The organism is Bradyrhizobium sp. BR14999 (genome assembly GCF_056106085.1).
Window position 1 is genome coordinate 7,680,404 of sequence record NZ_CM148536.1, and the last position, 56,853, is coordinate 7,737,256.

The 56,853-nt window shown below is 65.5% G+C and carries 49 protein-coding genes and 1 pseudogene (2 of these 50 only partly in view); 21 read left to right on the top strand and 29 right to left on the bottom strand.

Annotated elements, in window-relative coordinates; translation table 11 throughout:
* From ACR9YP_RS35950 to ACR9YP_RS35965, 4 genes are all read left to right on the top strand, one after another.
* Positions 1–67, top strand: partial view of a hypothetical protein gene (locus tag ACR9YP_RS35950; RefSeq protein WP_128935520.1) — the 3' portion only. Its footprint begins 434 nt before the window's first position; only the last 67 of its 501 coding nucleotides appear in the window; its start codon lies off the left edge, out of view; its stop codon occupies positions 65–67.
* Between the two features lie 3 nt (positions 68–70).
* A complete protein-coding gene (locus tag ACR9YP_RS35955; RefSeq protein ID WP_370984885.1) occupies positions 71–505 on the top strand; it encodes an NUDIX hydrolase in 435 nt (144 codons plus the stop codon).
* A 47-nt stretch (positions 506–552) separates the two neighbouring features.
* The gene (locus ACR9YP_RS35960; protein ID WP_091892564.1) at positions 553–930 is read left to right on the top strand and encodes a TIGR02301 family protein; all 378 of its coding nucleotides are present in this window, start codon (positions 553–555) and stop codon (positions 928–930) included.
* Positions 931–1,207: 277 nt separating this feature from the next.
* The gene (locus ACR9YP_RS35965) at positions 1,208–1,474 is read left to right on the top strand and encodes a hypothetical protein (protein WP_091892566.1); all 267 of its coding nucleotides are present in this window, start codon (positions 1,208–1,210) and stop codon (positions 1,472–1,474) included.
* 175 nt (positions 1,475–1,649) lie between these two features.
* Here ACR9YP_RS35965 and ACR9YP_RS35970 read toward each other — a convergent pair whose 3' ends face one another.
* The 5 genes from ACR9YP_RS35970 to ACR9YP_RS35990 all read right to left on the bottom strand — a co-directional run bounded on the left by ACR9YP_RS35970 (position 1,650) and on the right by ACR9YP_RS35990 (position 5,933).
* Positions 1,650–1,970, bottom strand: a complete 321-nt coding sequence (locus tag ACR9YP_RS35970; RefSeq protein WP_370984884.1) for a cupredoxin domain-containing protein — start codon at positions 1,968–1,970, stop codon at positions 1,650–1,652.
* A gap of 9 nt (positions 1,971–1,979) precedes the next feature.
* Positions 1,980–2,513: a DUF4142 domain-containing protein gene (locus ACR9YP_RS35975; protein ID WP_474218245.1), complete on the bottom strand. Its 534-nt coding sequence runs from the start codon at positions 2,511–2,513 to the stop codon at positions 1,980–1,982.
* A 92-nt stretch (positions 2,514–2,605) separates the two neighbouring features.
* A complete protein-coding gene (locus ACR9YP_RS35980) occupies positions 2,606–3,295 on the bottom strand; it encodes an RNA polymerase sigma factor (protein WP_474218246.1) in 690 nt (229 codons plus the stop codon).
* Between the two features lie 255 nt (positions 3,296–3,550).
* Complete coding sequence (locus ACR9YP_RS35985; protein WP_474218247.1) at positions 3,551–4,414, bottom strand: sulfurtransferase; 864 nt, start codon at positions 4,412–4,414, stop codon at positions 3,551–3,553.
* Positions 4,415–4,598: 184 nt separating this feature from the next.
* Positions 4,599–5,933: a dihydroorotase gene (locus ACR9YP_RS35990; protein WP_474218248.1), complete on the bottom strand. Its 1,335-nt coding sequence runs from the start codon at positions 5,931–5,933 to the stop codon at positions 4,599–4,601.
* A 96-nt stretch (positions 5,934–6,029) separates the two neighbouring features.
* Between ACR9YP_RS35990 and ygfZ the strand changes: the two genes are divergently transcribed.
* From ygfZ to ACR9YP_RS36005, 3 genes are read left to right on the top strand one after another with little or no spacing between them, the layout of a single operon-like run.
* Positions 6,030–6,911 (top strand): CAF17-like 4Fe-4S cluster assembly/insertion protein YgfZ, encoded by an 882-nt coding sequence (gene ygfZ / locus ACR9YP_RS35995; protein WP_474218250.1) that lies wholly within the window; start codon positions 6,030–6,032, stop codon positions 6,909–6,911.
* Positions 6,908–7,534 (top strand): DNA-3-methyladenine glycosylase I, encoded by a 627-nt coding sequence (locus ACR9YP_RS36000; RefSeq protein ID WP_474218251.1) that lies wholly within the window; start codon positions 6,908–6,910, stop codon positions 7,532–7,534. Before ygfZ ends, ACR9YP_RS36000 begins: the two co-directional genes overlap by 4 nt.
* On the top strand, positions 7,531–8,148 hold the full coding sequence (locus ACR9YP_RS36005) for a YfbR-like 5'-deoxynucleotidase (RefSeq protein ID WP_474218252.1): 618 nt from the start codon (positions 7,531–7,533) through the stop codon (positions 8,146–8,148). The genes ACR9YP_RS36000 and ACR9YP_RS36005 overlap by 4 nt, the downstream gene beginning before the upstream one ends.
* Before the next feature lie 135 nt (positions 8,149–8,283).
* On the opposite strand, the gene ACR9YP_RS36010 is transcribed toward ACR9YP_RS36005, so the two are convergent.
* Positions 8,284–9,573, bottom strand: coding sequence for an IS4 family transposase (locus tag ACR9YP_RS36010; protein WP_438103448.1), 1,290 nt, complete (start codon positions 9,571–9,573; stop codon positions 8,284–8,286).
* Positions 9,574–9,851: 278 nt separating this feature from the next.
* On the opposite strand from ACR9YP_RS36010, the gene ACR9YP_RS36015 reads away from it, so the two are divergent.
* From ACR9YP_RS36015 to ACR9YP_RS36025, 3 genes are all read left to right on the top strand, one after another.
* Complete coding sequence (locus tag ACR9YP_RS36015; RefSeq protein WP_091892584.1) at positions 9,852–10,358, top strand: tyrosine phosphatase family protein; 507 nt, start codon at positions 9,852–9,854, stop codon at positions 10,356–10,358.
* Positions 10,359–10,641: 283 nt separating this feature from the next.
* Entirely contained in the window at positions 10,642–11,610 is a 969-nt protein-coding gene (locus ACR9YP_RS36020; RefSeq protein ID WP_474221172.1) for an NUDIX hydrolase, read from the top strand.
* A 107-nt stretch (positions 11,611–11,717) separates the two neighbouring features.
* A complete protein-coding gene (locus tag ACR9YP_RS36025; protein WP_474218253.1) occupies positions 11,718–14,417 on the top strand; it encodes a DUF2339 domain-containing protein in 2,700 nt (899 codons plus the stop codon).
* A 3-nt stretch (positions 14,418–14,420) separates the two neighbouring features.
* Here ACR9YP_RS36025 and ACR9YP_RS36030 read toward each other — a convergent pair whose 3' ends face one another.
* The 7 genes from ACR9YP_RS36030 to ACR9YP_RS36060 form a co-directional block, all read right to left on the bottom strand.
* Positions 14,421–16,109 (bottom strand): methyl-accepting chemotaxis protein, encoded by a 1,689-nt coding sequence (locus tag ACR9YP_RS36030; RefSeq protein ID WP_474218254.1) that lies wholly within the window; start codon positions 16,107–16,109, stop codon positions 14,421–14,423.
* A gap of 271 nt (positions 16,110–16,380) precedes the next feature.
* Positions 16,381–18,351 (bottom strand): methyl-accepting chemotaxis protein, encoded by a 1,971-nt coding sequence (locus tag ACR9YP_RS36035; RefSeq protein WP_474218256.1) that lies wholly within the window; start codon positions 18,349–18,351, stop codon positions 16,381–16,383.
* Positions 18,352–18,548: 197 nt separating this feature from the next.
* Positions 18,549–20,291: a methyl-accepting chemotaxis protein gene (locus ACR9YP_RS36040; protein WP_474218257.1), complete on the bottom strand. Its 1,743-nt coding sequence runs from the start codon at positions 20,289–20,291 to the stop codon at positions 18,549–18,551.
* 201 nt (positions 20,292–20,492) lie between these two features.
* On the bottom strand, positions 20,493–20,738 hold the full coding sequence (locus tag ACR9YP_RS36045; protein WP_091892596.1) for a DUF6894 family protein: 246 nt from the start codon (positions 20,736–20,738) through the stop codon (positions 20,493–20,495).
* Positions 20,739–20,902: 164 nt separating this feature from the next.
* Positions 20,903–21,490, bottom strand: a complete 588-nt coding sequence (locus tag ACR9YP_RS36050) for a hypothetical protein (protein WP_128935537.1) — start codon at positions 21,488–21,490, stop codon at positions 20,903–20,905.
* Between the two features lie 114 nt (positions 21,491–21,604).
* Positions 21,605–22,591, bottom strand: coding sequence for an acrylyl-CoA reductase (NADPH) (acuI, locus tag ACR9YP_RS36055; protein ID WP_091892600.1), 987 nt, complete (start codon positions 22,589–22,591; stop codon positions 21,605–21,607).
* Positions 22,592–22,632: 41 nt separating this feature from the next.
* Complete coding sequence (locus ACR9YP_RS36060; protein ID WP_128942637.1) at positions 22,633–23,886, bottom strand: MFS transporter; 1,254 nt, start codon at positions 23,884–23,886, stop codon at positions 22,633–22,635.
* A 339-nt stretch (positions 23,887–24,225) separates the two neighbouring features.
* Here ACR9YP_RS36060 and nadA point away from each other — a divergent pair, with 339 nt between their 5' ends.
* From nadA to nadC, 3 genes are all read left to right on the top strand, one after another.
* Entirely contained in the window at positions 24,226–25,356 is a 1,131-nt protein-coding gene (nadA, locus tag ACR9YP_RS36065; protein ID WP_474218258.1) for a quinolinate synthase NadA, read from the top strand.
* A gap of 158 nt (positions 25,357–25,514) precedes the next feature.
* Positions 25,515–27,122 (top strand): L-aspartate oxidase, encoded by a 1,608-nt coding sequence (locus ACR9YP_RS36070; RefSeq protein WP_474218260.1) that lies wholly within the window; start codon positions 25,515–25,517, stop codon positions 27,120–27,122.
* A 10-nt stretch (positions 27,123–27,132) separates the two neighbouring features.
* Positions 27,133–28,011: a carboxylating nicotinate-nucleotide diphosphorylase gene (nadC, locus tag ACR9YP_RS36075; RefSeq protein ID WP_438111586.1), complete on the top strand. Its 879-nt coding sequence runs from the start codon at positions 27,133–27,135 to the stop codon at positions 28,009–28,011.
* A 41-nt stretch (positions 28,012–28,052) separates the two neighbouring features.
* On the opposite strand, the gene ACR9YP_RS36080 is transcribed toward nadC, so the two are convergent.
* The 3 genes from ACR9YP_RS36080 to ACR9YP_RS36090 all read right to left on the bottom strand — a co-directional run bounded on the left by ACR9YP_RS36080 (position 28,053) and on the right by ACR9YP_RS36090 (position 33,332).
* Positions 28,053–29,501 (bottom strand): cell wall hydrolase, encoded by a 1,449-nt coding sequence (locus ACR9YP_RS36080; RefSeq protein ID WP_438111584.1) that lies wholly within the window; start codon positions 29,499–29,501, stop codon positions 28,053–28,055.
* A 639-nt stretch (positions 29,502–30,140) separates the two neighbouring features.
* Positions 30,141–33,080, bottom strand: a complete 2,940-nt coding sequence (gene ppdK / locus ACR9YP_RS36085; protein WP_474218261.1) for a pyruvate, phosphate dikinase — start codon at positions 33,078–33,080, stop codon at positions 30,141–30,143.
* Positions 33,081–33,176: 96 nt separating this feature from the next.
* Positions 33,177–33,332, bottom strand: coding sequence for a DUF3096 domain-containing protein (locus ACR9YP_RS36090; protein ID WP_018648785.1), 156 nt, complete (start codon positions 33,330–33,332; stop codon positions 33,177–33,179).
* A 223-nt stretch (positions 33,333–33,555) separates the two neighbouring features.
* Here ACR9YP_RS36090 and ACR9YP_RS36095 point away from each other — a divergent pair, with 223 nt between their 5' ends.
* Positions 33,556–33,909, top strand: a complete 354-nt coding sequence (locus ACR9YP_RS36095; protein WP_091892615.1) for a DUF1236 domain-containing protein — start codon at positions 33,556–33,558, stop codon at positions 33,907–33,909.
* A 299-nt stretch (positions 33,910–34,208) separates the two neighbouring features.
* Here the strand turns inward: ACR9YP_RS36095 and glyS are convergent, their stop codons facing one another.
* The 6 genes from glyS to ACR9YP_RS36125 form a co-directional block, all read right to left on the bottom strand.
* Entirely contained in the window at positions 34,209–36,320 is a 2,112-nt protein-coding gene (gene glyS / locus ACR9YP_RS36100; protein WP_474218262.1) for a glycine--tRNA ligase subunit beta, read from the bottom strand.
* Positions 36,320–37,258, bottom strand: a complete 939-nt coding sequence (locus ACR9YP_RS36105) for a glycine--tRNA ligase subunit alpha (protein ID WP_474218264.1) — start codon at positions 37,256–37,258, stop codon at positions 36,320–36,322. Before ACR9YP_RS36105 ends, glyS begins: the two co-directional genes overlap by 1 nt.
* A 228-nt stretch (positions 37,259–37,486) precedes the next feature.
* The gene (locus ACR9YP_RS36110; protein ID WP_091892621.1) at positions 37,487–37,678 is read right to left on the bottom strand and encodes a hypothetical protein; all 192 of its coding nucleotides are present in this window, start codon (positions 37,676–37,678) and stop codon (positions 37,487–37,489) included.
* A 105-nt stretch (positions 37,679–37,783) separates the two neighbouring features.
* Positions 37,784–38,692: a S49 family peptidase gene (locus ACR9YP_RS36115; protein WP_474218265.1), complete on the bottom strand. Its 909-nt coding sequence runs from the start codon at positions 38,690–38,692 to the stop codon at positions 37,784–37,786.
* 215 nt (positions 38,693–38,907) lie between these two features.
* A complete protein-coding gene (locus ACR9YP_RS36120) occupies positions 38,908–39,675 on the bottom strand; it encodes a tRNA1(Val) (adenine(37)-N6)-methyltransferase (RefSeq protein WP_474218266.1) in 768 nt (255 codons plus the stop codon).
* Positions 39,668–39,895, bottom strand: coding sequence for a putative signal transducing protein (locus ACR9YP_RS36125; RefSeq protein ID WP_080135683.1), 228 nt, complete (start codon positions 39,893–39,895; stop codon positions 39,668–39,670). Before ACR9YP_RS36125 ends, ACR9YP_RS36120 begins: the two co-directional genes overlap by 8 nt.
* Positions 39,896–40,028: 133 nt before the next feature.
* Here ACR9YP_RS36125 and ACR9YP_RS36130 point away from each other — a divergent pair, with 133 nt between their 5' ends.
* The 5 genes from ACR9YP_RS36130 to ACR9YP_RS36150 all read left to right on the top strand — a co-directional run bounded on the left by ACR9YP_RS36130 (position 40,029) and on the right by ACR9YP_RS36150 (position 44,654).
* Positions 40,029–41,036 carry a polyprenyl synthetase family protein gene (locus ACR9YP_RS36130; protein ID WP_091892643.1) on the top strand — a complete coding sequence of 336 codons (1,008 nt, stop codon included), beginning with the start codon at positions 40,029–40,031 and terminating at the stop codon, positions 41,034–41,036.
* Between the two features lie 275 nt (positions 41,037–41,311).
* The gene (locus tag ACR9YP_RS36135; RefSeq protein WP_474218267.1) at positions 41,312–41,827 is read left to right on the top strand and encodes a winged helix-turn-helix transcriptional regulator; all 516 of its coding nucleotides are present in this window, start codon (positions 41,312–41,314) and stop codon (positions 41,825–41,827) included.
* A gap of 1 nt (position 41,828) precedes the next feature.
* A complete protein-coding gene (fabF, locus tag ACR9YP_RS36140) occupies positions 41,829–43,139 on the top strand; it encodes a beta-ketoacyl-ACP synthase II (RefSeq protein ID WP_474218268.1) in 1,311 nt (436 codons plus the stop codon).
* Positions 43,136–43,768 (top strand): LysE family translocator, encoded by a 633-nt coding sequence (locus ACR9YP_RS36145; protein WP_474218269.1) that lies wholly within the window; start codon positions 43,136–43,138, stop codon positions 43,766–43,768. Before fabF ends, ACR9YP_RS36145 begins: the two co-directional genes overlap by 4 nt.
* Positions 43,761–44,654, top strand: a complete 894-nt coding sequence (locus ACR9YP_RS36150) for an alpha/beta fold hydrolase (protein WP_474218270.1) — start codon at positions 43,761–43,763, stop codon at positions 44,652–44,654. The genes ACR9YP_RS36145 and ACR9YP_RS36150 overlap by 8 nt, the downstream gene beginning before the upstream one ends.
* 100 nt (positions 44,655–44,754) lie before the next feature.
* Here ACR9YP_RS36150 and ACR9YP_RS36155 read toward each other — a convergent pair whose 3' ends face one another.
* The 3 genes from ACR9YP_RS36155 to ACR9YP_RS36165 form a co-directional block, all read right to left on the bottom strand.
* Positions 44,755–45,639 carry a 4-(cytidine 5'-diphospho)-2-C-methyl-D-erythritol kinase gene (locus ACR9YP_RS36155; protein ID WP_474218271.1) on the bottom strand — a complete coding sequence of 295 codons (885 nt, stop codon included), beginning with the start codon at positions 45,637–45,639 and terminating at the stop codon, positions 44,755–44,757.
* Between the two features lie 23 nt (positions 45,640–45,662).
* Positions 45,663–47,459, bottom strand: coding sequence for a tetratricopeptide repeat protein (locus ACR9YP_RS36160; RefSeq protein ID WP_474218273.1), 1,797 nt, complete (start codon positions 47,457–47,459; stop codon positions 45,663–45,665).
* 326 nt (positions 47,460–47,785) lie between these two features.
* Positions 47,786–49,447 (bottom strand): electron transfer flavoprotein-ubiquinone oxidoreductase, encoded by a 1,662-nt coding sequence (locus ACR9YP_RS36165; RefSeq protein ID WP_474218274.1) that lies wholly within the window; start codon positions 49,445–49,447, stop codon positions 47,786–47,788.
* Between the two features lie 135 nt (positions 49,448–49,582).
* Between ACR9YP_RS36165 and ACR9YP_RS36170 the strand changes: the two genes are divergently transcribed.
* On the top strand, positions 49,583–50,389 hold the full coding sequence (locus ACR9YP_RS36170) for a uracil-DNA glycosylase (RefSeq protein WP_474218275.1): 807 nt from the start codon (positions 49,583–49,585) through the stop codon (positions 50,387–50,389).
* Between the two features lie 133 nt (positions 50,390–50,522).
* Here ACR9YP_RS36170 and ACR9YP_RS36175 read toward each other — a convergent pair whose 3' ends face one another.
* The 4 genes and pseudogenes from ACR9YP_RS36175 to ACR9YP_RS36190 form a co-directional block, all read right to left on the bottom strand.
* Entirely contained in the window at positions 50,523–52,031 is a 1,509-nt protein-coding gene (locus ACR9YP_RS36175) for a glycosyltransferase family 39 protein (RefSeq protein WP_474218276.1), read from the bottom strand.
* A gap of 260 nt (positions 52,032–52,291) precedes the next feature.
* Positions 52,292–53,203, bottom strand: a complete 912-nt coding sequence (locus ACR9YP_RS36180) for a ribonuclease HII (protein ID WP_474218277.1) — start codon at positions 53,201–53,203, stop codon at positions 52,292–52,294.
* A gap of 77 nt (positions 53,204–53,280) precedes the next feature.
* The gene (locus ACR9YP_RS36185; protein ID WP_474218278.1) at positions 53,281–53,736 is read right to left on the bottom strand and encodes a VOC family protein; all 456 of its coding nucleotides are present in this window, start codon (positions 53,734–53,736) and stop codon (positions 53,281–53,283) included.
* A 23-nt stretch (positions 53,737–53,759) separates the two neighbouring features.
* Positions 53,760–54,926 (bottom strand): annotated as a pseudogene (locus ACR9YP_RS36190) (PA0069 family radical SAM protein); the annotation flags it as partial.
* Positions 54,927–55,140: 214 nt separating this feature from the next.
* Between ACR9YP_RS36190 and ACR9YP_RS36195 the strand changes: the two are divergent.
* Positions 55,141–56,853, top strand: partial view of a phosphoketolase family protein gene (locus ACR9YP_RS36195; protein WP_474218279.1) — the 5' portion only. The gene runs 702 nt beyond the window's last position; the window shows 1,713 of its 2,415 coding nt (coding positions 1–1,713); the start codon lies at positions 55,141–55,143; its stop codon lies off the right edge, out of view.

Genomic DNA, 56,853 nt, shown 5'->3' on the forward strand with positions numbered 1-56,853 from the left:
CGCGGCCTGCGGCGGCATCATCAATGGCGGCGCCGAAGCCGACATCGACACCATCATGGCGAACTGACCCGTGGTTTCGGCGGTCCAGCCTGCTCACCCCCAGATCGCGGTCAGTGCCGCGATTTTTCGCGACGGCAAGGTGCTTCTGACCCGCCGCGCCCGTTCGCCCGCAAAAGGGTTCTATTCGCTGCCCGGCGGCCGGGTCGAGTTCGGCGAATCGCTGCACCAGGCCCTGCTGCGCGAGGTCGACGAGGAGACCGGGCTCGCCATCGAGATCATTGGCCTCGCCGGCTGGCGCGAGGTGCTGCCGGCCGCAGCCGGAGCCGGCCACTACCTGATCATGTCCTTTGCCGCCCGCTGGGTGGCCAACGAACCCGTTCTGAACGACGAGCTCGACGATTACCGCTGGATCGCCCCGGACGCCGTCGCTGGCCTCGGCGACCTCAAGCTGACCGGGGGACTGGAGGACGTCATCCAGTCCGCCGCCCGGCTGATTGGGTCCTGACCGCCCCGCCTTGCTTCCACCGCCTCGACGGGGCATACACCGGGCCGATGTCCACGCGATTTCTGGCCATTTTCGCCCTGATTCTCGCCTGCGCCTCCGCGCCCACGAGGGCCCAGGAGGGGGCAGCGCCATTTGACGGCGATTTGCAGCGGCTGGCGGAGATTCTCGGCGGGCTGCACTATCTGCGCGGCATTTGCGGGTCCAACGAGGGCAACAAATGGCGCAACGAGATGCAGGCGCTGATCGATGCCGAAACCCCCTCCGGCGAGCGCCGCACCCGCATGATCGCCGGCTTCAACCGCGGCTATAACGGCTTCCAACAGACCTATCGGAGCTGCACGCCGGCGGCGACGGTGGCGATCCGCCGCTATATCGAGGAAGGCTCGAAGATCTCGCGCGATCTCACGGCGCGCTACGCGAACTGAGCTCTCTCCACTGGTCATTCCGGGGCGCGCAGCGCGAACTACGATGCGCAATTGCGCATCTGAGAATCCACCCTGCGACATTCTGTACGGCCCGATGGATTCCGGGTTCGCGACTTCGTCGCGCCCCGGAACGACGGCGCCGCTGGAACCCTGTCATCGATTTTGTTCACAGCCGTTAACCGTTCTTAAAGATGTAGCCTAGCGGTCGTTAACGCCCGTGCTACACCTCTCGCACAGCGCATCGCCGTGGATCGCGCCCCAGCCCTGATCGAGTTTCATGAGCCAGCCGATTTCCTACGCCCCCGCCCGCGCGCCACTGCCCGATCACGAGCAGAAGCAGGCCGCACTGAGCTATCTCAATGAGGCATGGGCCGAGGCGCGCCATGAAGGTGTCGACGGCGACTGCCTGGCGCAGGCGAGCCTGTTCGCGGCCTTTGCCGAACTCGTCGGCACCTACGGCGAGGACGCGGTGGCGAAGTTCGTCGAGGGCTTTCCTGGCCGCATCCGCAACGGCGAGTTCTCGGTCAGCCTCTCCAGGCAATAACCCTTTGCGAAAAATGACCCCGCCACGGGACGGGGCCAGTTGACGGATGTGACTTTGCCAAGTGCTCGCGAAGTCTGCCGCGATTTATCGCATGGAAGCGATTGAACGCGGACAAGAATTAGTCTGGCGATGACCGGGAGACGTTCCGATGCGATCGGGAATGCACGCCCAGGCATCAGGGCTCGACTTTCAGAGTCGCCTTCATATTGGGATGATAGCGACAGTAGTAATCGACCGTTCCCGCTTTCTTCAAAACGAACGTCGCCGACTTCTTCGGCAGCAGAGGGACGTCAAAATCGCCGTTGGTCGCGGTGGCGGTGTGGGCGAAGATGTCCTTGTTGATCCACTCAACGGTGTCGCCGACCTTGGCCGAGATTTCGGCCGGCGAGATCACGAGATTGTCCATCGTGATTTGAATGGTCGCCGCACGCGCCGGGACGACCATTGACAGGACCATGACCGCAAACGCGATCGACGCGAGGCGTCCCGGCTTCATCTCATCCTCCTATTTTAGCTCGGCCGCGACGTGCTCGGCGTGCTGCTGATGGCCCTGGAAGATCTTCAGGCCGGTCTGCAACAGGCTCTTCAGCTCGTTATTGCTCGCGGACGGAATGAGCTGGGTCTCCAACGCGCTATTGACCGCCTTGTGGTAGGCGACCTCGTTCTGGACATAGGCCTTGTCGAAGGCGGCGCCGCTCAGCTTGTCGAGCTCAGCCATCTTGTCGCTCGCCTGCTTCGACAGCGCCCGGCTGGTGTCGTTATCTTCAGGCGTGACGTTCAGCTTCTTGACCAGCGCGAGCGCCTGCTTGTTGACGGCCTCGTGGTCGCGCAGCATGTCCTCGGCGAACGCCTTGACGTCCTTGTTCTTGGCTTTCTTCTGCGCCTGCTTGGCCGCGTTGATGTCGATCACGCCCGCGGTGTAGGCAATATGGGCGATCTGCGGATCGCTGGGCTTGTCGGCTGCGCGAGCGCCCTGCAGCAGCGCAGGACTCGACAGCAGGACGGCTGCGGCGATCGCCGCGCTCGATCGGAAGAACATGGCTTGATACTCCTGTGGTGCCGGACGTTTGGGCCGGCGCGTTGCTTCACAGGAGTTGGATGGGCATTTCGCGCAAACGTTCCCGAAAAATTTCAGCCGCCGATGCCGAGCCGCTTCAGCACTGCTTCAGTCAAGCGCTCACATCGCCACCCGGCGAACGGGAACGCATCCATCACCACCGGGCCGATCTCCTTCTCGACGTTCTCGCGCAGCATGGTGCGGGCGCGGTGCAGCCGCGTCTTCACGGTCTCGGGCTTGACGGCGAGCAGATCGGCGGTCTCCTCGATACTCATGCCTTCCATGACCCGGGCGACGAACACCATGCGGAAGACATCCGGCAACTCGTCGATGGCGCGTTCGACGACGCGCTGGATTTCACGTTGGGCCATGGTCCTTTCCGGATCGCCTGCGGGAGAAACGGGAAACTTGATGATCTGCGCGTCGAGCGCGGCATCTGGTATCGCGCCAAGTTCGACATCGGGCTTTCGGCTGCGCACCCGGCCGAGCGCCTCGTTTATGGCGATACGCGACAGCCAGGTCGACAACCCGGCCTCGCCCCGGAAGCCATCGAGATGGGTGAAGGCGCGGACGTAGGTTTCCTGCACCACGTCCTCGGCTTCGCTGTCGCTGCGCAGGATTCCCCGCGCAAGGCGATAGAGCCTGCGGTTGTTGGCCTGCATGATCTCTCGCAAGGCGGCTTCGTCACGGCCCCGCGCGCGATCGATCAGTTCGGCTTCCAATGTCTTGGCGCCGGCGGACAGGCCGGCTGCGGTCCGTTGCATGGCTGTCACCTGCTTGTTTCGCTTCGTTCCGGACATTGGATGCAGGCCTAAACGAAAGGTTCCCAACATTCTTACTCGGCGCTCTCTTACCCTCCCCTGGAGGGGGAGGGTCGCTTCGTATGGAGCAAAGCGCAATGCGAAGCGGGGTGGGGTGATCTCTCCAAACGGGCACCGCCAATGGCGAAAGACTGTTACCCCACCCCGCTCGCGCTGCGCGCGACCGACCCTCCCCCTCCAGGGGAGGGTAAATAACCCCTAATCCGTCTCGATCGGCAGCGCCGGATTCCGCGCCCATTCGCCCATGGAGGCGTCATAGAGCGTGAGCTTATCGTAGCCGAGCTGGGTCAGCATGAGCAGGTCGATCGTCGCCGAGATGCCGCCGCCACAATACAGGATCACATTCTTGTCGCGCGTAATGCCTTGGGCCGCGAATTTGGCCTCGGCATCGGCCAGTGTCGTCAGCGTTTTGTCGGCATTGGTGAGCGACGCCGCTGGGACGTTGACGCTGCCCGGCACACGGCCGGGCCGGCCGTAGCGGCTCGGCTCGAGACCCTGATGAAATTGCGGACCGAGCGCGTTGACGATAACGGTCGCCGGATCGCCGATCCGGGCCTTCACGACGTCTTTGTCGACGAAATAGCCTGGGCGCGGCGCGGCCTTGAACGTCGCGGCCGGATAGCCCTTCGGCGCACCTCTCTCGACCGGCCGCCCCTCGTCCTTCCATTTGTCGAAACCGCCGTCGAGCACACGCGCATCGACGCCGAGCGAGCGCAGCATCCACCAGAACCGCGTCGACCACATCGTCGTGCCGATGCTGTAGAGCACGATGGTCTTGGATGCATCGAGGCCATGCCGGCCGAAGGCAGCCTCCAGCTGGGCCACATCGGGCATCATGAAAAACTGTTGGGCGGAGGTATCGGAAAACTCGCCCTGCAGGTCGAGGAAATCGGCACCGGGGATGTGGCCGGCCGCAAACGTCTTGTCGCCGGGCACCGCACGATACGGCACGTCGCTGCCCGGCGGCACCGGCTCGTTGTAGGTCGTGCAGTCGTAGAGGCGAAGGTCGGGATCGCCGAGGAGGCCTGCGAGTTGCTCGGTGGTGATGAGGGGTTGAGTCATTGAATGCTCTCCCATGCTTCCTCAATGTCGTCCCGGCGAAGGCCGGGACCCATACCGCGTGATCTATCGGTGGACGTAGGTATTCGTACCGAGAGAAGGCCCAGCAACGACTAGTCTCCGCCAAACGTCTCCCTGTGGTTATGGGTCCCGGCCTTCGCCGGGACGACACCGAGTGTGGAGCGGCCTACGCCTTCAGCGTCTCCAGAAACCGCACCGGCTCACCTTGCGAGGCCGTCACCAGCTCGCCCTGCCACATCACGCGGCGGCCGCGGATGAAGGTGCCGACGGGCCAGCCGGTGACGCGGACGCCGTCATAGGGGGTCCAGCCGGCCTTGGATGCCACCCATTTGTTGGTGATGGTCTCGCTGCGCTTCAAGTCGACGATGGTGAAGTCGGCATCGTAACCGGCGGCGATGCGGCCCTTGCAGGCCATGTTGTAGAGCCGCGCGGGCCCGGCGCTGGTGAGATCGACGAGACGGGCGAGCGAGAGCCGGCCGGCATTGACGTGATCGAGCATGATCGGCACCAGCGTCTGCACGCCGGTCATGCCGGAGGGCGAGGCCGGATAGGTCTTCTGCTTCTCGTCCAGCGCATGCGGGGCGTGGTCGGAGCCGAGCACATCGATGATGCCCTGCTCGATGCCGCGCCAGATCCCGGCGCGGTGATCGGCGCCGCGCACCGGTGGATTCATCTGCGCCAGCGTGCCGAGCCGCTCGTAGCATTCCGGCGCGACCAGCGTGAGGTGATGCGGCGTCGCTTCGCAGGAGGCGACGTCCTTATGGTCGCGCAGGAACTCGATCTCTTCCTTGGTCGAGATGTGCAGCACATGGATGCGCTTGCCCGTCTCATGCGCGAGCTTGACCAGGCGCTGCGTCGCCATCAACGCCGCGGTCTCGTCGCGCCAGACCGGATGCGAGCGCGCATCGCCCTCGATGCGCAGCGATTTGCGGTCGTTGAGGCGGTACTCGTCCTCCGCATGGAAGGCGGCGCGGCGGCGGATGACCTGGAAGATGCGGCGGAGGCTCTCGTCGTCCTCCACCAGCAGCGCGCCGGTCGAGGAGCCAATGAACACCTTGACGCCGGCGCAGCCCGGCGCGCGCTCCAGCACCGGCAGATCCTGCACGTTCTCGCGGGTGCCGCCGATGAAGAAGGCGAAATCGCAATGCATGCGGTGACGAGCGCGTTTCACCTTGTCGGTGAATTCGGCTTCCGTCACTGTGAGGGGCGAGGTGTTCGGCATCTCGAACACGGCGGTGACGCCGCCCATCACGGCGCTGCGCGAGCCGGTCTCGAGGTCTTCCTTGTGCGTCAGCCCGGGCTCGCGGAAATGCACCTGCGTGTCCATCACGCCGGGCAGGATGTGCAGGCCCTTGCAGTCGATCACCTCCGCGGCACTGGCTTGCGACAGCGTGCCGATCTCGGCGATGCGGCCACCCGTGATGCCGATATCGCGCAGGCCCTCGCCGTCCTGGTTGACCACGGTGCCGCCTTTGAGGATCACGTCGAAACGCTGGGTCATGGGACCTCTCTCATCCCCAAGCGCAGGGCTCGAGGTCTTGTCGTTTTTGCCTTGCGGGCTTACGTTCCGGAGCAACATGTCGCAAGAGATTTTCGCATGAAATCAGCGTTTCTTCCCGACCGGGGCGTGGTCAAGGTCGCGGGCGAGGATGCGCGCAACTTCCTCAACGGCCTCGTCACCACCGATGTCGACAGGCTCAAGCCGGGCCTGGGGCGATTCGGCGCGCTGCTGACGCCGCAGGGCAAGATCATCGTCGATTTCCTGATCACGGAGGTGCCCGCCGGCCATGGCGGTGGGTTCCTGATCGATTGCCCGAAGGCGCTGGCCGAGGGCCTCGCCACCAAGCTGAAATTCTACAAGCTGCGCGCCAAAGTCACGGTGGAAAACCTCTCCGATGCTCTGGGCGTGCTTGCAGCCTGGGACGGCCAGCCTGCCGCTCAGCCCGACCTCGGCTTCGCCGATCCGCGCCACAATGAGCTCGGCTATCGCATCCTGATCCCCGAGGATCTCAAGCAGAAGCTGTCCGATCTCATCGGCGCCGAGCTGGTCGATGCCGCCGAATACGAGGCCCACCGCATCGCGCTCGGCGTGCCGCGCGGCGGGCTCGATTTCATGTACAGCGACGCGTTCCCGCACGAGACCAACATGGACCGGCTTGCCGGCGTCGATTTCGACAAGGGCTGCTATGTCGGCCAGGAGGTCGTCTCGCGCATGCAGCATCGCGGCACCGCGCGCACCCGCAGCGTCAAGGTGCTGCTCGAGGGACCCTCGCCCGAGATTGGTGCCACCATTCTCGCCGGCGACAAGCCGGTCGGCACCATCGGCTCGACCGCCGGCGGCAAAGGCATCGCGCTGGTGCGCGTCGACCGCGTCGCCGACGCGCTCGATGCGGGCCAGCCGCTCACCGCGGGCGGCCTCGCGCTGACACTGGCCGAACCCGACACCGTCCGCATTCCATCGAAGCAACCCATCGCATGAGCCGCGCCCCTCGCCTGCATCCCGACGGAAAGACCCGCTGCCCGTGGCCCGGCGAAGATCCGCTCTATGTCGCCTATCACGACACCGAATGGGGCGTGCCTGAATATGACGACCGCGCACTCTACGAAAAGCTGATCCTCGACGGCTTCCAGGCCGGCCTCTCCTGGATCACGATCCTGCGCAAGCGCGACAATTTCCGCAAAGCCTTCGACGATTTCCAGCCGGAGAAGATCGCGCGCTACAGCGACAAGAAGGTGCACGCGCTGATGAACGATGCCGGCATCGTGCGCAACAAGGCCAAGATCGACGGCACGATCCTGAGCGCAAAATCGTATCTGGAGATCATGGAGAAGGGACCGGGCTTCTCGAAGCTGTTGTGGGACTTCATGGACGGCCGCCCCAAGGTCAACAATTTCAAGACCACCGCGAGCGTACCCGCCTCGACGCCGTTGTCGGTGCAGATCTCCAAGGAGCTGTCCTCGCGCGGCTTCAAGTTCGTCGGCCCGACCATCGTCTATGCCTTCATGCAGGCGACCGGCATGGTCAACGACCATCTGGTCGACTGCCATTGTCACGCGACCTGCGGCAAGACGCAGCGCAAGCCGCGCCTCAAGGCCAAATGACTGTCGAGAAGAAGACCGCGCGCGATGCGCAGTCCCGCGCCTGGCAGCGCATGCTGTCGGGCCGACGGCTCGATCTGCTCGATCCCTCCCCGCTCGACGTCGAGATCGCCGACATCGCGCATGGCCTCGCACGGGTCGCCCGCTGGAACGGCCAGACCATCGGCACCCACATCTTCTCGGTCGCGCAGCATACGTTGCTGGTGGAGACCGTGATGCGGCATGAGATGCCGCGCGTCGACCAGCGCGTGCGACTCGCAGCCCTGCTGCATGACGCACCCGAATACGTCATCGGCGACATGATCTCGCCGTTCAAGGCCGTGCTCGAGGGCCATTACAAGGCGGTCGAGAAACGCCTGCTCGGCGCCATCCACATTCGCTTCGGGCTACCGCCGGTGCTGCCGGAGGAGATCACGCAGGCGATCAAGGCTGCCGATCGCGGCGCGGCTTATCTGGAGGCGACCGAGCTTGCCGGTTTCAGCGAGAGCGAGGCACGGCGCCTGTTCGGCAAGGATCCCGGCCTACCCGACAGCGTCCGGCGCGACTATCTCACGCCCTGGACCGCGGCGCGGGCCGAGAAGCAGTTCCTGGAGCGGTTTGGCGCGGTGATTGCGTAGGGCAGCGGTGCCTTGATCTCTGCTGTCGTCCCGGCGCAGGCCGGGACCCATACTCCGGGAAGGGGTTTTGCGAAGACTGGGAGTTGCCACCGCCTCAGTCACGCCAGCCGGTGGTTATGGGTCCCGGCCTGCGCTCTAGGGCATGCACATATCTCTGAGGCTCCATCCTGCTGCGACGGCGTGGAAGTATTCGAGGCCGTTCTTGAAGGTGATCGGGCCCGGCGGCTTGGACGATGGGTAGCCGTCCCAGCCGCCGAGGCGACCAATGATCCAGGCGGCCCAAGCGAGGCTATCGGGCGGATGTGGGTTCTTTAATCGCTTGCTCCCGGCTTCGAGTTGACGGTTGAGGGCGGTGAGCACGTTAATTTGGCCGTTGTCGAAGGCAGCGAGAATGGGTTGGCGACTGCCATTGCGGGCCTGCAGAAGTTGGATTGTGATGACGGCCGCCTTAGCGGCAATCGCGACCAGCTTGAGAAGGCGATCGGCGGTTCCGATCTGGCTGTCTTCGAGCTTGAAGCCTTGTGTCTTCAGGATGCGGAAGAACTGCTCGATGATCCAGCGTTGCTTGTACCATTGGACGATGCGCCAGGCGTCCTCGATGCCGGTAACCTCGTGAGAGGTGAGAAGCCGCCAGTGCAGCGGCTCTACCCCGGTTTCGGCATTGATCTCGCGCACATCGACCACCGCCAATGGCAAGCTTTCCGGCAGATGGCGCAGGAACTTACTCTGTGGGCGGGCGAGCTCGATTGCGCCAAAGCGAAGTTCGAGGTGAGCCAGGCGGGCGGGCCGCGCGGCGCGCGCAGGCAATTGGATCGCACGCCGATCCACCGCGGCCATGGCATCGCTGACCTCATACAAGCCGCTGCGGTCGGCAAGCTTGCGATCATGCATGCTGCGCGCGATGACGTGGAAGTGTTGCTCGGCCGAGCTGGCATAAAGGGCAAAAATATCGCTCTCGCGGTCACCCAGCACCGTCACCGCTGTGGCCTTGGTGAGGAGCGGCTTGGCCGCCATGGCAGTGGATATCCAGCGCTGCGATTCCTTGTCCGATAACTCCCGATCGTCGTGCGAGGTCGTGCGGCGACCTGTGCGCGTCCATATCTGCCCGCTCAAAAGTCCAAGACAGTTGCCGTCATCGGCATCCACAGCCAGCAGCGGATGCAGCAGCACGCCGTGGTTATTGCCTTTGCCGATTTCTCCGAGCCCGCGCCGGCGTTGCGGTGTGGTGTTGAAGTGGATCTCGCTGGTGTCCTGGATGGCCAGCACGTGGCGGCCCTCTACCGCAGCGACCGTGCTTTCGCTCCAGCTTTCGATGATCCGCTCCACCGTCACCTTGTCATGGCCAAGAAAGCGGTTGAACCGCACTTCCAGCGCGCGGTTCCCCCTGGAGAGCTGCCGAAGGCAGACAGTTTTGCCCACAACCATGCGTTCGACGAACGCCGCCCCCCTTTATCGAGACGACGATCCCCGAACCGGCCCAGCGTCCAGTCAATCCGTGACAACATCGCGGCACCCCGTCCAAATCATGGAGTGCCGCAATACGAATCACACAGAACTCTGATTCTGGAATCCTCCCAGGCCGATCCGAGTCAATCCGCCGCACCAGATATGTGCATGCCCTAGGGCCTGCGCTGGGACGACAATGTGGGATGCTTTGCCCACCCTAACGGCGCTCGCTATAATCGGCGCCAAAAAGGTCCGCCATGATCCACGTCTGTTCCCTCGCCGCGCTTCCCGAAACCGTCCGCCTCACCGGCGCCAGCCACGTGCTGACGGTGATGGCCAATGTCGAGCAGGTGGCGCGGCCCGTGTCCGTGCTGCCGGCCAACCATCTCAAGGTGTCGATGGACGACATCACCGAGGAGATGGACGGCTTCGTCGCACCGTCAGAGACGCATATCGAGCAGGTGCTGAACTTCGTGCGGGGCTGGGACCGCAGCGCGCCGCTGGTGGTGCATTGCTACGCCGGCATCAGCCGCTCCACCGCGAGCGCATTTGCAGCGGTATGCGCGCTCAATCCGAACCGCGACGAGATCGAGATCGCCAGGAAGATCCGCGCGGCCTCGCCGATCGCCTCGCCGAACCGGCGCATCGTCGGCCTTGCCGATCGTGCATTGGGACGCAATGGCCGCATGCTGCGCGCGCTCGACGAAATGGGCCCGGGCGCGATGATGGTCGAGGGCCGCCCCTTCGTGATCGAGCTCGAATGAGGCAAGAGGCGGATATCAGGGGCGACGGGACTGCGCCCCCTCTCCCGCTTGCGGGAGAGGCACAGGCGGCCTTCGGCCGCCGTCCTTTAAGAAGACGCCGATGCGAAGCATCGGCTATGGGTGAGGGTGCTTCCGCACCGAGGCACTCCCAGCGTGGAGAGAGCCCTCACCCGGTGCTGCGCGCCGACCTCTCCCGCAAGCGGGAGAGGTTACAGCGAGCATGCGGAGAGACCGGCTCAATCAGCCGGCATATCTTGTTCACAACACCAGCGACCTCAGCCGCATGAGCGAGATGCTGCTGACGCCGATCGAGATTGGCCTGACCGCCGCGATCGTCGCGATCGACGACCGCGAGCCGCAGATCCTCACCGCACGCGGCGGTGACGGGCTTGCCGGCCTGCCGTTCGGGCCGTTCGATGCGCTCGCCCATCGCACCTTCGAGATCGGCCTACGCGCCTGGGTCGAGCAACAGGCGGGCCTGCGGCTCGGCTATGTCGAGCAACTCTACACGTTCGGCGACCGCGGCCGTCATGCCGAAGCCGGCCACACCGGCGCGCACATGGTGTCGATCGGCTATCTCGCGCTGACGCGCGCCGTCGATGGCGAGCTCGCCGCGACCGGCGCGAGCTTCGAGCCATGGTATCGCTTCTTCCCCTGGGAAGACTGGCGCGAGCAGCCGCCGGAGATCATCGCCCGCGACATCATCCCGGCGCTGATGAAATGGGCCGAGGAGGAGACGCCGGAGACCACGCGCGCGCTGCCGCGGAGGGATCGCGTGCGGTTCTATTTCGGTCTCGACGGTGCGCCGTGGGACGAGGAGCGCGTGCTCGACCGCTATGAGCTCCTGTACGAGGCCGGGCTGATCGAGGAGGCGCGGCGCGACGGCAGGCCTGCGGCATTAGCGCGCAAGACGCTTCCCGCGCTTGGGACCTCGATGCGGTTCGATCACCGGCGCATCCTCGCCACAGCCATCGCGCGGCTGCGTGCAAAACTGAAGTATCGTCCTGTGGTCTTTGAACTTTTGCCCGCCGAGTTCACACTCACGGAATTGCAGCATACGGTGGAGGCCATCTCCGGCCGCCACCTGCACAAGCAGAATTTCCGCCGCCTCGTCGAAACGGAAGCTCTGGTCGAACCGACCGGGGCGATGTCGACACAGACCGGCGGACGCCCGGCGGCGCTCTATCGCTTCCGCCGCGACGTGCTCCAGGAGCGGCCCGCGCCGGGCTTGCGCGTACGCTCCCGGCGCTGAGCATGATCCGGAAAAGTGCGTAAGCGGTTTTCCGAGCAAGATCATGCTCGAAACCAAGACTCTAAGATTTCGCCATCGGCCCTGCCCGCCGGTTGCCTGGAGGCTTCATGTTCGACGGCCCGTTTGACGTCTTTGCGTTGATCATTGCGATCGCCGCCTTCCTCGTCGCGATCAAGGCCTCCAGTCAGGCAGCCGAACTGCGCCGCCGACTAAGCTCGCTCGAAGAGACGTTTAATGCGCAGCGACGGGTTCAGCCGCCGCCGCTCACACCTGTGTGGGAGCAGGCGCCCGCACCCGCGACGGCTGCGGCGGAGCCGCCGCCGCTTGCGCCGGAAGCTGAGCCGGCGCCGCCACCCGCCACCGAAGCTGTTTCGCCGCCGCCGCTCGAGACGAGCACCGAGGCCGCTGCACCGCCTCCGCTGCCTGCATCCGCACCCGGCTTCGAGGAGCGACTCGGCACGCGCTGGGTGGTGTGGATCGGCGGGCTTGCGCTCGCGCTCGGCGGCTTCTTCATGGTGCGCTATTCGATCGAGGCCGGCCTTGTCGGCCCCGGCGTGCGCGTCTTCCTCGGCGGCCTGTTCGCGCTGGCGCTGTTAGGTGCGGGCGAATGGACACGGCGCAAGGAAAGCATCTCGGCCATCCAGGCGCTGCCGATCGCCAACATCCCGGCGATCCTCACCGCGGCCGGCACGGCGGTGGCGTTCGCGACCATCTATGCAGCCTATGCGCTCTACGGTTTCCTCGTGCCCGCCACCGCCTTCGTGCTGCTCGGCCTCGTCGCGCTCGGCACGCTGGCCGCCGCGCTGCTGCATGGGCCCGCGCTCGCGGGCCTCGGCGTCGTCGGCGCATTCGTGACACCGGTCCTCGTCTCCAGCGGCAAGCCGGATTATTGGGCGCTCTACATCTATCTCGCGATCGTGACCGCCGCGAGCTTCGGCCTCGCCCGCATCCGGCTATGGCGTTGGCTCGCGGTGACCACGATCGTCTTCGCGGTGCTCTGGACTTTCATGGGGCTCGAGCCCGAATTGCAGGTGGCGCCGCACGCCTTCCACGTCATTGCGGGCTTCACGCTCGCTTCCCTCCTCGTCGTCTGCGGCTTCATGTTCGGCCCGACCATCGAGGACGGCGAGATCGAGCCGGTGTCGTCGAGCTCGCTCGGCGCCTATCTGTTCGCAGCCTTGATCATCGTGCTGTCGAGCGCGCATGCCGATCTGGCGCTGATCGCCTTCACGCTTCTCGTCGGCGCGACCCTACTCGTCGCCTGGCGTGCGCCGGCAGCAACCGGTGCGCTGGGCGCGGCTGCGGCAACCGTCTTCATCGTGTTCGCCGAATGGGCGGTACGGGCCAATCCCGATATGCTGGTGCTGCCGGGCGGTCCCCTGCCGGGTGTCGGGCCAGCAGCGATCGACAGCTCCGTGACGCTGCATCTGGTGATGGCTGCGGTCTTCGCCGCCGGCTTCGGCATCACCGGCTTCCTCGCGCAGGGCCGGTCGAATTCGGCTGTCATCCCGGTGGTGTGGTCGGCCGCGGCGGTCGCGACGCCGATCGCGATCCTGGTTGCGCTCTATGCGCGCATCGCCCATCTCGACCGCTCGATCCCGTTTGCGATCCTCGCCGTGCTGCTCGCCGCCGCCTTTGGTGCTGCGACCGAATCGCTCACGCGCCGCGACACCAGGCCGGGCATCATGATCTCCACGGCGCTGTTCGCGACCGGCACGCTCGGCGCGCTGGCACTGGCGCTGACCTTCGCGCTGGAGAAGGGCTGGCTCACCATCGCGCTCGCGCTGATGTCGCTCGGCACCGCCTGGATCTCGATGCAGCGGCCGATTCCGTTCCTGCGCTGGCTCGCCGCCATCTTTGCCGGCATCGTCACCGCTCGGATAGCCTACGATCCGCGCATCGTCGGCGATGCCGTCGGCACCGCGCCGATCTTCAATTGGCTGTTTTGGGGCTACGGCCTGCCGGCGGCATCGTTCTGGGGCGCGAGCATCTTCCTGCGCCGCGGCGCCGACGATCCGCCGCTGCGCATGGTCGAGACCGCCGCGATCCTGTTCGCCGCGCTGCTCGCCTTCATGGAGATCCGGCACTTTGCGACCGGTGGCGACATGATCTCGCCGCCGTCGCTGCTCGAGTTCGCGCTGCAGGTCTGCGTCGCGCTCGCGATGGCGATCGGGCTGGAACGCCTGCGGCTGCGCAGCCACAGCGTCGTGCACAATGTCGGCGCGATCGCGCTGACCGCGATCGCCGCGCTCATCAGCGTGTTGGGGCTCCTGATACTGGAGAATCCGCTGCTGTTCTCCAGCGTCAATGTCGGCGGTCTCGTGTTCAACCTGCTGCTGCTCGGCTACGCGCTCCCCGCAATGCTGATGCTGCTGCTGTCCTACGCGGTGGCAGGACATCGCCCGGTCGCCTATGCCAATACGATCGCGGGCGGGGCACTGGTGTTCGCGCTCACCTACGTGACGTTGGAGATCCGCCGCTTCTATCACGGCCCAGTCCTGCTCTACGGCGGCACCACGGGCGCGGAGCAATACACCTATTCGATCGGCTGGCTCGCCTTCGGCGTGGTGCTGCTCGGCGTCGGCATCCTGGTCAATTCGGAGCGCGCGCGGCTGGCCTCTGCCGCCGTCATCGCGCTGACGATCCTCAAGGCCTTCGTCATCGACATGTCGACGCTGACAGGCGTCTACCGCGCGCTGTCGTTCATGTGCCTCGGCATCGTGCTGGTCGCGATCGGCTGGCTCTACCAGCGCATCCTGTTCCGGCGACAGGTCGCACCGCCGCCGGCTCCACAGACGGGCAGTTGAGGATCAGGCGGCGCGGACCGACTCCAGGAACTGCGCGACTTCGACCTTCAGACGGGTGCTGTCGGTCGCCAGCGATTTCGCCGCCGACAGCACTTCGGTCGAGGCCGAGCCGGTCTCGGTCGCACCGCGCTGTACGTCGGTGATGTTCATCGAGACCTCCTGGGTGCCGACCGAAGCCTGCTGCACGTTGCGCGAAATTTCCTGCGTCGCCGCGCCCTGTTCTTCGACGGCGGCGGCGATCGCCGCGGAGACCTCGGACAGCCGCTCGATGGTGCCGCCGATCTCCTGGATGGCGCTGACCGATTCCTGCGTGGCGGCCTGAATCCCGGCGACCTGCGCCCCGATCTCCCCAGTCGCTTTCGCGGTCTGCTCGGCGAGCGCCTTCACTTCCGAGGCAACGACGGCGAAGCCGCGGCCGGCCTCGCCGGCGCGTGCCGCTTCGATGGTCGCGTTCAGCGCCAACAGATTGGTCTGGCCTGCGATGGTATTGATGAGCTCGACGACGTCGCCGATGCGGGACGCCGCCTGCGACAGCGCGTTGACGCGTTCGTTGGTCCGCGCCGCCTGTTCGACCGCTTCCGCGGCCATCCGCGCCGAATCCTGCACGCGGCGGCTGATCTCGGTGATGGAGGAAGACAGCTCTTCCGAGGCGGACGCCACGGCCTGGACGTTGGTGGAGGCTTCCTCGGAGGCGGCCGCGACGACGGTCGCGAGCTCCTGCCCGCGCTGCGCCGTATTGGTCAGCGTCGTCGCCGAGGCCTCCAGCTCGGTCGAGGCCGACGACACGGTCCCGACCACTTCACCGATCATGGCTTCGAACTTGCGGGTGATGGCGTCGACGCGGCGACCGCGCTCGATCTTGGCCTCGGCGTCGCGCGCCGCTGCCTCGTCGGCGGCTTTCTTGGCGATCAGCGCCTCCTTGAAGATCTGCAGCGCATCGGCCATCGAGCCGATCTCGGTCTTCTCGCCGCGATGCGGCACCTCGGCCGAGAGGTCGCCTTCGCCGAGCGACTGCATCGGACGGATGATCGAAGCAATGCCCTGAGAAACGTCGCGCACGAGATAATAGGCGGCGCCGATCGCGATCACGACCGAGAGCACGATGATGCCGACCAGCACGCGGAAGATCGTGGCGTAGCTGTCGGCCGCCTGCTTCGTCTCCAGCTCGGCGCCTTGATTGTTCAACTCGATGCCCTTCTGGAGCAGGGGATCGGCGGCCTGGGCCATCTTCGCGACCTTGGTCTGCAACAGCTCGTTGGCATCGGCCGGGAAGCGACCGACGCTCTTGCGCGACAGCGCCATCACGTCCTGAACGCCATTCAGATATTCAGCCCACGCCTTGGTCCATTGTTCGTAGAGCGAGCGCTCCTCGGCGGCGGTGATCAGCGGCTCGTAGACCTTGCGGGTCTTCTCGATGCGCTCGCGGAGCGAGGCGAGGCGCTTCTCTGCGGCTTCCTTGCCTTCAGCTGTGTCCTGCATCAGGTGCAGACGCAGCGCGACGCGCAGCTCGTTGATGTCGGCGCGCATCGAGCCGAGCGCACGCACGCTCGGCAGCCAGCTCTGCGCAATCTCGACGGTGTGGGCGTTGATGTTCTGCATCGTGCCGATCGCCGTCACGCCGACACCGGCGAGCGAGAGCACGAGGACCGACAACACGGTCAGCAGCTTGAAGACGATCGACAACTTCGACATCGCACGAATCCCGATGATAGCTGGCAGCGCGCACGTCACCTGCGCCACAGGCGTCACGACGGACGACCGGGCGGAGGTCAATTCAACAATGCTGGCTGGTTCTTATTCCGTAGAATTGCGCCCTATATTCGCAAGCAGGCGTTAACATGGTCCTACGTAAAACTATTGGACGTCCCGACAATCGCTATTTTCCCCGACCATGCGCTGCAGCTGCACAGATCTCGCGCGGCGCCGTGCTTCATGCATGGCAACATCGACAGGGCCGACGTCGTCACGCCGCCCGTACCGACTCCAGGAAACGCGCCACTTCGCTCTTCAGCCGGTTGCTCTCCTGCGAGAGCGACTGGGCGGCCGAATGCACCTGCGCAGAAGCAGCCCCGGTCTCGCCGGCGCCGCGCTGGACATGGCCTATGTTCGCCGAGACCTCCGAGGTGCCCTGCGCGGCGTTTTGGATGTTGCGGGAAATCTCCTGCGTCGCAGCGCCCTGCTCCTCGACCGCGGCGGCGATGGTCGACGAGATCTCCGACATGCGCGCTATGGTGTCACCGATCTCCTTGATCGCGCCGACGGAGTCCTCCGTCGCGGCCTGGATCGCGCCGATGTGCTGGCCGATCTCGCCCGTCGCCTTGGCGGTCTGCTCCGCAAGCGCCTTCACTTCCGTCGCCACCACGGCGAAGCCCTTGCCGGCCTCGCCCGCCCGCGCCGCCTCGATCGTCGCATTCAGCGCCAGCAGATTGGTCTGGGCGGCGATGGTGTTGATCAGATCGACCACGTCGCCGATGCGGCCGGCCGCCTTCGTCAGCTCGGCGACGCGTGCATTGGTACGCTGCGCCTGTTCCACCGCAACGTCGGCGACCCGCGCCGATTCCTGCACCTGACGGCTGATCTCGGTGATCGAAGAGGTCATCTCTTCGCTTGCAGCCGACACCGACTGCACGTTGGCGGAGGCCTCCTCCGAGGCCGCAGCCACAGCCGTGGCGAGCCCGTTGCCGCGCTCGGCGGCCTCAGTCAGCGTGTTGGAGGACGCTTCGAGCTCGGTTGCCGCCGACGACACGGTCTCGACGATCTCGCCGACCGCGCCTTCGAAGGCGTCGGCAAGCCGCTGCATGTCCGCCTTGCGCTGTTCACGCCCACGCGCGTCGGCCGCCACCTGCTCGACGCGCAGCCGCCCGGCCTCCGCCATGCCGGTCCTGAACACCTCGACTGCACCGGCCATCTCGCCGATCTCGTCCCTGCGTCCGACACCGGGAACGGCTATCGAAAGCTCGCCGCGCGCCAGCCGCGTCATCGCGCCCACCATGGCGCCGAGCGCGTTCGAGATCGAGCGTCCGAGCAGGAAGCCGACCGCCGCGAGCACGACGACGGTGACGCCGAAGGCGACCATCATCCACAGACGTACGGCATCGCGGGTCGCGGCCTCGGCAGCATCGGCCTGCTTGTACATGGCATCGACGGCGCTCTGCACTTCCGCCATGACGGGCTCGAGCTCGCGAAACGTCTTCATCATGCTGGCGTCGAGGGCCGCAGTCTGCTGCGCGGTCTCCGCCCAGGCCGCGAACTCGGACTGGTATTTCTGCAACTTGGCGGTGATGTCGTTCATCACCGCCGTAGGGACCGCGACGACTTCTATCGCCTTGGAGAATTCGGCCGCGGCCTTCTCCATCTCGGCAATGTATTTTGGATCGCGCCGCAGCATGAAATCCTTCTCGTGCCGGCGCATCATCAGCATCCAGCTCGTCGTCCGCGGATCGTCGATCTGCTTGAGCTTGGTCTCGATGTCGTGCACCGCGGCGCGGAGCGAGCCGGAGAGGCCGAGCGTCTCGTTCAGGCCGAGCCTGGTCTCGGCCGCCACCAGGGCGCCGAAATCCGAGGCATAGCGCTTGAAGCCGGTCTGGGCCTGCTTCATCCTGTCGGACAGCGCACTCATGCCGCCAGTCGTCAACAACCGCTCCACCTCGTCGAAATCGCGGTTGATCGGTCCGATCAGCTCGGCATGCGCCTTGGCGAAGCTTTCGTTCCGCCGCTGCTGGAAATTCTTCTCGTTGCGGCGCGCTTCCAGCATTTCGATCGAAAGCTGCTTGTCGAGATCAGCGATCGCGCGGGCGCGGCTGGCAACATCGCGCGACGCATCCTGGGAGAGGCTGCCGATCTCGTAGATCACACCGAAGGCGGCGAGACCGATAAGGCCGAAGAGTCCGATCGCCATGACCTTATGGGTGAGGCGAATGGAAATGCCGCTCATTGAATGTGCTCCAACGACTGGACGCAATACATGAAGGGCGACTCAGCGCCCGGAATATTGCGGAGATCATGCCTGCATCGCTTTTCCGGAAGGTTAACCCTGCGCGCATCGGTCGCGGCGTCGAAATACGAACGCGCGCAACCATCGCAGTTTCGCGCGCGGCGGTTGCAGATCGGGGTCTGCTCAAGACGCCACCGTCAGCCGGCGCGCACAGAGCCGAGAAACTTGCCGACCTCGAGCTTGAGGCGGCTGCTGTCACCGGACAGCATTTGCGCGGCAGACAGGACTTGCGAGGACGCCGAGCCGGTCTCGCTCGCGCCGCGCTGCACGTCGGTGATGTTGGACGACACCTGATGAGTGCCTTGTGCCGCCCGCTGCACGTTGCGGGAAATTTCCTGCGTCGCGGCGCCCTGCTCTTCCACGGCCGCCGCAATCGTCGAAGAGATCTCCGACAGCTTCTCGATGGTGTCGCTGATGTCCCTGATCGCGCCGACCGAATGTTCGGTCGCGGTCTGGATGCTGGAAATCTGCTGCCCGATCTCGCCGGTTGCCTTCGCCGTCTGCTCGGCCAGGGCCTTGACCTCGGAGGCAACCACCGCAAAGCCCTTGCCCGCTTCGCCGGCGCGGGCGGCCTCGATCGTGGCATTGAGTGCGAGCAGATTTGTCTGGCCGGCGATCGAATTGATCAACTCGATCACGTCGCCGATGCGCGTCGCCGCCTTGGACAACTCGCTGACCCGCTCGGTCGTGACACGAGCCTGGCCGACCGCTTCGTTGGCCACGCGCGCGGACTGCTGAACCTGACGACTGATCTCGTTGATCGATGAGGACAGTTCTTCGGTCGCGGATGCCACCGAGTGCACGTTGGTCGAGGCCTCTTCGGAGGCGGCAGCAACCACCGTGATCAACTCCTGCGCGCGCTCGGCGGTCGAGGTGAGCGTCGAAGCCGAGGCCTCGAGCTCGGTCGAGGCCGAAGAGACGGTCTCGACGATCTCGCCGATGGCGGATTCGAAACTGTCGGCGAGCTTGTGCATCTCGGCCTTGCGTCGCGCGGCCGCGATCTGGTCCTGCCTGATCTTGGCTTCGGCCTCCTCTTGCGCCTTCTGCTCGGACACAATCTTGAACTTCTCGACGGCAGCGGCAACGCCGCCCACCTCGTCCTTGCGGCCAAGCCCGGGTAGCACCACTGAAAAATCGCCGCCGGCGAGCTTGTCCATGGCCACGGTGAGCGCGCGGATCGGCCGCGCGATGCTGAGGAAGGAGAGGAGCCAGGAGCCGATCAGAACGAGCGCCGCGAAGGCGCCGACCGCCGTTCCGATCTGCTCGCTCGATCTCATCTGAGCGGCAGCCGCGGCATTGTCCTCGTCGGATTTGTGTCTCGCATAGTCGGCGATCTGGCTGATCAGCGCGTCGAGTTGGGCTGCGATCGGCAGCGTAAGCTCCCGCGCGATGCGAATGCCTTCGTCATTGAGCTTCGCGGCGCGCGTCGCGCCGTCCGGGCCAGACGCAGTAACGGCGATGGCTTCGCCGCGCACGCCGGCAATCTGCTGCGCAGCTTTGCCATAGTCCGCCGCGAGCGATCTCAGTTTCTCCATGCGGACACGATTCTCAGCCGCGTGAGAAAGCCTCAGCATCGACTCGACCAGCATGCTCATCGAATTCTGCTGATCGCCGAGACTCTGGCTGGCCTTGTGAAGATCGGCCGCACTATTGGCGAGACGAAGGTCGCGCACTGCGAGTTGCATGCCGCGAACTGCAACTTCGGCCCTGACTGCGTCGCGCGCGATCTCCTGCTGTGCAAGTGCACTTTGGCTGGTCTCGCGGGTGCTCGCATTGCCGAGCATCTGGCTCGCAATCATGGCTCCAACCAGGAGCACTCCGAGAGCCGAAGCGATCGCCAGCTTGGTCCCGATCCGCATATCCTGAAAAAGGCTCAACATGGTACGTTTCCCAAGCAACGAGCTGCCAAGTCATTGCTGGCCGCTTGGACGTTGATCGCCCTTACCGTGAAAGCCTATCGGTCAGAGTTCCTCTTTTGGTTAATGAGCGCCCTCGCAGAAATACTGATTTTGCGCGCTAAATAATTGAAATTGAACGAGGATAGTCTCGTCATAGTTGTAAATTGCAGCTTGAAGTCGGACCTAGGACGTTTTGCATCCGACAGCTTCTCCAACCAGGCTGACGCGAAAAATCGGCTGCTTGTTCTCGTCGAGCAGCTCCATGCGCCACTCGGCATTCGGCTTCAGGCCGCGGGCGATGCCGCCGAGCAGATTGGCGCAAACCTCGGTCATCTCGGTCCAGGCCGCTGCGCGATCCTCGAACTCGTAAGGTTGGTCGGCAGCGCCGGAATAGCGGCCGGTGCTGATGCGGAAAAAGTACAGCGACATCGTTGAACCCTTGCGTAGGGCCGCGTCCCCCGGCCGTACGCAAACTGGGACGCGAACAGCTACCAACGCATGAAAGCCGCCGTCCGTATGACTACGGCGCGGCGGCTTCGTGTTCGATGGGGATCTTCAACGACAAAGTGCGCGGCCTGCCCCGCGCAGCCAGCTCATTGAGTCGAGCGGCGCAGCTCCAACGGGGCCTCGGTCTTCGCGGGTTCCGACTTCACCGGCTCAAGGCGCCCGCTCTCGACACGCGGCGTCTCGACCCGCGCGGCGACCTCTGTGTTGGGCGCGCCGATCGAACCTGTGCGCTCCGACGAGCGCAACGAGCGCGGACGCGCGACGGCGCGCGCCATCAGCATCTGATTGCCACCCTGATGGTGGAAGTCGCAATAGGCGAAGCCCATGCCCGACACCGAGCCGCGGAAGCTGCGTTCGTCGGTCTTTTCCAGGTTGAAACAGGGCTCGAACGGAATGCCCTTGATCGAGGCGCAGACGTTCTGGCCGCGAATCTGGAGCGTGTTACCGGGCAGGCGGAGATGTTTCACCGGGCCTGCGCCGGAGAACTGCACCGCGCCGGCCGCACCGAGGTCGTCGAGGATGCGGCCCGCACCGCGGGTGCCGTCGAAACAGGTGAAAGCAAACACCTTACCGGCGACGAAGCGGCGCGCCTCGTCTGCATTCATGCTTCCGGCAATGGCCGGCGCAAACGTCGCTGCCGCCGTGACAGCCCCCAACACAATACGCGCAAGCATGCTCAACTCCGAACCAACCCCGCGGCGGGCGATGCCTTCTCTCTCTTTACCCGCTGCTTACCATACTAACCATGGCAAGATTGGAGCAGCTTGGTTGGTAAAGTCTGAACGCCGTCAGACTATTTTTACCACGATGCGCCCGCGGACCGCGCCAGCCAGAATTTTCGCGCCCCAGTCGGACACCTCGGCAAGCGGAATTTCATGAGTGATTTCAGCTAGTTTCGTCCGGTCGAGATCGGACGCCAGGCGCTGCCAGGCGGCTTTCCGCGGCTCGATCGGGCACATCACCGAATCGATGCCAAGAAGGCACACTCCGCGCAAAATGAACGGCGCGACGGAAGATGGCAGGTCCATGCCGGCCGCCAGGCCGCAGGCCGCGATCGCTCCGCCGTATTTCGTCATCGACAGGAGGTTGGCGAGCGTGGTCGAGCCGACGCTATCGACGCCACCCGCCCAGCGCTCCTTGGCCAGAGGCTTCGCCGGTGCCGACAATTCGTTGCGGTCGATCACTTCGGCTGCGCCCAGGTGCTTCAGATAGTCTGCCTCCGAGGCGCGACCGGTCGATGCGATGACGTGGTAGCCGAGCTTCGACAGCACCGCGGTCGCAACCGAGCCGACGCCACCGGCGGCGCCCGTCACCACCACCGGGCCACTCTTCGGCGAGATGCCGTGTTTCTCCAGCGCCAACACGGACAGCATCGCGGTGAAGCCGGCGGTGCCGATCGCCATGGCGTCGCGCGCCGACAGACCCTGCGGCAGCGCGACCAGCCAGTCGCCCTTCACTCGCGCCTTCTCGGCATAGGCGCCGAGATGGGTTTCACCCATGCCCCAGCCGGTGCAGACCACCTTGTCGCCCGCCTTCCACTGCGGGTGCGAGGACGCTTCGACCGTGCCGGCGAAATCGATGCCAGCGATCATCGGGAAGCGGCGCACCACCGGCGCCTTGCCGGTGAGTGCGAGGCCGTCCTTGTAGTTCAGCGTCGACCATTCCACGCGCACGGTGACGTCGCCGTCCATCAGCTCGGCTTCGTCGAACTGCGTCAGCTGCGCGGTGGTGCCCTTGTCCGCCTTGTCGATCCGGATTGCCTTGAACGTGGCCACGACTGAACTCCCTGACTTGTTTGTCAGGGATGTTTAGCCGATCAGGCCGGCTGCGCAACCGCCCTTGCGACCGGTTTCTCCACGATCGGAAGATTGATCAATGCGGAGAGCACGCCGAACAGGATCGAGAGCCACCAGATCGGCGTGTAGGAACCGAAGCGCTCGAACACGATGCCGCCGAGCCACACGCCGAGGAAGCCGCCGACCTGATGGCTGACGAAGGCAAAGCCATAGAGCGTTGCGAGCCAGCGCGTGCCGAACATCAGCGCCACCAGCGCCGAGGTCGGCGGCACCGTCGACAACCAGGTCAGGCCGGAGATCGCACCGAATGCGATCGCCGAGAACGGCGTGATCGGGAACGAGATAAAGGCGAGCGTCGCGAGCGCGCGGGTGAAATAGATCGTCGAGAGGATGTAGCGCTTGGGCAGAGTGTTCTGGAGGTAGCCGACACTCAACGAGCCCATGATGTTGAACAGGCCGATCGCCGCGATCACCCAGCCGCCAGTTTGCGCCGAGATGCCGCGATCGACCAGGAAGGCCGGCAGATGCACCGTGATGAAGGCGAGCTGGAAGCCGCAGGTGAAGAAGCCGAGCACCAAGAGCACGTAGGACCGGTGACCGAAGGCTTCCGCCAGCGCCCTGGTGAAGGTCTGCTCATCCGCAGGCGCCGCGGTCGCCGCGCTTGCGACCGGCGGCGTCGAGAGCGCCAGCGATAGCGGGATGATCAGCAGCATCAGGAAGCCGAACACGGAGAGCGCCTGCTGCCAGCCGAAATTATCGATCAGCGCGACGCCGATCGGCGCGAACAGGAACTGCCCGAACGATCCCGCCGCGGTGCCGGCACCGAGCGCAAGGCCGCGCTTCTCGGCCGGCAGGAGCTTGCTGAACGCCGACAGCACCAGATTGAACGAGCAACCGGCGAGGCCGAAGCCGATCATGACGCCGGCGCCGAGGTCGAGCGACAGCGGCGTCGAGGAGTAGCGCATCAAGAGCAGGCCGCCGGCATAGAGCAGAGCGCCGACACACATCACCCGGAACAGGCCGAAGCGATCGGCGACCGCGCCGGCGAGGGGCTGGCCCAAGCCCCACAGCAGGTTCTGCACGGCGATCGCAAGGCCGAACACGTCGCGGCCCCAGGCGAACTCATGGCTCATCGGCTGCACGAAAAAGCCGAGCGCCGATCGCGGGCCGAAGCCGAGCATGCCGATCGCGCAGCCGCAGAGAATGATGACGGCCGGGGTGCGCCAGGTCGAGGAACGTGAGACCGGAGCGAGCTCGCCTATCTGTGTCGACATGGTGTTCCTCGTCTGTTGGCGGATTCGCAAATAGGAAGCCACGAGTCAGGTCGTTTAATGCATTTGCATGAAAATCCCAAGTCAAAAACGGTTGCATTCCACGAGGAGCTATCGCGGGAGCATTGCGTTTCACGCGGCCTCGCCTGACTCGCATCGGGGCGACTTGACGGGAATGTGTGCGAAGGGGCCTAGCGATCTTCGGCGGAGCGTGTTATCTTTGATTTACTCATATTGAGCATATTAGAGCTTCGATGACATCCAGCTCCGGCCTTTCGGCCGGATTACTCGGGCTCAAAATATACTCATATTGAGCATAATTGGCACGCAAGGGAGGCTTCGATGCCGATCACTGGAATCTACGGTCCCGACGACTTCGCCAACCGGCCGCACGGCCAAATCAATGGCCAAGTGAATGTCCAAGACATCAGCTCCGCTCGCGCCGCGCCCTCCCGAGCGGGAGCCGCGCTGCCAATGCCCTCGCTGGACTGGACGCCCGAGGTCGAGCGCGCCACTGCATCCCTTTACGAACGCGTGAAGCACGTGATCCCGCCGATCGAGTGGCCGCTGCTAGCGCCGACCATCAAGGCGATCAACGAGCTGAAGCGCGCCCGGAACGCGGTGATCCTCGCGCATAACTACCAGGCGCCGGAGATCTTCCACTGCGTCGCCGACATCGGCGGCGACTCGCTCCAGCTGGCGGTCGAGGCGACCAAGGTGAAGGCCGGCATCATCGTCCAGTGCGGCGTGCACTTCATGGCGGAAACGTCGAAGCTGCTCAACCCGGACAAGACGGTGCTGATCCCGGATTTGCGTGCCGGCTGCTCGCTCGCCGCCAGCATTACCGGCGCAGAGGTGCGCCTGCTCCGCGAAAAATTCCCCGGCGTGCCGGTCGTCGCCTACGTCAACACCTCGGCCGAGGTGAAGGCCGAGGTCGATATCTGCTGCACCTCGTCCAACGCGGTGCAGGTAGTCGAGAGCCTGAACGCGCCAAGCGTGATCTTCCTGCCCGACCGCTATCTCGCCACCTACGTGGCCTCCCAGACCGACGTGAGGATCATCGCCTGGAAGGGCGCCTGCGAGGTGCACGAGCGCTTCACCGGCGATGAGCTGCGCAACCTTCGCGATGGCGATCCCACCGTGCAGATCATCGCGCATCCCGAATGCCCGCCGGACGTGCTGGCTGAGGCCGATTTCACCGGCTCGACCGCGCACATGATCAACTGGGTGCGTAACAAGCGGCCGCGACGGCTGGTGATGATCACGGAGTGCTCGATGGCCGACAACGTGCGGGCGGAGCTGCCCGACGTGGAGATGCTGCGCCCCTGCAATCTCTGCCCGCACATGAAGCGCATCACGCTTGCCAACATCCTGGAAAGCCTGCGGACGCTCCGCGAGGAAGTGACGATCGACCCCGCGCTCGCGATGCGCGCACGGCGCTCGGTCGAGCGAATGATCAATCTGAAGAATTAGCAACACACTCGGTGTCGTCCCGGCGAAGGCCGGGACCCATAACCACCGAACGATGTGGTTGCAAAGAACGACGTTACAGAGCTTCGCAAAACAACAACCGCCGCGGCGTATGGGTCCCGGCTTTCGCCGGGACGACGGCGGAAAGCCTGGAGAGAACTATGACGAACACGATCCACAATCTCACCCGCGCTAGCGATGACGTCGTCATCATCGGCGGCGGCCTTGCCGGGCTGTTTTGCGCGCTGAAGCTCGCGCCGCGGCCGGTGACGTTGATCTCGGCGGCGCCGCTCGGACAGGGCGCATCCTCCGCATGGGCACAAGGCGGCATCGCGGCGGCGGTGGCCGAAGGCGATACGCCGGAAGCGCATGCCGTGGACACGATTGCCGTCGGGGGCGGTCTCGTCGATGAAGCCGTTGCACTTGGCATCGCGCGGGAGGCGGCGTCGCGAATCCATGACCTTCTCGCCTATGGCGTCCCATTCGATCGCGACCTCGAAGGAAAGCTCGCCGTGGGACGCGAAGCCGCACACTCGGCCCGGCGCATCGTGCATGTGCGCGGCGACGGCGCGGGCGCGGCGATCATCGCGGCCTTGAGCGAGGCCGTGCGCCGCACGCCGTCGATCCGCATCATCGAAGGTCTCGTCGCCGAAGCACTGCTGAGCGAGGACGGCGCCGTCACGGGCCTCCAATTACGCGAGGCCGGCAGTCCCGCTGCACGGCCGATCATCCTCGCCTCGCGCGCGATTGTGCTCGCGACCGGCGGCCTCGGGCATCTCTATGCCGCCACCACCAATCCGCTCGAGGCCAGCGGCTCGGGTCTTGCGATCGCCGCTCGCGCCGGCGCGGTGATCGCAGATCCCGAATTCGTGCAGTTCCATCCGACCGCCATCATGGTCGGGCGTGATCCGGCGCCGCTAGCGACCGAGGCGCTGCGCGGCGAAGGCGCGACGCTGATCAACCGCCATGGTGAGCGCTTCATGCCGGCGCGCCATCCGCTCGCCGAACTCGCGCCGCGCGACATCGTCGCCCGCGGCGTCTTTGCCGAGATCGCGGCCGGGCGCGGCGCCTTCCTCGATGCACGGCAGGCGCTGGGGGCACACTTCGCCGAAAAGTTTCCGGCCGTGCATGCAAGCTGCATCGCCGCCGGAATCGATCCCGCGACAGAAGCCATCCCGATCGCGCCGGCCGCGCACTATCACATGGGCGGTATCGCGGTGGACGCACGCGGGCGCAGCTCGATCGACGGGCTCTGGGCCGGCGGCGAAGTGTCCTCCACCGGCGCGCATGGTGCCAACCGGCTGGCGTCGAATTCGCTGCTGGAGGCCGTGGTCTACGCCGCGCGCATCGCTGAGGACATCGCCGGTCGCACGGTGCCCTCGCCTGCCCACTGGCCTGACGCATTGGTGACGCCGCGCGGCAGCGCGCCGGATGCTGCGGCCGTGAAGCGGCTGCGGGCGATGATGATCGCACGCGTCGGCGTGATCCGCCACGGTGACGGACTCGCCGAGGCCGTCCGCAGCTTCGCCGCGCTCGAACGCGAGGCTACGAGCATCGCGTTACGCAACATGGCGACGTCCGCGCTGCTCGTCGCGGCCGCGGCCTGGAGCCGGAAGGAGAGCCGCGGCGCGCATTTCCGCTCTGACCATCCGGCGGAAGTCCCTGCCCTGGCGCGACGAACGATGACCACGCTCGCCGCAGTACGCAAGGTGGCCGACGGCCTCGCCGATCGCTTAATGCCGCGCACCGCGCAATCCATCATGGCCTGACGGAGTTCTCATGATCACCGCAACCTCACTGCTCTATCCCGACGCCTTTCTCTCGCCGCTCGCCATCGACGAAGCTGTGCAACGCGCGCTCGACGAAGACCTCGGGCGCGCCGGCGACGTCACCTCGCTGGCAACGATTCCGGAAGCCACGACGGCGCAGGCGATCCTGGTCGCGCGCCAATCCGGCGTGATCGCCGGATTGCCGCTGGCGCTGGCGACGCTGCAAAAGCTCTCACCCGACATCGAGGTCCGCGCGCATGTCCGCGACGCCGCGCGGGTTGCCCGCGGACAGCAGGTGTTGACGATCTCAGGGCCCGCGCGCGCCATTCTCACGTCGGAGCGGACCGCGCTGAACTTCGTCGGCCGCCTGTCGGGCGTTGCGACACTCACGGCCGACTATGTCGCGCGCACCGAAGGCACGAAAATGCGCATCTGCTGCACGCGGAAGACCACGCCGGGATTGCGAGCGCTGGAGAAATATGCCGTGCGCTGCGGCGGCGGGTTCAATCACCGCTTCGGCCTCGACGATGCGATCCTGATCAAGGACAACCACATCGCGGTCGCCGGCGGCATCCGCCCCGTGCTGGAGCGCGCCCGCGCTCATGCCGGCCATCTCGTCAAGATCGAGATCGAGGTGGACACGCTTGCGCAACTGCGCGAGGTGCTGGCCACCGGACTGGCCGACGCGGTGCTGCTCGACAACATGGATACCGCGACGTTGCGCGAGGCGGTGCGGCTCACCGAGGGCCGCCTCAAGCTGGAGGCGTCCGGCGGCGTCACGCTGGACTCGATCGCGGCGATCGCGGCCACCGGCGTCGACTACGCTTCTGCCGGTGCGCTGACGCATTCGGCGCCGAATTTCGACTGCGCGCTGGACATCGAGGCGTGATGGTCCTTGCCTCTCCCCGCAAGCGGGGCGAGGTAAGAGAACTACCGCCGCTCGCCCATCTCCGCGGAACTCTTGGCTTCCTGCGCGAGCTCGGCGGAGAGCGCCGCGGTCTGCGCGGGCGTGCCCCAGCTCGGCTCCTCGCTGCCGTCGCCCCAGTTGCGCGGCCGATAGAAGGTGTGCACGCCGGTCTTGTACATCTTCTTCATCTCGGCGACCCAGGACGGGCGCACCCAATAGGCGTGGTAGTGCGTCGACTTGCCGACCTCGGGCAGCCAGATCTGGCCATCGAGCATCGCTTTCGAAATCTTCTTGGCGCGCTCCCACATCTCGGGCTCGCGGATCACGTCCGGATTGTTGTCGCAGGCAAAGGTGAACTGGCAGGCGAAATGGCGGTACTTGTTCTGGTAGACGACGCCGCACACGGTGTCGGGATATTTGCCGGAGAAGACGCGGTTCATCACGACCTGCGCCACCGCGATCTGGCCGCGCACGGCCTCGCCGCGCGATTCGAAATACACCGCCTCGGCAAGGCACTTCTCGGACTTGGCGCGCGACTTGTCGTCGAGCGCGAGCCGCTCCGCCGGCGATCTGGCGCGCTGGTTGTCGGCGTTGACCTCGCCCTTCGGCGCGACGCTCTCGCCGCTTTCGATGTCCTTGGCAATCTCCGCCGTCGGCGGCGACAGCGAGGCCGTCACCTTCATATCGGGATCAGGCATCACGATCAGCGGCTCGGCCCCGGGCTGCCAGCTCTCGATGCTTTCGAGATTGCCGCCGAGCGAGGAGCTGCCGAAGAACAGGTTCGACGTCTTGACGGTGAAGGGATCGCGCGCCGGCGGGGCCGGCGCGGTGACCTGCTTCAGCGCTTCCAGCGGCTGCACCACGAACGCGCGCGCGGCATCGCGCGCCGGCGGCGCATTGGTATATTGCGGCAGCGGCGGCGCACGCAGCGCTTCCTGGAGCTCGGGATCGAGCGCGGCTGCGGACTCCGGCGACATCGGCTGCGGTAACGCGACGGTCTTGGCGCCGAACACGGAGCTGTTCGACGTCGCCGGATCTTCCTGCGCGGGCGCTGCCGGCGGCGCAGCCGCATCGGGAGACGTCGTCGGCGTCACGATCGCGAGACGATCACCCTTCATGGAGCGATCGACCTTGGGAAAATCGGCGGCCTGGTAGCGCGGCGGCGCCTGCAGCGCCGGATTGCGGCTGATCGCGCCGGTGACGTCGCGGCCATCGATGCTGGCAAGGCGAACCATCGCGCTCTGCGGAACCGAGGTGCCGATCGGCCGGGAAAAACTGTAGGTGGCGAGCTGGATCGAGGAGGCCGCGGAATACACCTGCTTCTGCCACCGCTCGGCGACGCCGGGTTGGCGCGCCAGCAGCGAGGCAATGTCCTGATAGCCGGTCTCTCTCGGCATCAATGCGAAGATGCAGAGACCGATGCCGAAGGACGCAAACCGCGCGCCCTTCGGATGGTTACGCAACACTGACATCGATACGCTCACGCTACGCTTACGCCAGAAAAATCGAACCGCAGTACGTCCGTGCAATTCGATCTTTATCGTAAGTATCTAATTTAGGTTGCCGGGGCGTTAATCGACGTGGCGCGCACGGCACACTCAAGCGAACACAGGTGTTTTCACGGAGTGATCGCGCGTGTTGGTAAATGCCGAGCGAGGTGAAGCGGTAAACGTCTCGTCAACGCGAATGGTGAAGGAACTCTTGACGGCACGTATCAATACGGGACGCTGGTGTGGTTCCCGGTATTGCGCGAAGCGCCTCTACGTCCACCACTGTCATGCCCCGACTTGATCGGGGCATCCAGTACGCTGCGACCGCTCGGCTCAGTTACGAACGCCGCGGAGTACTGGGATCGCCCGGTCAAGCCGGGCGATGACAGTGAGTGTGTGGCGCGAGGCGCATGCAACACGATCGTCATTGCGAGGAGCACTTGCGGCGAAGCAATCCAGAATCGTTCCGCGGAAGGACTCTGGATTGCTTCGCGGAGCCTGTCATCGGGCCGCGCTTCGCGCGGACCCGTTGGCTCGCAATGACGACGTGGAGGAAGCACTGCTCAATAAAAAGAGGCGGGGTTTGACCCCGCCTCTTTCATTCCAGCATTCTAATTCTACTTACGCCTGGCTCGCGATCTCCTTGCCGAGCGCGGCTTGCGCGGCGGCGAGGCGGGCGATCGGCACGCGGTAGGGCGAGCAGGAGACGTAATCGAGGCCGATCGTGTGGCAGAAGGCGACGGAAGCGGGATCGCCGCCGTGCTCGCCGCAGATGCCGACCTTGAGCGAGGCCCGCGTCTTGCGGCCGCGCGCGACGCCGATCTTGACGAGCTCACCGACGCCTTCCTGGTCGAGCGCGATGAAGGGATCGACCGAGAGGATGCCCTTCGCGACGTACGGACCGAGGAAGCTCGCCGCGTCGTCGCGGCTGATGCCGTATGTCGTCTGCGTGAGATCGTTGGTGCCGAACGAGAAGAACTCGGCGGACTGCGCGATCTCGGCCGCGAGCAGACAGGCGCGCGGCAGCTCGATCATGGTGCCGACCTGATAGGCGAGCTTCGTATTGGTCTCGCGCATCACCGCCTGTGCGGTGACGTCGATCCGCGCCTTGACGAGGTCGAGCTCGGCCTTGGTCGCGATCAGCGGCACCATCACCTCGAGACCCACGGCCTTGCCGGTGCGCTTCTGCGCCTCGACCGCCGCCTCGAAGATCGCACGCGCCTGCATCTCGGCGATTTCAGGATAGGCGATCGCGATACGGCAGCCGCGGAAGCCGAGCATCGGATTGAACTCCGAGAGCTCGCGGGCGCGGTCGGCGAGGCGCCTGGGGTCGGTGTTCATGGCGCGCGCCACTTCCTCGACCTCGGCATGGGTGTGCGGCAGGAACTCGTGCAGCGGCGGATCAAGCAGGCGGATCGTGACGGGCAGGCCCTTCATGATCTCGAACAGCTCGACGAAGTCGGCGCGCTGCATCGGCAGCAGCTTTGCGAGCGCGGCACGGCGCGACTGCTCGTCCTCGGAGAGGATCATCTCGCGCACCGTGCGGATGCGCGTCTCCTCGAAGAACATGTGCTCGGTACGGCACAGGCCAATGCCTTCCGCACCGAACTTGATCGCGGTGTGCGCGTCCTCCGGCGTGTCGGCGTTGACCCGCACGCCGATCTTGCGGACCTGGTCGGCCCAATTCATCAGCGTGCCGAACTCGCCGGACAGCTCCGGCTCGATCATCGGCATGCGCCCCGCGAGCACCTGGCCGAGCGAACCGTCGATGGTGATGACGTCGCCGGTCTTGAAGGTGCGCGAGCCGATGCTCATGGTGCCGCGGCCGTAATCGACGCGGATGGTGCCGCAGCCGGAGACGCAGGGCTTGCCCATGCCGCGCGCGACCACCGCCGCGTGCGAGGTCATGCCGCCGCGCGTGGTCAAGATGCCTTCGGCGGCATGCATGCCGTGAATGTCTTCCGGGCTGGTCTCGATACGGACCAGGATCACCTTGCGTCCGTCGGCCTGGAGCTTGGCCGCCTCGTCCGAGGAGAACACGATCTCGCCGGAGGCAGCGCCAGGCGAGGCCGGCAGGCCGGTCGCGATCACGTCGCGCTTGGCATTGGGATCGATGGTCGGATGCAAGAGTTGATCGAGCGAGGCCGGATCGATGCGCGTCACCGCTTCCTTCTTCGAGATCAGGCCCTCATTGGCGAGCTCGACCGCGATGCGCAGCGCCGCTTTCGCGGTGCGCTTGCCGCCGCGGGTCTGGAGCATCCAGAGCTTGCCCTGCTCGACCGTGAACTCCATGTCCTGCATGTCGCGGTAGTGCTTCTCGAGCAGCGTGTAGATCCGCGTCAGTTCCTTGAAGGCCTCCGGCATCGCCGATTCCATCGACGCCTTGTCGGAGCCCGATTCCTTGCGCGCCTCCTCGGTGATGTCCTGCGGCGTGCGGATGCCCGCCACCACGTCCTCGCCTTGCGCGTTGATCAGGAACTCGCCGTAGAGCTTGCTCTCGCCGGTCGAGGGATTGCGCGTGAAGGCAACGCCCGTCGCCGAGGTCTCGCCCATGTTGCCGAACACCATGGCCTGCACGTTGACCGCGGTGCCCCAGGATTCCGGAATGTCGTGCAGCTTGCGGTAGGTCACCGCGCGCGTGTTCATCCAGGAGGAAAACACAGCACCAATCGCGCCCCAGAGCTGGTCGTGCGGATCCTGCGGGAATTCCTTGCCGGTCTCGCGGGCGACCGCGTCCTTGTACTTGCCGACCAGCTCGACCCAGTCGTCGGCGGACAGATCGGTGTCGAGCGTGTAGCCCTGGCCGTCCTTGAAGGTGTCGAGGATCTCCTCGAAATGATGATGCTCGAAGCCGAGCACCACGTCGGAATACATGGTGATGAAGCGGCGATAGCTGTCATAGGCAAAGCGGCGGTCACCCGACAGCTCGGCCAGCGCTTCCACGGTCTGGTCGTTGAGGCCGAGATTGAGCACGGTGTCCATCATGCCCGGCATCGAGGCGCGCGCGCCGGAGCGCACGGAGACGAGCAGCGGGTTCTTGGTGTCGCCGAACACCTTGCCGGTCAACTTGCCGACATGCTCCAACGCCTTCTCAACCTGAGACTGCAGTTCCTTCGGATAGGTTTTGTCGTGTGCGTAAAAATAGGTGCAGACCGAGGTCGGGATGGTGAAGCCCGGAGGCACCGGCAGGCCCAGATTGGCCATCTCGGCGAGGTTGGCGCCCTTGCCGCCGAGCAGGTCACGCATTTCCGAGCGGCCCTCGGCCTTGCCGTCACCGAATGTGAACACCCATTTGCCGGCCTTGGCCGCTGCTGGCGCCGCTTTCGCGGGCGTAGCCTTCTTCGGTGCCGGCTTCGCAGCGACCTTCGGCAGAGCCGCCTTGGTCACGGCCTTTGCCGCCGGCTTGGCGGCGGACTTGGCAGCGGGCTTGGCGACCGGCTTCGGCGCTCTCTTGGCCAGCGCCTTGCGGGCCGGCGGCGCGGCCTTCGCCGCGGCGGAGGACTTTGATTTCGCTGGGATTTTCGCTGGCATTTTCTTCGGCTTCGAAGCGGCTTTGGCCATAGCTTGCACACAACCTGCGAGAGGAATGGGAAATCGCGGGCCTTACACCATTTTGGGCGGGCCCGCGCAAGACGGACAGTTCCGAAAAGTGAACGCCTAGAGGTGGAGCCACTTCAGGAGCCCAAGCCCGATCGCGCCATTCACGATGAGGAAGATCGCGACGATCAGATTGAGGAGTCGCGGCATGATCAGGATGAGCACGCCCGCAATCAACGACAGGATCGGCGAAATGTGGGCGACGGTGATGTGCATGAATTATCTTTCTGTGGAGGTGGACGAATCGCGGGCGGATCATAGCGGTCCCGGTTCCGCGAGTAGAGACGCGTAAGACCGATGCGAGTTCCCGGCTTCGCGAAAACTGCCCGAAATTGCCGCGGATACGGCAGGCCCTTTCCCGGAACATTGCGAAGTCGCATGCATTGGCAACCGACTGCGCCACTGGCGCTTGCCGAACATCACTTCGAAGGAGTTGCCCATGCGAAACAGGATTCTTGCCCTCGCGGCGCTGTGCGTTGCGATCGGCTCGCCCCTCGCGGCACAGGCGCAAAGCGATGTCACGGTGGGACGCGCGCCCGCCGTGGTCGACAGCAGCCCGACCATTGCGGCCGACCAGCGGCTGGCCTTCCGCGACTATGTCGTCGAACAACGTGTGCCGCCATTCCGTATCCCGGATCGCGTGGTAGTCGGCGCCATCTTACCCGAGAGCGGCATCACCTATTATGACGTGCCGCAACGTTTCGGCGCCACCACCTATCGCTACACCGTCGTGAACGGCGAGACCGTGCTGGTCGAGCCGCGCTCGCGCCGCATCGTCGAGGTGCTGAACTGAGATCGACGACCTGAGATCGACTAGATGTCCGGCGCGCCACATCAGGCTGGCGCGAGCAGTATTAATCGGACATCAGGCCCCGCCCGGTCCTCCCCCCGCCGGGTGGGGCTTTTTTGTGGGTGTCAGATTTGCGCTCTCGTGTCCCGGGCAAGCGAAGCGCAGACCCGGGACCCAGAAGCTCCGAGCACGCGGCCAGCGTGGGCCCCGGTTCAGCAGCGCACCGCTGCACCGGACGATGCTTCGCATCGCCGGGGAAGCGCTGCGCTGCGTCCGGGGCACGAGAGCCGCAATATCCTGCCTCAATCCTGGATCTTCGAGAAATCCGCCACCGCCCGCGTGGCGCTGCGGATCTCGTTCAGCAGCTTCAGGCGGTTCTCGCGCACCTTTGGATCCTCGTCATTGACGCGAACCTTGTCGAAGAACGCGTCGACCGGCGAACGCAGTTTCGCCATCGCGCTCATCGCGGCGGCAAAGTCTTCCTTGGCGACGGCAGAGTTCGCCTCCGCCTTGACCTCGCCGATCGCCTTCGCCAGCGCCTTTTCCTCGTTGAGGCTGTAAAACGCCGCATCCGGCGCGCCGTCGAACGTGCGCTTGTCCTTCTTCTCCTCGATCGAGAGGATGTTGCTGGCGCGCTTGGTGCCGGCGAGCAGGTTCTTGCCGTCGTCACTGTCGAGGAATTTGCCGAGCGCCTCGACGCGGCGGACGATCATCAGCAGATCGTCCTGGCCGCCGAGCGCGAACACGGCATCGACGAGATCGTGCCGCGCGCCCTGCTCGCGGAGTTGGACTTTGAGGCGATCGGCGAAGAAGGAGAGTAGGTCGCTCGGAAGCTTTTGCGCATCGGCCGGCTTGACCGGCAAACCGGCGAGTGCGGACGCCGCCACCTCCATGAGCGACAAACGCAACGCGTTCTCGGCAATCAGTCTGATCACCCCGAGGGCAGCTCTCCGCAGAGCATACGGATCCTTGCTGCCCGTCGGCTTTTCATCGATGGCCCAGAACCCAACCAGCGTGTCGATCTTGTCGGCGAGCGCGACCGCGACGCTCACGGGATCGACTGGCACGCGGTCCGCCGGACCCTGCGGCTTGTAATGCTCCTCGCAAGCTGCGGCCACCGAGACGTCCTCGCCCTGGGCCAACGCGTAATACTTGCCCATCAATCCCTGGACTTCCGGGAATTCGCCGACGACTTCGGTCAGCAAATCCGCTTTCGCGAGCTGCGCGGCGCGCGTTGCCTTGGCGACATCGGCGCTGACCAGCGGCGCGATCTCCGCGGCAAGGCGCTCGATGCGCTTGATGCGCGCGGCCTGGGTACCGAGCTTCTCATGGAACACGATCTGCTCGAACTTCGGCAGCCGGTCCTCGAGCTTGGTCTTCAGGTCAGTCTCATAGAAGAACTTCGCATCGCTGAGCCGCGCGCGGATGACACGCTCGTTGCCGGCGATGATGGTCGCACCACCGTCAGTCGCCTCGATGTTGGCAACGAGGATGAACTTGTTCGCGAGCTTGCCCGTCTTGTCAGTGCTCTTGGGATCGCTGACCACGAAGCACTTTTGGTTGTTACGGATGGTGGCGCGGATGACTTCCGCGGGCGTCGTCAAGAATTCCGGCTCGAACGAGCCCATCAGCACGACCGGCCATTCGACGAGGCCGGCGACCTCGTCGAGCAGGTTCTGGTCCTCGACCAGCTCAAAGCCTTGCGCGAAGGCGAGCTGCTTGGCGTCGGTGAGGATCGCATCCTTGCGGCGCTCAGGGTCGAGCACGACTTTTGCTGCGAGCAGCTTTGCTTCGTAGTCCTCGAAGCGACGCACGGAAATAGCCGCGGGTGCGAGGAAGCGATGGCCGTAAGTGGTCTGGCCGGCCTCGATGCCGTCGACCGAGAATTTCACGACATCAGGCTCTTCGGTCTCGAGCCCGAAGGTCGCGGTGATCGCGTGCAGCGGGCGCACCCAGTTGAGCGAGCCTGATTTACCCGAGCGCGCGCCCCAGCGCATCGATTTCGGCCAGGGGAAGGTGCGGATGATCACCGGCAGGATCTCGGCGAGCACGTCGATCGCGTCGCGGCCGGGCTTCTCGATCAGCGCGATGTAGAAGTCGCCCTTGGGATCGCGCTGGATCTTGGCTTCCTCCAGCGAAGTCAAACCCGTCGCCTTGAGAAAACCCTGCACGGCCGCATCGGGCGCGCCGATCTTCGGTCCGCGGCGTTCGGTCTTGAGGTCCGGTTGGCGCGCAGGGATGCCGTGCACAGTCAGCGCAATGCGGCGCGGCGTCGCGAACGCCTTGGCGCCCTCGTAGACGAGACCTTCGGCGACCAGCTTGTCGGTGACCATGCGGCGCAGATCGTCGGCCGCCTTGGCCTGCATGCGCGCGGGGATTTCTTCCGAGAACAGTTCAAGCAAAAGATCGGGCATCAGGCCGCTCCGCCCGCTTCAGTGTGGATCCAGGCTTCGCCGCAGGCCTTGGCCAGCTCGCGCACGCGCAGAATGTAGCTCTGCCGCTCGGTCACGGAGATCACGCCGCGCGCATCGAGCAGGTTGAAGACATGGCTCGCCTTGATGCACTGGTCATAGGCCGGCAGCGCCATCAGATGCTGCTTGCTGTTGCCGCCTTCGCGCCAGCCTGCGTCGAGATATTTCCTGCAGGCCGCTTCCGCCATCTTGAACTGCTCGAACAGCATCGCGGTGTCGGCGTATTCAAAGTTGTGCCGCGAATATTCCTGCTCGGCTTGCAGGAACACATCGCCATAAGTGACCTTGGCGTCGCCGTCGCGACCGTTGAAGTTGAGGTCATAGACGCGATCGACGCCCTGCACATACATCGCGAGGCGCTCGAGCCCGTAGGTGAGTTCGCCCGCCACCGGCGCGCATTCGAAGCCCGCGACCTGCTGGAAATAAGTGAACTGGCTGACTTCCATGCCGTCGCACCAGCATTCCCACCCGAGGCCCCAGGCGCCCAGCGTCGGGCTCTCCCAATCGTCCTCGACGAAGCGGATGTCGTGCACGGCGGAATCGATGCCGATCGCGGCGAGCGACTTCAGGTACAACTCCTGAAGATTCGGCGGCGACGGCTTCATGATCACCTGGAACTGGTAGTAGTGCTGCATCCGGTTCGGATTCTCGCCGTAGCGGCCGTCCTTGGGCCGGCGCGAGGGCTGCACATAGGCCGCGTTCCAGGGCTTTGGCCCAAGCGCGCGCAGGGTGGTCGCCGGATGGAAGGTGCCCGCGCCCATCTCCATGTCGTAGGGCTGCAGGATCACGCAGCCCTGCTCGGCCCAGAACCGCTGGAGCGCGAGGATGAAGCCCTGGAACGAGCGTTCCGGGCGCATATGGGCGGGCAATGAGGCGTCCATCGTCAGATCAGGCTCTCGCGGGGGGTTTTGAATCGCGCGGGACCGTATCGACGGCGGGGATGGGAATCAAGGCGAAGGGGGCTTTCTTACCTCTCCCGCCTGCGGGAGAGGTCGGCGCGAAGCGCCGGGTGAGGGCTTTCTCCTCTTGGGGGTTCTCGCTTGGAGAGACCCCCTCCCCAGCCCTCCCCCGCAAGCGGGAGAGGGGGCGCACCTTGCGCGCGGGAAGAGCTACCCCGGGCGGTAAGCTCCGGTCACGGGGTCACGTTTCAGCGTCTGGATGTCCCCCATAGGGGCGGCCTCGGTGACGCGCGACAGGCGCATCTCCTCCAGCTCCTGGTTGATCCGAACAGCGGTCTTGTAGGCCCAGCGGACCACGGCAAGCCCGCCCAGGACGCCCGCGAAAGCGACGAACGGCGGCATCGGTCGATCCTTGTCTAGTGCTCAGCCCCCACGCGTATTGTTGCGCAGATGGACCTGCGCCGCAATCGGAGCGTCGAGGGGCCAAATGGCGCGGGAGCGCGAGCCCTAGAACCCGAATTTCGCCCAAATCGCCCGCGTCTCGACTGCCGAGATCAGCTCATCCGGCAGGCCGGCCATTGATTCCAGGGCCGAAAGCTGCCCCGCGCCGGGCGCTTTCCGGCCCAGAAGGCCGGAGAGGAGCCCGGTCGGCTGCGCGATCACGGGCGTGAGAACCTTCTCGCCATAGCGGGCACGAAGAGTTGAGCGGAGATCGCCGATGCCGTCGGCGAGCCCCAGCGCGATCGCGCTCTCGCCGGCCCAGTATTCTCCCGTGAACAGGGTGTCGTCCGCGCCCTTCAGGCGCGCGCCGCGGCTGTCCTTTACCAGCGAGATGAAGATCTGGTGGATCTCGCGCTGGATCGCCTTCAGCTTGGCGACGTCATCCGGATTTTCCGGGAGGAACGGGTCGAGCATCGCCTTGTGGGCGCCGGCCGTGTAGAGGCGCCGCTCGACGCCGAGCCGCCTGATCGCCTCCTGGAAACCAAAACTGCCACCGACCACGCCGATCGAGCCGAGGATCGAAGAGGGGTCGCAGATGATCTCATCGCCGGCACAGGCGATCATGTAGCCGCCCGAGGCCGCGACATCCTCGACGAAGACCAGCACGGGCAGCTTCTTCTCCGCCGCGAGCTGCTTGATGCGTAGGTAGATCTGGCGCGACTGCACCGGCGAGCCGCCGGGCGAATTGATCACCAGCGCCACCGCCTTGGCGTTCCGATACGAAAACGCCCGCTCCAGCACCCGGGCGACGGTCGCGAGCGTCATGCCCGGACGCAGCGGCGTCACTGCGCCGATCACGCCGGATAGCCGCACCACCGGCACGATTGCCGCGCCGGGCCGGAAACGCGCCGGCAGATATTGCATGAGCTTGTCGGCCAGGCCGGAACTCTCACGATCGTTCAATTGTTCGGCCATGCCGTTACCTCTGCTTAACCATTTCTTATCACGCGACTGTCATTGGAAGTGGCTGGAACGTGTTTTGCAGATTTTCCGTTGGGAGGCTGCAATGCGGCAGCGGAGAACGCCATGAAAATCTATTTGCTGATGCTGCTGATCGGTGCGCTATTCATGGCGATCCGTCTGACGACGCCGCAGGAGCAGCAGTCGGAATCGCTTCCGCAGTAAGGCCGTCACGGCTCCGCCAGCGGCAACACCGCCCTCCCCTCCAGAATCTCCTTCACCTCTTTTTTAGGCACGCCTGACTCGTCGTTGAGCATGAGGCCCGGCAGCAGTCGCGCCGGCGCCCGGCCGCCTTTGACCGCGCGCACCAGCACCCGGATCGCGGGCCGTCCGGCTTCCCCATGCACCGGAAGAATCGACAGGCTGCCGAAGCCGCGTGACAGCGCTGCCAGGACGTTCGCGATCCCATCTGCACGCCAGATCAATGTCAGCTCGCCATTCGATCGCAGGATGCGCCGCGCCGCATGCACCCATGCATTCAGCGTCTCGTCGCTCGCGACATGGGCGGTGTGGCGCGCCTGGTCCGGCGACCCGCGATGCCGAGCCGGATCGTTGAAAGGCGGGTTCATCAGCACCACGTCGACGCTGTCGGGCACGAGCCCATGTGCCGCAAACGCCTGGGCATCGGCCGTGACGTCGAGCACGATCGCCTCGGCGGCAATTCCATTCGCCGCAGCGTTGGCCCGCGCAAGCTCCGCCAGCTTCGGATCGATCTCGACCAAGCTGAGGTTGATCCCCGCCACGCGCCGGGCGAGCGCGAGGCCCGCCGCGCCGATGCCGGCGCCGAGATCGACCACGCGATCGCCTGCCCTGGCCTCGGTCGCCGCGGCGAGCAGGATGGCGTCGTGCCCGGCACGATGGCCGGACCGCTTCTGCTTCAGGCGCAACTGCCCGCCGAGAAAGGCGTCCTCGGTGATGTCAGCCGGCGCCTCAATCATCGCCGCGCAGTTCGTGGCTGAGGCCGGCTTCGGTGAGGAGCTGGCGGGCCTCGAGGGCGTCGTCCTCATGGACCAGGATCCGCCGCGGCAAAATGCCGAGCGAGCCCTCGATGATGCTCATGTTCTGGTCCAGCACCAGATGATGGATGTTGGCACCGTCGAGCAGCGCGCCAATCGCCGACACCAGCACCATGTCGTTGGTCCGAACCAGTTCACGCAAAACGCAGGTCTCCTGCCTGAAAAAGGGGATAGCGGCAAATGTCAATGGTTCCGCGGCACTTGCCGCATCCGCCGCCAGTTTCTATTGTCTTTCCATCAGAATAGCCCTTCCGGGGCAAATATTGGAGACCGGCGTGGCCGTCATCGTACCTTTCGAAACTCCCGGCGCGTCGATCGAAGAGCTCGTTGCCCTTGTCGCCGGTGACATGGAGCGCGTCAACGCCACGATCCTGTCACGGACCGGTTCGGATGTGACCATGATCCCGGAGGTCGCCAATCATTTGATCTCCTCGGGGGGAAAACGCCTGCGGCCGATGCTGACGCTCGCCATGGCCAACCTCGCCGGCTACACCGGCGACGGCCACATCAAGCTCGCCGCCTCCGTGGAGTTCATGCACACCGCGACCCTGCTCCACGACGACGTCGTCGACGAGAGCGAGATGCGCCGCGGCAAGCTGTCGGCGCGCATGCTCTGGGGCAACGAGGCGAGCGTGCTGGTCGGCGACTTCCTGCTCGGCCAGGCTTTTCGCATGATGGTGGAGGTCGGCTCGCTGCGCGCGCTCGACATCCTCTCCGCGGCCGCCGCCACCATCGCCGAGGGCGAGGTGATGCAGCTCGCGGCCGCCAAGAACACCGCGACCACCGAGGATGAATATCTTGCCGTGATCCGCGGCAAGACCGCCGAGCTGTTCGCGGCCGCCTGCGAGGTCGGCCCTGTCATCGCTAACCGCCCGAAGGCGGAGCAGACCGCCTGCCGCTCGGTCGGCATGAATCTCGGCATCGCCTTCCAGCTCGTCGATGACGTGCTCGACTATGGTGGCAAGAGCGCCAAGCTCGGCAAGAACACCGGCGACGATTTCCGCGAGGGTAAGATCACCCTGCCGGTCGTGCTCGCCTTCCGCCGCGGCAACGACACCGAGCGCGCCTTCTGGATCCGGGCACTGGAGCGCGGTGAGATCGGCGATTCCGATCTCGACCACGCCATCGGCCTGATGAACAAGCACCGCACCCTCGAGGACACGCTGAGCCGCGCCCAGCACTACGGCGCCATGGCGGTCGACGCACTGGCACTGTTCCCGTCCTCGCCGATGAAGAGCGCGCTGGAGCAGGTCGTGGCGTTCTGCCTGGCGCGGTCGCATTAGGCGCGCCTCTACGGCACACACCGGCGACACCGGTGAGATCGCCCACCGCTGCCTCCACCATCGTCATTGCGAGCGCAGCGAAGCAATCCCTCTGCGGAAATAGTCTGGATTGCTTCGCTCCGCTCGCAATGGCGGAGTGTGGCGCACGACCATCTTGCGCCAACTCGCATTTCAACTCACCCCACAGCCCCGCGGTCGCGCCGCTTCCTGACCGGCCCCCACGCGCACTCACCTAGTCACTTGCATTTTGCAAGTTACGCACTTACCTTCCCGCCATGCAGCCCAAATCCCCCTCCATCCTGGAATGCCCGGTTGGCCGCGCCGTGGAGACGGTCGGCGAATGGTGGAGCATCCTGATCCTGCGCGATGCGTTTCAGGGCGCGACGAAGTTCGACGAATTCTCGCAAAGCCTCGGCATCGCGCCGAACATCCTGTCGCGGCGGCTCGCCCATCTCACCGAGAGCGGCATGTTCGTTCGCCGCCGCTATCATGAGCGGCCGCCGCGCTACGAATATGTGCTGACGGATAAGGCGCGGGATTTCTTCCCCGTGATCGTGGCGCTGCTCGCCTGGGGCAACAAGCATCTCGCGCCCAAAGGCGAATCCATCGTGCTGGCGAGTCGAAGCGACGTTCGCCCGCTCGATCCTGTCGTCGTCGACGCCGCCGACATGCGTCCGATCACGCTCACCAATGCAGTCGTCATCGCAGGTCCCCGCGCCAGCCGCGGGATGCGTGCGCGGCTCGCTTCGCTCAAAGCCATGAACCCGGCCGTCGCGCCGGCCGGAGACTGACATGCGTCGTATCGTCGTGACCGGAATGGGCGCGGTGTCGCCGCTTGGCGGCGGTGTCGAACTGTCCTGGCGCCGGCTGCTCGCCGGCCAAAGCGGGCTGCGCCCGCTGCCGGAATGGGCGCAGGCACTCCCGGCGCGCATTGCCGGACTCGTGCCCGACAAGGCCGATGACGCCGAAGGCGGCTTCGATCCCGCACAGGCGGCTGCGCCAAAAGACCAGCGCAAGATGGATCGTTTCATCCTGTTCGCGCTGCTCGCCACCGCAGAAGCGGTGGCGCAAGCCAAATGGATGCCGCAAGACGCAGCGGCGCAGGAACGGACCGCGACGATCATCGCCTCCGGTGTCGGCGGCTTTCCGGCGATGGCAGAGGCGGTGCGCATCACCGAGCAGCGCGGCGCCCGCCGGCTCTCGCCGTTCACGATCCCCTCGTTCCTCGCCAATCTCGCCGCGGGTCACGTCTCGATCAAATACGGCTACAAGGGTGCGCTGGGGACACCGGTCACCGCCTGCGCCGCCGGCGTGCAGGCGATCGGCGATGCCGCGCGCATGATCCGATCAGGCGAAGCCGACGTTGCGATCTGCGGCGGCGCGGAGGCCTGTATCGATATCGTCAGCCTCGGTGGCTTTGCGGCAGCACGTGCACTGTCGAGCGGCTACAACGACGAGCCCGCGCGCGCCTCGCGCCCGTTCGATCGCGACCGCGACGGGTTTGTGATGGGCGAAGGCGCCGGCATCCTGGTGATCGAGACGCTGGAGCATGCGCTGGCGCGCGGCGCGACGCCGATCGCGGAGATCGCCGGCTACGGCACGACCGCGGATGCCTATCACATGACGTCGGGTCCGCCCGATGGCGATGGCGCCCGCCGCGCCATGGAGATCGCGCTTCGGCAGGCGGACCTTGCGCCCGCAGATTTGCAGCACCTGAACGCGCATGCGACGTCGACGCCGGCCGGCGACGAAAGCGAGCTTGGTGCGGTCGGCGCGCTGTTCGGCCGCAGCCGCGGCATCGCGGTGAGCGCGACCAAATCGGCCACCGGCCATCTGCTCGGCGCCGCCGGCGGTCTCGAGGCGATCTTCACGGTGCTCGCTTTGCGCGACCAGATCGCGCCGCCGACACTCAATCTCGACAACCCGGATCCTGGCGCTGATGGCATCGACATCGTCTCCGGCGCAGCGCGGCCGATGCCGATGCAATGCGCCATCTCCAACGGCTTCGGCTTTGGCGGGGTCAATGCCAGCGTGATCTTCCGCCGGATGGGCGAAACGAGGGGCCTTGCAATCGCGTCAGGCTTCGTTACCAAAACAGCATGATCACGACGAATTTCTGGCTGTTCCTGGCAGCAGCCTGTCTCATTGCCGCCATTCCAGGCCCCGGCATCTTCTATGTCGCGGCACGGACCTTGTCGGAGGGACGCATCAGCGGCTTTGCATCAACCGCGGGCACGGCGCTGGGCGGACTGGTTCATGTGGTGGCGGGCAGCCTCGGCATCTCCGCGATCATCCTGGCCAGCGCCGAACTGTTCGCCGCCGTGAAGTTCGTCGGCGCGGTCTATCTGATCTGGCTCGGTATCAAGACGTTTCGCAGCGCCGGCCGGACGCTGTCGCTCGAGAGCGAGCCGGTCGGCGATAGGCGCGCATTCCGCGACGGCGTGCTGGTAGAGGCGCTGAACCCGAAGACCGCCGCGTTCTTCCTCGCCTTCATTCCGCAATTCCTGGATCCCGCGGGATCGAACCCCACGCTGCAATTCATCGTGCTCGGTTCGATCTCGGTCGCGCTGAACACGCTCGCCGATGTGGTGGTGGTGCTGATGGCATCAGCGACGCGCAAGCAGCTGATCGGAAGGCCGCATCTGATGCGGCGCCTCACGCAGGGCTCGGGCGTCTTCATCGCCGGCCTTGGCCTGTCGCTCGCACTGGCGCGGCGGCCGGCAAATGGCTAGCGCCCCGCAAAGCCGCTTCTATGAATCGCACGGCCTGCGGCTGCATTATGCCGACTGGGGCAATGACGGCGCGCCCGTCGCCATCCTGGTCCATGGCGGCCGCGATCATGGCCGGAGCTGGGACGTCATCGCAGAATCGTTGCGGCCGCATTTCCACGTGCTCGCGCCCGACCTGCGCGGACACGGCGATTCCGATTGGACCCGAGGCGGCAGCTACGCGCTGACGGAATATGTGTACGATCTTGCCCAGCTTGTCCGCAACATCGCAGCGCCTCAGGTGACGCTCATCGGCCATTCGATGGGCGGCATGGTCAGCCTGATTTTTTCAGGATCATTCCCCGAGCAGGTCGCGAAACTCGTCGTCCTCGACGGCGTGACCATGTTGCCGGATACGCCAAAACCGCCGGCGCATGAGCGCATCGGCAAATGGATCGCCCAGCTCGACAAGCTGCATGACCGCACGCCGCGTCGCTATGCGAGCCTCGAGGCCGCAGCCGCGCAGATGATGCTGCACAACAAGCGCCTCGCCCGCGACCTCGCGCTGCATCTCGCCACGCATGGCGCGCGGCGGAACGAGGACGGCACCTATAGCTGGAAGTTCGATCCCTACCAGCGCGCCAGCGCGCCGCACCGGCTCTGGCCGGACGACCACGTCGCGCTGTGGTCACGCATCGCCTGCCCGACGCTGCTGCTCAACGCCGGCGAAAGTTTTCTGGCGGGCGCAAAGGCAGCAGGCCTGGAGCGGTATTTTCGGAACGCGCGCATCGAGACCATCGCCGGGGCGGGACACTGGCTGCAGCATGACAGGCCGCAGGAGGTGCTGGGTGCGATCCGGCGGTTTCTCGGGCTCGGCGAGGACGGGCGCGAACTAGCTCCGCTGCCGTAGGGTGGGCAAAGCGAAGCGTGCCCACCACTTTCATCGCGCAACGTGGATGAATGGTGGGCACGGCGCTATGCGACTTTGCCCACCCTACGGCAGTCGCGCCTCAGCTCAACGTCCCCGCATGCACCCACCAGCCGGTGTGATCGCGCCGGATCTTTTCGGCGGCAGCATGGGCATCAGCCGGCGCGCCATAGATCGCAAAGCACGTCGCCCCCGAGCCGGACATGCGGGCGAGCTTGACGCCGGCGGAATCGCGCAAGGCTTCCAGCACGTCGCCAATCACAGGTTCGATGCGCATTGCGGGCGCTTCGAGATCGTTGGGAACGGTTTCGAGAACGTCGACCCAGTCAGCGATCGACGCCCCCTCCTCCGGCCAGGCCGGAGCGCGGATGACGTCGGTGACGCCGACCAGGAGCTCGCCGTTGCGCAGGCCCAGCGCCTTGAACACGTCCTTGGTCGCAACCGGCACGCGCGGATTGACCATGACGCAGGGCATGCTCGGCAACGCGAGCGACAGCAGCTGCTCGCCGACCCCGGTCATGTCACAGGCGCGCGAGAGGAGGCACACCGGCACGTCGGCGCCGGTCGCAAGCGCGACCTTCTGAACGCGGGGATCATCGAGCGATAAATCGTTGAGACGCGCCAAGAGCCGCAGCGCCGCCGCGGCATCCGCTGAGCCGCCGCCGATGCCGGCTGCAACGGGGAGCACCTTGTCGAGCGCGAAGGCGCCCAGCTTCAGGCCGGGCACAGCCTCGGCCAGAAGCTTGGCGGCCTTGAGCACGAGATTGTCGGCGGTGTCGCCGCAAGCTGCCGCCAGCGGTCCGGTGGTGGTGAGCTTCAGCTCGCCACCCGGCTCCAGCGTCAGCCGGTCGGCGCAGTCGGCAAATGCAACCACGCTTTCGAGATCATGATAGCCGTCGGCACGACGGCCGACGACACGAAGGCTCAAATTGACCTTCGCCCGTCCCTCTTCAATCAACGCCGACATCGGCGACACGCCCCCAACAAACCTCAGCCGCCCTTGCCGTCGTCCTTCTTCTTCTCGGCCTGCGCCGCCGAAGAGTTCGAATTGTCGTCCGAGAGGCCGTTGGCGATCTTGGCCTCGATCTTCGGCAGTTCTTCCGGCTCGGGCTTGAGATCGCGCGCATGCGACCACTGAAATTTTGCTTCCAGCGTGCGGCCGACGCGCCAGTAGGCGTCGCCGAGGTGATCGTTGATGGTGGGATCCTCCGGCTTGAGATCGATCGCGCGCTCGAGGTTCTTCACCGCCTCCTCGTAATTGCCGATGCGGTAATAGGCCCAGCCGAGGGAGTCGACGATATAGCCGTCGTCGGGACGCTGCTCGACGGCGCGCTTGATCATCTTCATGCCTTCGTCGAGATTCACGCCCTGGTCGATCCAGGAATAGCCGAGATAGTTGAGGACGTGCGGCTGATCGGGCTGAAGTTCGAGAGCCTTCTTCATGTCGGATTCGGCCTTGGCCCACTGCTTGGAGCGCTCCTCGCAGATGCCGCGGTAGTAGTACCAGACGCTGTTGGCTTTGTCGTTGCCGGCCGGCAGCACATCGATGCCTTGCGAATACGTCGCGCCGCAATCGCCGAACTTCTTGCGGCCGCGCTCGATGTTGCCGAGCGCCATGATGGCTTCGAGATCCTTGGCATCTTCCGTGGTAACGCCCTTGAGGATCTTGATCGCCTCGTCGGTGCGGTCGGCGGAATCGAGGTCAATGGCGAGCTGGATCTGCGCGTTGCGCTTGAGCGGCGAGGACGAGGGCACGCGCTCATAGACCTTGATCGCCATCTGCGGCCGCTTCACCGATTCATAGAGATCGGCGAGCGAGAGCAGCGCCAGCGGATGGCTGGGCTGGAGGTAGAGCGAGAGCTGGAGATAGACCAGCGCCAGATCCTCGCCGCCGCGGCGGGTCAGCGTGGCGCCGATGCCGTAGAGCGCTTCGGCGGCGCCGGCTTGCGCGGAATCGACGAGCGGCGGCATCTTCTTGCCGGCCTTGGTCTCGCGCAGGCCTTCCACGATCAGCGGATGGCGGGCGAGCTTCTTGTCGAAAGCCTGGTAGACGGTGGTCGCAGCAGCGGAATCCTTGTTGCGCGACAGCCAGCGCGCATAAGCTTCGGTGACGCGCAGCATGGAATCGTCGAGCTTGTAGGCGCGCTCGAAGCGGGTGCCGGCGTCCTTCTCCTTGCCGGAGAGCTCGAGGATCATGCCGGCGTGGAGATCCTTGAACAGCGGATACCATTCCGGACCGGCCAGCTTGTCGATGGTGGCGACACCGCCCTTGGCGTCGCCCGCACCATAGGCGGCCCAGCCCGACAATAGCGTGGCGACGAGATCGGTGATCGGACCGCGGATCGACTGGTTGATGTTGGTTTGCGCCGTCGCGTACTTCTTCAGCTTGAGATCGTGCACGCCGACGACGAGCCGCGCGACGCGGTTGGTCTTGTCGATGGTGAGGATGCGCTCGGCGAGCTTGACGGCCTCGTCGATGTCGCCATCGGCGACCGAGGAGATGAAGGCGCGGTCGAGCAGTTCGTTGTTCTTCGGATCGGTGCGCAGGGCCGAGCGGTAGAACGCGGCGGCGGAGGAGGCGTCGCGCTCGACGCTGGCGTGGCGGGCGGCGAGATAGCTGCCGGCGCCGGTGAGCGACTTCAGATCGTTCCGGGTCGGAAACTGCGCCGCCGTGTTTTCCGGGTGATCCGGCGTCTGCGCCAGGACCGCGCCGGGGACCGCCACGAACGCGGTGCCCATGAGGGCGATGGCGGCAGCAGTCCAGCGGTTGAAACGATTTGAAAACATCAGGGCTCGCCTTGAGTTGGTAGTGCCTGGGTCTGCAGCAGAGGGCCGTATCGCATGCGAACGCGGCCGGTGGCATCGGGACCCGGAACCGTCAGGCCGACAATGCCGCTTTTGGCGCTTCGCCGCAAGGATTCGGACCGGGCGATCCCCGCCGCACGCCCCAAATCGGTCAGATGAATCGGCCAAGAGCGCCCCAAGACGCCGCTACTATGGCCTTATCGTGGCCGCGGGCTGCTCCCGCGGCCCGGTTCTCACGCGAACGTGCGTCACATTGCCGGGGTCGCGTAACCTTGGTCCCCATCGGCGCTGGCTGCATGTTCCCCGGCTTACATTGCCTCGTAATTCGGACCGCCACCGCCCTCCGGGGGAACCCAGGTGATGTTGCCGTTGGGGTCCTTCACATCGCAGGTTTTGCAGTGAACGCAATTCTGGGCGTTGATCTGGAAGCGCGGGCCAGAACCCTCCTCAATCCACTCATAGACGCCGGCCGGGCAATAGCGGTTCGAGGGACCGGCGAACACGTCGTGCTCCGAGGTCTTCTGGAGGTTCATGTCCGTGACCTTCAGATGGATCGGCTGGTCCTCCTCGTGATTGGTGTTGGACAAAAACACCGAGGACAGCTTGTCGAAGGTGATCTTGCCATCCGGCTTCGGGTAGTTCTTCGGCACGTGGCTCTTGGCCGGATCGAGCGTGGCGCGGTCATGCTTGCGATGCGACTGCGTGCCGAACAGCGATGCGCCGAACAGCGTGTTGCACCACATGTCGAAGCCGCCGAGCGCGACGCCCAGCACGGTGCCGAACTTCGACCACAGCGGCTTGACGTTGCGGACCAGGAACAAATCCTTGCCGACCGACGACGTGCGCCAGGCGTTCTCGTATTCGACGAGCTCGTCATTGGCGCGATCGGCGGCGAGCGCGGCCGCGACATGTTCGGCGGCGAGCATGCCGGTGCCCATTGCATTGTGCACGCCCTTGATGCGCGGCACGTTGACGAAGCCGGCTGCGCAGCCGATCAGCGCGCCGCCGGGGAAGCTCAGCTTCGGCACCGACTGGTATCCGCCCTCGGTGATGGCGCGCGCGCCGTAAGCGAGCCGCTTGGCGCCTTCGAAAGTGCCGCGGATCGAGGGATGGGTCTTGAAGCGCTGGAATTCGTCGAACGGCGACAGATAGGGATCGTCGTAATTCAGATGCACGACGAAGCCGACGGCGACGAGATTGTCGTCATAGTGATAGAGGAACGAGCCGCCGCCGGTCTTCATATCGAGCGGCCAGCCAAACGAATGCTGGATCAAGCCCTTCTGGTGCTTGGCGGGATCGATCTGCCAGACCTCCTTGAGGCCGATGCCGAACTTTGGCGGCTCGGCCTTGGCGTCGAGTGCGAATTTGTTGATGAGCTGCTTGGTCAGGCTGCCGCGGGCGCCTTCGGCAAACAGCGTGTACTTGCCGAGCAATTCCATGCCGCGGGTGAAGGAATCTTTCGGCTTGCCGTCGCGGCCGATGCCCATGTCGCCGGTGGCGATGCCCTTGACCTTGCCCTCCTCGTCATAGAGCACTTCGGCCGCCGCAAAGCCCGGATAGATCTCGACGCCGAGCGCCTCGGCCTTGCGCGCCAGCCAGCGGCAGACATTGCCGAGCGAGCCGATGTAGCAGTGATGATTGTCCATCAGCGGCGGCATCATGAAATTCGGCAGCTTGATCGCGCCGGCGCCCGTCATCCAGTAGAAGCGGTCGTCCTTCACCTGCGTCTTCAGCGGGCAGTCGGAATCATCGCGCCAGTCCGGGATCAGCTTGTCGAGCCCCGCCGGATCGATCACGGCGCCGGAGAGAATGTGCGCGCCGACCTCGGAGCCCTTCTCCACCACGACCACGTTGAGATCGGCGTTGAGCTGCTTCAGCCGGATCGCAGCCGACAGGCCCGAGGGGCCGGCGCCGACGATGACGACGTCGAATTCCATGGATTCGCGCGGGGGAAGTTCTTCGGTGCTCATCTGATCTCAGCCCTTGAGACGGTCCTTGGTCGATTGCGCCCTCTTGTTTCCGATTTTTCCGGGTAGGACAACCTCGGAATCGCGTTCTGCCGGGATGCAAGGCCGCCCAAGGTGATATAATAGTCAAACTTTCCCATGATCCCCGAACCCGCACCCACCGTCCGCGAGCTTCTCGCCTTCTATCTGGAGGCCGGTGTCGACTGCGCGCTCGCGGAGGAACCGATCGACCGCCTGGCGGAATTAGATGCCCCGCCACCGGCCCCGCGCATGGCACCGCCGGTCGAGCCATCGCGGCCGGTCGCTGCGCCGACGGTCCTGCGCGGCGAGGCCGCCCCTGCGCCCGACGTCGCGATCGCTTCCGCACGCGAGGCGGCGCGGACCGCGCCGACGCTGGAGGCGCTGCGCGAGCTGATGCAGAGTTTTGAGGGCTGCGCGCTGAAGCATACCGCGACGCGGCTGGTGTTCGCCGACGGCAATCCCAAGGCGCGCATCATGTTGGTCGGCGAGGCGCCCGGGCGCGACGAGGACATCGAGGGATTGCCCTTCGTCGGACGCAGCGGCAAGCTGCTCGACCTCATGATCGGCGCGATCGGGCTCAACCGCACCACCTCCTATATCGCCAACGTCATTCCCTGGCGGCCGCCCGGCAATCGCACCCCGACGCCGCAGGAGACCCAAATCTGCCTGCCCTTCATCCAGCGCCAGATCGAGCTGGTGAATCCGGACGTGCTGGTGACGCTCGGCAATCCCTCGACGCAGACGCTGCTGTCGACGCGCGAAGGCATCATGCGCACCCGCGGCCGCTGGTTCGACTACGACACCGGTCAGCGCACCATCCGCGCGCTGCCGACTTTTCACCCGGCGTACCTGCTCCGCTCACCGTCCTACAAGCGGTTGGCTTGGCAGGATCTGCGCGCGGTCGCAAAGGTGCTGGCGGGATAGCGATCTGCTGTAGGGTGGGCAAAGGCGCAAAGCGCCGTGCCCACCATAAGCTTATCCCACGTAGCGATGGAGGTGGTGGGCACGCTTCGCTTTGCCCACCCTACAATGTCTGCGCCCGAGGCGCGAGATCGCCTCACGTCCCCTTCGGCCGCACGATGGCCCAGCCGATGCGCAGCAGTTGCTGGCGGCCGTTCACCAGCCATTCGAAGGCGCGCGGGACTTCCGGCACGATCCCCGGGAAGCGCTTGAGGATTTCCTGTGGCGGGGTGCCGGCGGTGTCGGAGGCGCGCCAGACCACGACGCCGCCGGTCTCGCTGAACTTGGTCTGATTCATCCACGGCGTGCGCGCCGGGTCGACGTCGATGAAGAGATGCGGCCGCCCGGAATGCAGCGTGATCAGGCTCGCAAGCTGGGTCTCGCCGGCAACCGCGCGTAGGCGATGGTTGGTGCGGCGGGCGAAGCTCTCGTCGAAGAAATCCGAGATCGCGCGCGCCGGCATCGAGGTCGCGATCTCGCCGGTGCCGGTCCAGGGCATGACCAGGACGGCGAGCACGACGCCGATGGCGGGCGCCACGACGGCGGCGGCCCATACCATGCGCAGCATCCGCGCGCGGCGCATCGCGATGAGATCCCCTGCGGCAACCACCACGACAAGCCCGGACATGACGAGCACGACACCGGCGCCACCGGCGGCGGATTCCAGCCCAAGCAGACCGGAGATCAGCACCGCGCCGAGCGGCGGCGCCAGCGCGAAGAAATAGACGAAGTTGCGCGCGAGCGGCTCGACCGGCGGGCGATAGATGATCGGCGCTTCCTCGCCCTTGTCGGCGAACATCCCGGTGTTGAGGAAGGTCAGCGCCGGAACCGCCGCCGCCCCAAGCACGAGCCCGCCGAACAGCCAGGCTGCGTGCAGGGCGCGGGCATTGAACTCCGAAACCTGCGGCAAGGCTGGCATGGTCAACGTCTCGGCCCGCATCAGCCACATCGCATAGGGTAGCGCCAGCACGGCAACGACGATCAGCGCAAACAGCGGATCGAGCCCCCATAGCGTCCTGCGGCCGCGCGCGGTCGAGATCGCGAAGACGACGATCAGCAGGAGGAGGAAGATCGCGGCGGGCGTCGTGAGCAACAACAGGCCAGCTTCGATCGACCAGGCGAACCAGGCATTGCCGCGGCGCTGGCCGATGATCTGCCAGGAGTGCAGCAGCAGCAGCGCCCAAAGCGGTCGCGCCAGCACCAGCGGGCCGAAGTCGAGCGCGGACGAGGAGAAGGCCAGCACGGTCATGGTCAGCAGCACGGCGAGCACGGCCTGCTGGGAGCCGACCACGGCGCGAGACAGATGAAAGAGCGCGATGAAGGTCGCGATCTCGCAGAGCTGGGCGAGCACGTAGACGCCGAACGTGTGACCGCCGGCGGCGCGATAGGCGATGTCGGCGAGCCAGACCGGCAGCGGCGGGCCGAGATCGGTGCCGACCTGGTACTCGCGGCCGAAAGCCAGCAGCGTCGCAAGGGTGCCGGGCGGGCTGCGGTAGAACACCAGCGCCACGAACAGCCACATCGCCGCCTGAAGCAAAACCGCGATCCACACGATCAGCCGCGGCCGGGCGCGAATGAGCTCGATGACCAGGGAGGTAAACCGCATGCAAGGTCCGAAAGATGCAGCCAACCCGTCCAGCCGGCCCTATTCGCTCACATCTGTTTTGATAAAGGGCGCGGCGCGTCGTGGCAACTTCGGTCTGCTGCCTCTCCCCGACAGTGTCTCGTCTCCCTCTCCTCGCTTGCGGGGAGGACGGTGACAGATGGACTCGCGGAGAGTCCCCCTCCCCGGAATGCATCTTCGATGCATTCCGGCCTCTCTCCGCACGCGGGGAGAGGCAAAGAGGCCGCAGCGAAAACGGAGTCCTAGAGACCTGTGGAGGCGCCGGCTTCGACACCCGCCTCCACCTCCATCTCGACCTCGGTGACGGAGAACAGATCCTGCACCGGCTCGACGGTCCAGGGCATATGCTTGGCGCGGGCGGCCGCGACGGGGGCGAAGAAGCGGCGGTGGTGGATGGAGGGGCCGAGGCGGTCGAGGGCGTCGAGATGCTCTGGCACGGCGTATCCCTTGTGCTGCTCGAAGCCGTAGCCGGGGCAGTCTTGCGCCAGCGCGCACATCAGCCGGTCGCGGGTGACCTTGGCGACGATGGACGCCGCCGCGATCGACAGCACGATGCCGTCGCCGCCGATCACGGCCTCGCAGTCGCATTCCGTATCGAGCCGGTCGCGGCCGTCGACGAAGACATGGCGCGGCGTCTCGGGCAACGCCACCACCGCGCGCTTCAGCGCCCACAGCGAGGCGCGCAGGATGTTGTCGCGGTCGATCCGCGCGGGCGAAGCCACGACAACCGAGACCTGCGCGGTGGCGCAGATCTTGTCGAACAGCTTTTCGCGCTCCTCCACCGTCAGCCGTTTGGAATCGTCGATGCCACGGGGAATGCGGTTGGGATCAAGGATCACCGCCGCCGCCACCACGGGGCCGGCGAGCGGGCCGCGGCCTGCCTCGTCGCAGCCCGCGACCGGCCAGACGCCGCGCTTGATCAGCGCGCGCTCCCGACGGAAGCTCGGCGGCGCTACGGCGACGATGCCTTTCGGGCCCGCACTCTTGCCGGCTAAAGCCTCAACCTCCGAAGGCTTAGTTTCCGACTTCTTGGCTTGCGACGGCTTGGCTTCCGGCGTGTTGGCTTCCGAGGCCTTGGCAGGCGCGGCCTTCTTCGCACCGTTCTTTTTTGGCGCGTCTTTGGCTGGCTTCGTCGCGGACTTGTCCCGAATCATGGCCGGGATCGTGCGCAAGGGACTTCGCCAGCGCAACTAGGAACCCCAGATAATTCCCGTTATTCAGGTGAGCCGCCCTACTCCCCCAGATGCACCCGCCGATCGTCACCGACATGGATGCCGGGCGCGACCACGACCTCCCACGGATGGCCGTCGAGGTCCGTGAAATAGCCGGAATAGCCGCCGTAATCGGTCTCGTGCGCCGCTTTCAGCAGCGCTCCGCCCTTGTCGACAGCGAAAGCCAGCACCGCATCGACCTCCGCGCGCGTCCGGCAGTTCCAGGCGAGCGTCATCCCACGAAAGGTCGACGGCCTCGGATTGTCCGGCAACGACGCGTCGGCAGCGAGCTGATCCCAGGGATACAAGGCGAGCACCGAACCACCGGTATCGTAGAAGGCGACCGCCTCACCGGTCACCTTCAGCCGGCGCGAGAAACCCAGCGCGTCGTAGAAAGCGATGCTGGCGCGGATGTCGCCGACACCGAGCGTGATGACGGTCAGCCGCGGCACCGGCACGGTAAGTTCCTCGCTCATGCTACGCCTCGTCCACTTCCCGATCAGAACAGGCTGAGCTGATCGCCGTTCCGCTTCGGTCGCGCGAAGTGATCCGTGGTCAGCTTGGAGCGCCGTTTGTTGAGGCCGAGCCTGTCGCAGGCGATCTCGAAGCGGCGGCCGATGGTCCAAGCCATCGGGCCGGTTCCCTTCATCCGCTCGCCCCATTTCGCATCGTAGTCACGGCCGCCGCGCATGTCGCGGATCAGCGTGAAGACGTGGCGGTAGCGGTCCGGATAGTTCGCCATCAGCCATTCGCGGAACAGATCGCGCACCTCGAGCGGCAGCCGCAGCAGCACGTAGGAGGCTTCCTTGACGCCGGCATGGGCTGCGGCATCGAGGATGCGTTCGATCTCGGAATCGTTCAACGCGGGAATCATGGGCGCGACCATCACGGTGGTGGGAATACCGGCGTCGGAGAGCTGCTTCAGCGCCTCCAGCCGCTTCGGCGGCGTGGAGGCCCGCGGCTCCATGGTGCGCGCGAGCTTCGGATCGAGTGACGTCACCGAGATCGCGACCTTGGCGAGATTGCGCTTGGCCATCCGCGCGAGAATGTCGATGTCTCGCACCACCAGCGCCGACTTGGTGACGATGCCGACCGGATGCCCGGTGCGCTCCAGCACCTCGAGGATGCCGCGCATGATCTTTCGCTCGCGCTCGATCGGCTGATAGGGATCGGTGTTGGTGCCGATCGCAATCATCCGCGGCTCGTAGCCGCTTGCTGCGAGCTCCTTCTCGAGCAGCGCCGGCGCCTCGGGCTTCACGAACAGCTTCGACTCGAAGTCGAGCCCCGGCGACAGGCCGAGATACGCATGGGTCGGCCGCGCGAAGCAATAGACGCAGCCGTGCTCGCAGCCGCGATAGGGATTGATCGAGCGGTCGAAGCCGATGTCGGGGGAATCGTTGCGGGTGATCACCTTGCGCGAGGTGTCGACGGCGACCGTGGTCTTGAACGGCGGCAGCTCCTCCAGGCTCTGCCAGCCATCGTCGAAGGCGACGCGCGCCTCGGCCTCGTAACGGCCGCTGGCATTGGACTGGGCGCCGCGCCCTCGCCGGCGCGCGCGGTCGATGGCGACGCCAAGCTCGGGAAAATCGGCAGGAAAATCAGAAGGCGCACCCGCCGGCTCGGAGGGCGCCGTGACCGGCGGGTGCTTGAGGGCACGAGAAGATGCTCGAACTCATGAAGCCAACATAGCATCCGAATGGAACAAATCAAGAACAAGAACAAAAAACGCGAAAACAACCCCATGCACAGTAGCGCTGCCCAAACTTCGGGCGCGCACCCTTGACCTCACGCAACACCGGCGCCGCGGCGATCCCGTTTCATGGCGAAGGGATCAATCGCGCCGGAACAATGTTGGTGACGATCGCTGGGTCGGCAAGAACATGACAAATCAACGACAATTGCGCGCGGCGAGCAGCGAACTCGATCTCCTCGATCGCTACTGGCGTGCCGCCAACTATCTCTCCGTCGGGCAAATCTATCTCCTCGACAATCCGCTGCTGCGCGAGCCGCTGCGGCCCGAGCACATCAAGCCGCGCCTGCTCGGCCATTGGGGCACGACGCCCGGTTTGAACTTCATCTATGCCCATCTCAATCGCGTCATCCGGGCGCTTGACCTCAACGTGATCTACGTCTGCGGCCCCGGCCATGGCGGCCCAGGCATGGTCGCCAACACCTATCTGGAAGGCAGCTACAGCGAGATCTATCCTGACATCGCGCGCGATGCGGATGGATTGCGCAAGCTATTCAGGCAGTTCTCCTTCCCAGGCGGCATTCCGAGCCATGCGGCGCCGGAAACGCCGGGCTCGATCCACGAGGGCGGCGAGCTCGGCTATGCCCTGGTGCACGCCTATGGCGCCGCATTCGACAATCCCGACCTCATCGTCGCCTGCGTCGTCGGCGACGGCGAGGCCGAAACCGGCCCGCTCGCGGCGTCCTGGCACTCCAACAAGTTCCTCAACCCTGCCCATGACGGCGCGGTGCTGCCGATCATGCATCTCAACGGCTACAAGATCGCCAACCCGACCGTGCTCGGGCGGATGCGGGACGAAGAGATTCGCGATCTCTTCCGCGGGCTCGGCCACGAGCCGCTATTCGTCGAAGGCGACGATCCCAAATTGATGCACCAGGCCATGGCGGATGCGCTCGACGTCGCGCTCGCCAGCATCCGCTCGATCCAGCAGCACGCCCGCGACGGGCGCAGAAACGTCGAGCGACCGCGCTGGCCGATGATCGTGCTGCGCAGCCCCAAGGGCTGGACCGGCCCGAAGGAGGTCGACGGCAAGAAAGTCGAGGGTTTTTGGCGCGCGCATCAGGTGCCTGTTGCGAGCTGCCGCGAGAATCCCGCGCATCTGAAGCTGCTCGAAGACTGGATGCGCAGCTATGAGCCGGACAAGTTGTTCGACGCCGGCGGCGCGCTCATTCCCGAGCTTCAGGCGCTGGCGCCCGAAGGCCAGCGGCGGATGGGCGCCAATCCGCATGCCAATGGCGGGCTTTTGAAGAAGGAGCTGAAGCTGCCGGATTTCCGCAGCTTCGCGGTCGAGGTGCCGCAGCCCGGCGACGTCGTGGCGGAAGCCACCCGCGAACTCGGCAAATTCCTGCGCGACGTCGTCCGCCTCAATGCCGAGGCGCACAACTTCCGCATCATGGGCCCGGACGAGACGGCATCAAACCGGCTCGATGCGGTGTTCGAGGCCACCGAACGCGTCTGGATGGAACCAACCGAACCTTACGACGTGCATCTCGCGCGGGACGGCCGCGTGATGGAGATCCTGAGCGAGCATCTCTGCCAGGGCTGGCTCGAAGGCTATCTGCTCACCGGCCGGCACGGCTTGTTCTCCTGCTATGAGGCCTTCATCCACATCGTGGATTCCATGTTCAACCAGCACGCCAAATGGCTGAAGGTGACGCGCGATCTGCCCTGGCGGCGCCCGATCGCCTCGCTCAACTATCTCCTGACCTCGCATGTCTGGCGCCAGGACCATAACGGCTTCAGCCATCAGGACCCTGGTTTCGTCGATCTCGTCGCCAACAAGAAGGCCGATATCGTCCGGATCTATTTCCCGCCCGACGCCAACACGCTGTTGTGGATCGCC

Coding starts and splice junctions, on each gene's coding strand:
- nadC (WP_438111586.1), top strand. CDS start 27,133: ATGATCACCGCAACCTCACTGCTCTATCCCGACGCCTTTCTCTCGCCG.
- ACR9YP_RS36110 (WP_091892621.1), bottom strand. CDS start 37,678: ATGCCGCCGTTCGTCGCTTTCGCGGGCGTCCTGGGCGGGCTTGCCGTG.
- ACR9YP_RS35975 (WP_474218245.1), bottom strand. CDS start 2,513: ATGTTCTTCCGATCGAGCGCGGCGATCGCCGCAGCCGTCCTGCTGTCG.
- ACR9YP_RS36080 (WP_438111584.1), bottom strand. CDS start 29,501: ATGTCAGTGTTGCGTAACCATCCGAAGGGCGCGCGGTTTGCGTCCTTC.
- ACR9YP_RS36000 (WP_474218251.1), top strand. CDS start 6,908: ATGAGCCGCGCCCCTCGCCTGCATCCCGACGGAAAGACCCGCTGCCCG.
- ACR9YP_RS36170 (WP_474218275.1), top strand. CDS start 49,583: ATGATCCCCGAACCCGCACCCACCGTCCGCGAGCTTCTCGCCTTCTAT.
- ACR9YP_RS36145 (WP_474218269.1), top strand. CDS start 43,136: ATGATCACGACGAATTTCTGGCTGTTCCTGGCAGCAGCCTGTCTCATT.
- ACR9YP_RS36040 (WP_474218257.1), bottom strand. CDS start 20,291: ATGTTGAGCCTTTTTCAGGATATGCGGATCGGGACCAAGCTGGCGATC.
- ACR9YP_RS36060 (WP_128942637.1), bottom strand. CDS start 23,886: ATGTCGACACAGATAGGCGAGCTCGCTCCGGTCTCACGTTCCTCGACC.
- ACR9YP_RS36155 (WP_474218271.1), bottom strand. CDS start 45,639: ATGTCGGCGTTGATTGAAGAGGGACGGGCGAAGGTCAATTTGAGCCTT.
- ACR9YP_RS36010 (WP_438103448.1), bottom strand. CDS start 9,573: ATGGTTGTGGGCAAAACTGTCTGCCTTCGGCAGCTCTCCAGGGGGAAC.
- ACR9YP_RS35965 (WP_091892566.1), top strand. CDS start 1,208: ATGAGCCAGCCGATTTCCTACGCCCCCGCCCGCGCGCCACTGCCCGAT.
- ACR9YP_RS36180 (WP_474218277.1), bottom strand. CDS start 53,203: ATGATTCGGGACAAGTCCGCGACGAAGCCAGCCAAAGACGCGCCAAAA.
- ACR9YP_RS36120 (WP_474218266.1), bottom strand. CDS start 39,675: ATGATTGAGGCGCCGGCTGACATCACCGAGGACGCCTTTCTCGGCGGG.
- ACR9YP_RS36175 (WP_474218276.1), bottom strand. CDS start 52,031: ATGCGGTTTACCTCCCTGGTCATCGAGCTCATTCGCGCCCGGCCGCGG.
- ACR9YP_RS36135 (WP_474218267.1), top strand. CDS start 41,312: ATGCAGCCCAAATCCCCCTCCATCCTGGAATGCCCGGTTGGCCGCGCC.
- ACR9YP_RS35990 (WP_474218248.1), bottom strand. CDS start 5,933: ATGACCCAGCGTTTCGACGTGATCCTCAAAGGCGGCACCGTGGTCAAC.
- ACR9YP_RS36025 (WP_474218253.1), top strand. CDS start 11,718: ATGTTCGACGGCCCGTTTGACGTCTTTGCGTTGATCATTGCGATCGCC.
- ACR9YP_RS36165 (WP_474218274.1), bottom strand. CDS start 49,447: ATGAGCACCGAAGAACTTCCCCCGCGCGAATCCATGGAATTCGACGTC.
- ACR9YP_RS36050 (WP_128935537.1), bottom strand. CDS start 21,490: ATGCTTGCGCGTATTGTGTTGGGGGCTGTCACGGCGGCAGCGACGTTT.
- ACR9YP_RS36005 (WP_474218252.1), top strand. CDS start 7,531: ATGACTGTCGAGAAGAAGACCGCGCGCGATGCGCAGTCCCGCGCCTGG.
- ACR9YP_RS36105 (WP_474218264.1), bottom strand. CDS start 37,258: ATGGACGCCTCATTGCCCGCCCATATGCGCCCGGAACGCTCGTTCCAG.
- ACR9YP_RS35970 (WP_370984884.1), bottom strand. CDS start 1,970: ATGAAGCCGGGACGCCTCGCGTCGATCGCGTTTGCGGTCATGGTCCTG.
- ACR9YP_RS36090 (WP_018648785.1), bottom strand. CDS start 33,332: ATGCACATCACCGTCGCCCACATTTCGCCGATCCTGTCGTTGATTGCG.
- ACR9YP_RS36115 (WP_474218265.1), bottom strand. CDS start 38,692: ATGGCCGAACAATTGAACGATCGTGAGAGTTCCGGCCTGGCCGACAAG.
- ACR9YP_RS35980 (WP_474218246.1), bottom strand. CDS start 3,295: ATGCAACGGACCGCAGCCGGCCTGTCCGCCGGCGCCAAGACATTGGAA.
- ppdK (WP_474218261.1), bottom strand. CDS start 33,080: ATGGCCAAAGCCGCTTCGAAGCCGAAGAAAATGCCAGCGAAAATCCCA.
- nadA (WP_474218258.1), top strand. CDS start 24,226: ATGCCGATCACTGGAATCTACGGTCCCGACGACTTCGCCAACCGGCCG.
- ACR9YP_RS36070 (WP_474218260.1), top strand. CDS start 25,515: ATGACGAACACGATCCACAATCTCACCCGCGCTAGCGATGACGTCGTC.
- fabF (WP_474218268.1), top strand. CDS start 41,829: ATGCGTCGTATCGTCGTGACCGGAATGGGCGCGGTGTCGCCGCTTGGC.
- ACR9YP_RS36045 (WP_091892596.1), bottom strand. CDS start 20,738: ATGTCGCTGTACTTTTTCCGCATCAGCACCGGCCGCTATTCCGGCGCT.
- ACR9YP_RS36015 (WP_091892584.1), top strand. CDS start 9,852: ATGATCCACGTCTGTTCCCTCGCCGCGCTTCCCGAAACCGTCCGCCTC.
- ACR9YP_RS36030 (WP_474218254.1), bottom strand. CDS start 16,109: ATGTCGAAGTTGTCGATCGTCTTCAAGCTGCTGACCGTGTTGTCGGTC.
- ACR9YP_RS36160 (WP_474218273.1), bottom strand. CDS start 47,459: ATGTTTTCAAATCGTTTCAACCGCTGGACTGCTGCCGCCATCGCCCTC.
- ACR9YP_RS36095 (WP_091892615.1), top strand. CDS start 33,556: ATGCGAAACAGGATTCTTGCCCTCGCGGCGCTGTGCGTTGCGATCGGC.
- ACR9YP_RS36020 (WP_474221172.1), top strand. CDS start 10,642: ATGAGCGAGATGCTGCTGACGCCGATCGAGATTGGCCTGACCGCCGCG.
- ACR9YP_RS36185 (WP_474218278.1), bottom strand. CDS start 53,736: ATGAGCGAGGAACTTACCGTGCCGGTGCCGCGGCTGACCGTCATCACG.
- ACR9YP_RS36150 (WP_474218270.1), top strand. CDS start 43,761: ATGGCTAGCGCCCCGCAAAGCCGCTTCTATGAATCGCACGGCCTGCGG.
- ygfZ (WP_474218250.1), top strand. CDS start 6,030: ATGAAATCAGCGTTTCTTCCCGACCGGGGCGTGGTCAAGGTCGCGGGC.
- ACR9YP_RS35985 (WP_474218247.1), bottom strand. CDS start 4,414: ATGACTCAACCCCTCATCACCACCGAGCAACTCGCAGGCCTCCTCGGC.
- ACR9YP_RS35960 (WP_091892564.1), top strand. CDS start 553: ATGTCCACGCGATTTCTGGCCATTTTCGCCCTGATTCTCGCCTGCGCC.
- ACR9YP_RS36035 (WP_474218256.1), bottom strand. CDS start 18,351: ATGAGCGGCATTTCCATTCGCCTCACCCATAAGGTCATGGCGATCGGA.
- glyS (WP_474218262.1), bottom strand. CDS start 36,320: ATGCCCGATCTTTTGCTTGAACTGTTCTCGGAAGAAATCCCCGCGCGC.